Origin of the sequence: Lewinella sp., from assembly GCF_050633125.1 — a bacterium.
Lineage (GTDB): Bacteria > Bacteroidota > Bacteroidia > Chitinophagales > Saprospiraceae > Lewinella.
In genome coordinates this window covers 1-49,738 of the sequence record NZ_JBOEFX010000115.1, presented here as the reverse complement: position 1 = coordinate 49,738, position 49,738 = coordinate 1, and the positions used below count along the sequence as shown (strand labels likewise).

At 43.5% G+C, this 49,738-nt stretch carries 34 protein-coding genes; 21 read left to right on the top strand and 13 right to left on the bottom strand.

The window, feature by feature from the left end:
- Window positions 1–50: 50 nt before the first annotated feature.
- Window positions 51–1,769, bottom strand: a complete 1,719-nt coding sequence (locus ACRBG0_RS22945) for a PDZ domain-containing protein (protein ID WP_431489181.1) — start codon at window positions 1,767–1,769, stop codon at window positions 51–53.
- A gap of 224 nt (window positions 1,770–1,993) precedes the next feature.
- On the opposite strand from ACRBG0_RS22945, the gene ACRBG0_RS22940 reads away from it, so the two are divergent.
- On the top strand, window positions 1,994–3,382 hold the full coding sequence (locus ACRBG0_RS22940; protein WP_431489180.1) for a DUF4403 family protein: 1,389 nt from the start codon (window positions 1,994–1,996) through the stop codon (window positions 3,380–3,382).
- Window positions 3,383–3,432: 50 nt separating this feature from the next.
- On the top strand, window positions 3,433–7,008 hold the full coding sequence (gene smc, locus ACRBG0_RS22935; protein WP_431489179.1) for a chromosome segregation protein SMC: 3,576 nt from the start codon (window positions 3,433–3,435) through the stop codon (window positions 7,006–7,008).
- Between the two features lie 191 nt (window positions 7,009–7,199).
- Here the strand turns inward: smc and ACRBG0_RS22930 are convergent, their stop codons facing one another.
- From ACRBG0_RS22930 to ACRBG0_RS22915, 4 genes are read right to left on the bottom strand one after another with little or no spacing between them, the layout of a single operon-like run.
- On the bottom strand, window positions 7,200–9,683 hold the full coding sequence (locus ACRBG0_RS22930; RefSeq protein ID WP_431489178.1) for an SDR family NAD(P)-dependent oxidoreductase: 2,484 nt from the start codon (window positions 9,681–9,683) through the stop codon (window positions 7,200–7,202).
- A gap of 27 nt (window positions 9,684–9,710) precedes the next feature.
- Window positions 9,711–11,048, bottom strand: a complete 1,338-nt coding sequence (locus ACRBG0_RS22925) for a TlpA family protein disulfide reductase (protein WP_431489177.1) — start codon at window positions 11,046–11,048, stop codon at window positions 9,711–9,713.
- Window positions 11,049–11,089: 41 nt separating this feature from the next.
- The gene (locus ACRBG0_RS22920; protein WP_431489176.1) at window positions 11,090–11,614 is read right to left on the bottom strand and encodes a hypothetical protein; all 525 of its coding nucleotides are present in this window, start codon (window positions 11,612–11,614) and stop codon (window positions 11,090–11,092) included.
- Window positions 11,615–11,642: 28 nt separating this feature from the next.
- A complete protein-coding gene (locus ACRBG0_RS22915) occupies window positions 11,643–13,073 on the bottom strand; it encodes a dicarboxylate/amino acid:cation symporter (protein WP_431489175.1) in 1,431 nt (476 codons plus the stop codon).
- A gap of 127 nt (window positions 13,074–13,200) precedes the next feature.
- Here ACRBG0_RS22915 and hemE point away from each other — a divergent pair, with 127 nt between their 5' ends.
- The 5 genes from hemE to ACRBG0_RS22890 all read left to right on the top strand — a co-directional run bounded on the left by hemE (window position 13,201) and on the right by ACRBG0_RS22890 (window position 19,944).
- Window positions 13,201–14,235 carry a uroporphyrinogen decarboxylase gene (gene hemE, locus ACRBG0_RS22910; protein WP_431489174.1) on the top strand — a complete coding sequence of 345 codons (1,035 nt, stop codon included), beginning with the start codon at window positions 13,201–13,203 and terminating at the stop codon, window positions 14,233–14,235.
- Window positions 14,236–14,457: 222 nt separating this feature from the next.
- The gene (gene accD / locus ACRBG0_RS22905; RefSeq protein WP_026211634.1) at window positions 14,458–15,300 is read left to right on the top strand and encodes an acetyl-CoA carboxylase, carboxyltransferase subunit beta; all 843 of its coding nucleotides are present in this window, start codon (window positions 14,458–14,460) and stop codon (window positions 15,298–15,300) included.
- Window positions 15,301–15,430: 130 nt separating this feature from the next.
- A complete protein-coding gene (locus ACRBG0_RS22900; RefSeq protein WP_431489173.1) occupies window positions 15,431–16,801 on the top strand; it encodes a M28 family metallopeptidase in 1,371 nt (456 codons plus the stop codon).
- Between the two features lie 45 nt (window positions 16,802–16,846).
- A complete protein-coding gene (locus ACRBG0_RS22895; protein ID WP_431489172.1) occupies window positions 16,847–19,489 on the top strand; it encodes a M14 family zinc carboxypeptidase in 2,643 nt (880 codons plus the stop codon).
- A gap of 23 nt (window positions 19,490–19,512) precedes the next feature.
- A complete protein-coding gene (locus tag ACRBG0_RS22890; protein ID WP_431489171.1) occupies window positions 19,513–19,944 on the top strand; it encodes a MarR family winged helix-turn-helix transcriptional regulator in 432 nt (143 codons plus the stop codon).
- Between the two features lie 15 nt (window positions 19,945–19,959).
- On the opposite strand, the gene ACRBG0_RS22885 is transcribed toward ACRBG0_RS22890, so the two are convergent.
- The gene (locus tag ACRBG0_RS22885; protein WP_431489170.1) at window positions 19,960–20,667 is read right to left on the bottom strand and encodes an arylesterase; all 708 of its coding nucleotides are present in this window, start codon (window positions 20,665–20,667) and stop codon (window positions 19,960–19,962) included.
- A 208-nt stretch (window positions 20,668–20,875) separates the two neighbouring features.
- Between ACRBG0_RS22885 and ACRBG0_RS22880 the strand changes: the two genes are divergently transcribed.
- The 3 genes from ACRBG0_RS22880 (at window position 20,876) to dnaG (ending at window position 26,486) form a co-directional block, all read left to right on the top strand.
- Window positions 20,876–21,568, top strand: coding sequence for an ABC transporter ATP-binding protein (locus ACRBG0_RS22880; RefSeq protein WP_431489169.1), 693 nt, complete (start codon window positions 20,876–20,878; stop codon window positions 21,566–21,568).
- Between the two features lie 3 nt (window positions 21,569–21,571).
- Complete coding sequence (locus tag ACRBG0_RS22875; protein WP_431489168.1) at window positions 21,572–24,103, top strand: ABC transporter permease; 2,532 nt, start codon at window positions 21,572–21,574, stop codon at window positions 24,101–24,103.
- A 382-nt stretch (window positions 24,104–24,485) separates the two neighbouring features.
- Entirely contained in the window at window positions 24,486–26,486 is a 2,001-nt protein-coding gene (gene dnaG / locus ACRBG0_RS22870) for a DNA primase (RefSeq protein ID WP_431489167.1), read from the top strand.
- A gap of 116 nt (window positions 26,487–26,602) precedes the next feature.
- Here dnaG and fbaA read toward each other — a convergent pair whose 3' ends face one another.
- Entirely contained in the window at window positions 26,603–27,685 is a 1,083-nt protein-coding gene (gene fbaA / locus ACRBG0_RS22865; protein ID WP_431489166.1) for a class II fructose-bisphosphate aldolase, read from the bottom strand.
- Window positions 27,686–28,022: 337 nt separating this feature from the next.
- Entirely contained in the window at window positions 28,023–28,970 is a 948-nt protein-coding gene (gene trxB, locus ACRBG0_RS22860) for a thioredoxin-disulfide reductase (RefSeq protein ID WP_431489165.1), read from the bottom strand.
- Between the two features lie 334 nt (window positions 28,971–29,304).
- Here trxB and ACRBG0_RS22855 point away from each other — a divergent pair, with 334 nt between their 5' ends.
- Window positions 29,305–30,819 carry a S8 family peptidase gene (locus tag ACRBG0_RS22855; RefSeq protein ID WP_431489164.1) on the top strand — a complete coding sequence of 505 codons (1,515 nt, stop codon included), beginning with the start codon at window positions 29,305–29,307 and terminating at the stop codon, window positions 30,817–30,819.
- 70 nt (window positions 30,820–30,889) lie between these two features.
- On the opposite strand, the gene ACRBG0_RS22850 is transcribed toward ACRBG0_RS22855, so the two are convergent.
- Window positions 30,890–32,332, bottom strand: coding sequence for a hypothetical protein (locus ACRBG0_RS22850; protein WP_431489163.1), 1,443 nt, complete (start codon window positions 32,330–32,332; stop codon window positions 30,890–30,892).
- Window positions 32,333–32,575: 243 nt separating this feature from the next.
- Between ACRBG0_RS22850 and ACRBG0_RS22845 the strand changes: the two genes are divergently transcribed.
- From ACRBG0_RS22845 to ACRBG0_RS22830, 4 genes are all read left to right on the top strand, one after another.
- On the top strand, window positions 32,576–35,071 hold the full coding sequence (locus tag ACRBG0_RS22845; RefSeq protein ID WP_431489162.1) for an Ig-like domain-containing protein: 2,496 nt from the start codon (window positions 32,576–32,578) through the stop codon (window positions 35,069–35,071).
- 346 nt (window positions 35,072–35,417) lie between these two features.
- Entirely contained in the window at window positions 35,418–36,248 is an 831-nt protein-coding gene (locus ACRBG0_RS22840) for a C1 family peptidase (protein ID WP_431489161.1), read from the top strand.
- 4 nt (window positions 36,249–36,252) lie between these two features.
- Window positions 36,253–36,750 carry a metallophosphoesterase family protein gene (locus ACRBG0_RS22835; RefSeq protein WP_431489160.1) on the top strand — a complete coding sequence of 166 codons (498 nt, stop codon included), beginning with the start codon at window positions 36,253–36,255 and terminating at the stop codon, window positions 36,748–36,750.
- Window positions 36,751–36,802: 52 nt separating this feature from the next.
- Window positions 36,803–37,126 carry a TraR/DksA family transcriptional regulator gene (locus ACRBG0_RS22830; RefSeq protein ID WP_431489159.1) on the top strand — a complete coding sequence of 108 codons (324 nt, stop codon included), beginning with the start codon at window positions 36,803–36,805 and terminating at the stop codon, window positions 37,124–37,126.
- Window positions 37,127–37,687: 561 nt separating this feature from the next.
- Here ACRBG0_RS22830 and ACRBG0_RS22825 read toward each other — a convergent pair.
- Window positions 37,688–38,983, bottom strand: coding sequence for an ATP-dependent DNA helicase (locus ACRBG0_RS22825; RefSeq protein WP_431489158.1), 1,296 nt, complete (start codon window positions 38,981–38,983; stop codon window positions 37,688–37,690).
- A 186-nt stretch (window positions 38,984–39,169) separates the two neighbouring features.
- Here ACRBG0_RS22825 and ACRBG0_RS22820 point away from each other — a divergent pair, with 186 nt between their 5' ends.
- Window positions 39,170–40,402: a pyridoxal phosphate-dependent aminotransferase gene (locus tag ACRBG0_RS22820; protein ID WP_431489157.1), complete on the top strand. Its 1,233-nt coding sequence runs from the start codon at window positions 39,170–39,172 to the stop codon at window positions 40,400–40,402.
- Here the strand turns inward: ACRBG0_RS22820 and ACRBG0_RS22815 are convergent.
- A complete protein-coding gene (locus ACRBG0_RS22815; RefSeq protein ID WP_431489156.1) occupies window positions 40,399–40,839 on the bottom strand; it encodes a DUF3293 domain-containing protein in 441 nt (146 codons plus the stop codon). The genes ACRBG0_RS22820 and ACRBG0_RS22815 overlap by 4 nt on opposite strands.
- A gap of 63 nt (window positions 40,840–40,902) precedes the next feature.
- Between ACRBG0_RS22815 and yidC the strand changes: the two genes are divergently transcribed.
- The 5 genes from yidC to ACRBG0_RS22790 are packed head-to-tail and all read left to right on the top strand — an operon-like array spanning window position 40,903 to window position 46,642.
- On the top strand, window positions 40,903–42,792 hold the full coding sequence (yidC, locus tag ACRBG0_RS22810; RefSeq protein WP_431489155.1) for a membrane protein insertase YidC: 1,890 nt from the start codon (window positions 40,903–40,905) through the stop codon (window positions 42,790–42,792).
- A gap of 16 nt (window positions 42,793–42,808) precedes the next feature.
- On the top strand, window positions 42,809–43,723 hold the full coding sequence (locus tag ACRBG0_RS22805; protein ID WP_431489154.1) for a UbiA family prenyltransferase: 915 nt from the start codon (window positions 42,809–42,811) through the stop codon (window positions 43,721–43,723).
- 4 nt (window positions 43,724–43,727) lie between these two features.
- On the top strand, window positions 43,728–44,312 hold the full coding sequence (locus tag ACRBG0_RS22800; RefSeq protein ID WP_431489153.1) for a Maf family nucleotide pyrophosphatase: 585 nt from the start codon (window positions 43,728–43,730) through the stop codon (window positions 44,310–44,312).
- Window positions 44,282–45,151 (top strand): hypothetical protein, encoded by an 870-nt coding sequence (locus ACRBG0_RS22795; RefSeq protein WP_431489152.1) that lies wholly within the window; start codon window positions 44,282–44,284, stop codon window positions 45,149–45,151. Before ACRBG0_RS22800 ends, ACRBG0_RS22795 begins: the two co-directional genes overlap by 31 nt.
- Before the next feature lie 60 nt (window positions 45,152–45,211).
- On the top strand, window positions 45,212–46,642 hold the full coding sequence (locus tag ACRBG0_RS22790; protein WP_431489151.1) for an OmpA family protein: 1,431 nt from the start codon (window positions 45,212–45,214) through the stop codon (window positions 46,640–46,642).
- An 82-nt stretch (window positions 46,643–46,724) separates the two neighbouring features.
- On the opposite strand, the gene ACRBG0_RS22785 is transcribed toward ACRBG0_RS22790, so the two are convergent.
- Together ACRBG0_RS22785 and purL are read right to left on the bottom strand one after the other, a co-directional pair.
- Window positions 46,725–47,840, bottom strand: a complete 1,116-nt coding sequence (locus ACRBG0_RS22785) for a peroxiredoxin family protein (protein ID WP_431489150.1) — start codon at window positions 47,838–47,840, stop codon at window positions 46,725–46,727.
- A gap of 30 nt (window positions 47,841–47,870) precedes the next feature.
- Window positions 47,871–49,738, bottom strand: a 1,868-nt coding sequence (purL, locus tag ACRBG0_RS22780) for a phosphoribosylformylglycinamidine synthase subunit PurL (protein ID WP_431489149.1), incomplete at its 5' end; no start/stop codon positions are given.

Sequence of the window (49,738 nt, the reverse complement as noted above, 5' to 3'; positions counted from 1 at the left end):
ATAAGTCATCCCGAATTTTGATTGTCATCAAAATTCGGGATGACTTATATTTAATATTGAAGAATGATCTTCTTGACCATACTTGTTGCTCCTTGGCGAACTTCTAAAAAGTAAGCCCCTGGGCCATTCTGAGAGATATCGATATCATCACTGAAAGTTCCTTGGTACTCCCCTAAATCGAAAGAATAAATCAGGCGGGCTTCTCCATTGAATACCCGGATACTGGTCTCACCACTTTGAGGAAGCTCGAATTCGAGGCGAAACATCCCACGATTGGGATTAGGGAACAACTGGATATTCTCGATGGAAAGATTATTGATCAGTGGCATATCTACACCACGGCTAGCCATTGCTGCAGCATCCTCTTGATCCATGTCTGCCATGTCTACCTTGATGCGATCCATGTCTACTGCTGGAGACTCATCATCTATTTCCCGATCCGGATTATTGCTGAAGCTTTCGTCGTAGTTGTAGTCATACCAGTTGTTTTTGTTGCGACTCTCACCATTTTCGCCACATTCAGACCCCATGACAGCAATAGCCGTCTGTGACTCTCCGTCACGAATATATCCGACAGCTATTTCCTTACCAACATTGGTACCATTGATAACTGCACTAAGGTCTCCCCAGTCAATAATCGGTTTTCCTGCTAAGCTGGTAATAACATCTCCACTTTGCAAACCTGCTTCTTTTGCAGCCGAATTCCGTACAATATTGACGGGTACTCCTTTGCGATTCGTTTCATTATGGTTGTTGCTCACCCCAAAGAAAGGCGCTTCAGAACATGGTTGTGAAAGATTATCATCGGAAGATTCGCCCAAAACAGCATTGGCGCGCATCGTTTCTCCGTTGCGGATATAGGTAACAACCACTTCATCGCCAGGGCTAAATTTACGCAGTGCACTGGTCAAAGAACGATCATCACTCATTTGATAATCATTGATAGCAACTACGTAATCCAATGGCTCCAGACCAGCAGCCTCAGCAGCGGAACCCCGAATAACACGTTTAACGTAACTTCCATAAGGATTTGTCAAGCCTAGCTTACCAGCCTTCGTACGATCCATGTGGCCTGAATAGATACCGAGATAACCGCGCCCCATCTTGAGGCTGGGGTCATCTTCTCTCCCTATGGTACCATTAGCACGCTGAGGAGTATTGTTTCGAGAATAAGCAATTTCTATCGGATCGCCATCTTCCATATTGTTCAGCATAACGCTGATATCACTCCAGTCAATCATTGGCTGGCCATTAATACTGGTAATTACATCACCATCGTCTAGGCCTAGCTTCATCGCTGTAGAGTTTCGTACGGTAGTGATACGTACGCCAATTTCATCATCGTCATTATCATCATGTTCCCGCACTCCCAAAAAAGCAGAACCACCATAATGTTCTCCATCGGAATCACTGGGCCTCCCTAAGGTGACGGGTAGGCTCATCTTTTTTCCTTGGCGAACAATTTTCAAATCTACCTTGTCGCCAGGACGATGTGCCGCCAACAGTTCTGTCAAACCGGTATTACGGTCAACCATCTCATTATTCATGCCGATGATATAATCAAAGGGTTTTAATCCTGCGGCTGCGGCTGCGGTGCCTTTGTAAACATATTTGACCATGTCTCCATCGTCTGTAGGAAGATTAAGCAAATCTGCTTTATCATCATCAATTTCAGTGGAGCTAACACCCAGAAAAGCGCGATTGCTGTTGTGCTGAGCGTGTAGTGAAAATAGACTAGTAGTAAGAAGAAGTAACAACAGGTGTCTCATTGCGATTTTTTTTGATTCTCTGAAAGGTTTTGCGTTTTGTAGGCAATCGAAAGCAGAAAGACGATCTTTTTAGTCGCTTATACTTTTACTTTTTTAGCCACAAAATTATCAAAGAAGGAAATTTGTATGGTCAAAAGACACAACATTTAAGCTACCGTTGCACCCTAAAGCGCTTTTTTGTCAATCTTCTTGATATTTTTGCCTTAACTAAACAAAACTACTCCATGCGGAGCTTACTTGCTTTATCCGTCACCGTGGTAATCCTCTCTTTGATGGGGTGCAAAACCACTCAACCGACCCGGCCTTTGGAAAACTATACGAATGACGACCGTTTTGAAAATCAATCCTCTACTATTCGAATTCCTGTTCGATTAAATATTCAAGAACTGGAGAATTCACTTAATCAGCAACTCGGCGAGGCACTTTATCAAGACGATAGCTTTAATGATGGAGACAAAATGAAAGTTACGGCACGTAAGGATGGCACTATCAAGATTACGACAGAAGGAAGTGCTGTCAGTTACCAAGTTCCGCTTGACCTCTGGATACAATACGATTTGGGCTTGGGCAAGGTGGAGGCTACCGGTCGCTTGAATTTAGACTTCTCTACAGTATACGCTATTGGTAGTGATTGGAAATTCGCTACGCAAACAAGTTTACAGGGGCATGAATGGAAAGAGCGGCCGCGCTTAAAGGTTGGGGGCGTAAGCATCCCCGTACAATCTATTGCCAACTTGATCCTCAGCCGAAGCACAAGCACCATTAGCAATAGCATCGACACCTTGGTCGCAAATTCATTCAAACTGGAAGAAACTGTAGCAGAAGCCTGGCAGCTAATGTTCGAGCCTTATGAAATATCATCAGAATACCAGACTTGGCTACTCGTCAATCCTACCGACTTGGGGATGACACCGATCAAAACAGAGAATGGCAACATGGAAGCCACTATCATTGTCCAGTCGAAACCAGAACTACGTTTTGGCCCTAAGCCAACAGCCAATCCTACTATTTCCTTGCCTGATTTTGAATACCGAATGCTCAATGAAAGTGCAGAAGAAGGTTTTCAGATTTTCCTTGATGCTACACTACCTTATGAAGAAGCAGAACGGCTCACCAAGCAAAGTTTACAAGGAGAACGCTTTGAACAAGGTAGTCGCCATGTTGTCGTAGAAGATATCGAACTCTTTGGCCAAGGCAACAATATAGTGGTCAATCTTTTGCTATCAGGCAGTTATAATGGCCATATTTATATGACAGGCGAACCTGTCTTTAACCCTCGTCGAAACAGGATAGAAGTCGAAGACTTGGAGTATACCCTAGACAGTAAAAATTTTCTTCTCCGTTCAGCAGCATGGTTAGCTAAAGGAACGCTAAAGAAAAAACTACAGGAAAACATGGACTACTTGCTCGACTACAACCTTTCCGATGCCCAAAAGCAAATGGCGGAACAGTTACAGGATTATGAAATAAGTCCTGGGATAAAACTACAGGGAGCATTAGAAGAATTAAATATTTACAATGCTTACCTGACGACCAATGGTGTTAAAGTTGTGATGTCCTTGAAGGGCGATTTGGGAGTAATTGTGGATGGCTTATCAGATTTTGGAATGTAAACTTCCAAAATTAGCTGTTCTTTAGCGGACGATTATTATTTTTGCCGGCTATGCGGTTGAAACAACTAGAAATAAAGGGCTTTAAAAGTTTCGCCAACGAAACACAAGTCAACTTCTCTGAAGATGTCATCGGGATCGTAGGGCCTAACGGTAGTGGTAAATCAAATATCGTTGATGCCATTCGCTGGGTATTAGGAGAGCAAAAGAGTAAAGAGTTACGCCTCGATCAAATGTCGAGTGTAATCTTTAATGGTACCAAGAAAAAGAAAGCTTCGGGTATGGCCTCGGTCTCCCTTACTTTTGAAAACACCAAAAATCTACTTCCCACAGAGTACAACACGGTAACTATCACCCGGATGCTGTACCGAACCGGAGAAAGCGAGTATCGCTTAAACGGGGTTACCTGCCGGTTAAAAGACATCACCAGTCTTTTTCTAGACACCGGTATTGGCTCCAACTCTTATGCAATTATCGCATTGGGGATGGTAGATGATATCTTGGCCGACAAGGACAACTCTCGCCGTAAAATGTTCGAGCAGGCAGCAGGTATCTCCAAGTACAAAATCCGGAAGAAACAGACTCTCAATAAGCTTAAAAGCACAACGGAGGACCTGGATCGGATTGAGGACCTTTTGTACGAAATCAATGGAAACCTGAGCTCGCTTGAAAAGCAGGCAAAACGTGCTAAAAAGTATTTCGAATTAAAGAATAACTATAAAGATCTTAGCCTACAACTAGCTCGCATAAAGATCGATGATCTAAGAGATAGGCATAAAACGCTCCAAAAGCAACTTACAGAAGAAGAGGACAAGTACCGACAGTACGAAATTGATGTCACTCAACTGGAAGCAGGAATAGAATCAGAACGTAAAGCACATGTAGATAAAGAGAAAGCACTTTCCGATCGGCAACGAGACCTTAACAACCTGATCAGCCAGTTAAGGAACAAAGAAAGTGACCGGCAGATGCTGAAACAGCGTTTGCAATTTATTACTCAAAATCAGGAAAAGCTAACCCAGGATATTGCCCAAGCGAAACAACGGCTTACGCAGCTGGAAGGGCAATTGGATGACTACCGAGGAGAACTCAATGCCGAAAAGAGAGTAGAAGCTCGTTTGGAACTAGAATTAAGCACTGCTGAAGACAAACTTGCACAGATACGTTCTAGTCACGGGTCCGTAAAGGCCAATTTGGATACTATTGTTGGAGAGCAACAAGCCGTAGAACGTGAGGTTTTTGAGCAGGAAAAGCGCAGGGCGATCAACCAAAGCCGAATGGAAAACTTCGAGCAACAGAAGGCTCGAAATACCTCAGACATGGCCACCCGCGAGGAGGACATGAAAGAGCTCAATGACCGCCTAGCTGCTTTGGAAGCCAAAGAAAGCGATGCTCAAAAGCAAGTAGATGCACTTGAGTTAGCAGAAGAACAGCGGCAGCAAAAAGTCACAGAGTCTGAAACCAGACTTGAGGATTTGAATCAAAGGCGAACCAAAGTCAATCGTACGCTGGATGCTAAACGCAATGAGTATAAACTGACAAAAAGTATGATCGAAAGCCTGGAAGGATTTCCAGAATCGATCCGCTTTTTGAGTCAAAATAAAAACTGGAAACAGGATGCTCCGCTATTATCGGATCTTCTTTATGTAAAAGAAGATTACCGCGTAGCAATAGAGAACTACCTGGAGCCTTACCTGAATTATTACGTCGTTGAAAATCTCGAAGAAGCCTATCAGGCGATTCAGTTATTGGGGCGTAGCCAGAAAGGGAAGGCAAATTTCTTTATTCTCGATGCCTTTAAGGAATACCTTCCTCCAGCGGAATTGCTGCCTTCAGGTATGTTATTGGCTGCCGACCTTATAGAGACAGATGATCAATACCGGCGTTTGGTAGCTTATCTTCTCGAAAAGGTCCTTGTTGTTGACAGTGAAGACGTTAAAAGTGCCAATGCTGGTGGTGAATGGATTGTCCTCGGACGTAGCGGTCGTTTTATACGCCGCAGATTTAGCGTCTCGGGAGGGTCGGTTGGTTTATTTGAGGGCAAGAAAATTGGCCGAAAGAAGAACCTCGAGATTCTAGAAAAAGCCATTGCAAAAGCAGAAAGGGAAGAACAAAAACTATCTACGGAGTATTTCCAGGAAAAGAACGACCTAGAGCGCCTAAAGCAGCAACGCAGTAAGCAGGGTATCCAGCAGGCGAGGCAGGCAGTGAATCAGATATCACAACAGAAAGTATCTCTTGTGACTCGCCTTGAGAATTTCCAATCCTTCATGAGTGACATGCAGCAAAAGAATGAGCAGTTGCAAGCGGACACTAAACGCATGGAGGAGGAAAACAAAGAGATAGACGCTCAGCTGGCAGGAGGCCAGCGAAGGGTGGCGGAAATCAAAGAGCAAATTGCTAATACTGATGGCAGTTATAGAGAAATTGCGGAAGAGTTAAGTGCTGCATCGGCGGCTTTTAATGAAAAAAATATTTCTTTTATTCGCCAACAAAACCGGGTAACAGCCCTACAACAAGAACTCTCTTTTCGCGAGAAGCAGCTCACTGAAATCACGACTGTTCGTAAACGTAATGAGGAATCGTTGCTAAGCAGCGACCAAGAAATTCAAAATGCACAGACGAAAGTCTATGACCTTGAAGTTGAATTACAGGGCCTTTACGAAGAAAAAAACAAACGAGAAGCAGGTCTTACCGAAGCAGAGCAGGCTTACTTTGAGGCGCGTGGTGGAATCAATGAGCTAGAAGACAAGCTCCGCAAAGTGGGCCGCCTTCGCCAAGATGCTCAAATACTGATCAACCAACTTAAAGACAAATTCAGTAGTGTAAAATTCGATATCAGTACCGTAGCTCAGCGCTTGCGAATTGAATTCTCCATTGATGTCAATGAGTTCATCAATCAGGAGACAGAAATTGATGCGAAGGTTGAAAAGATGGATCCTACTGAACTAGAGTTGAAGGTAGAACGCATGAAGAGTCGTATTGATAACTACGGCGAAATAAACCCCATGGCGGTTGAAGCGTATGACGAAATGAAGGAACGCTTTGATACAATCACTAACCAACGAGAAGACATCATCGCCGCCAAGGAGTCTTTAATTAAAACCATCAAAGAAATTGAAGAAACAGCAACTATTCAGTTTCTTGATGCCTTCGATAAAGCACGCATTTACTTCATTGATGTATTCCGTAGTCTCTTTACCGAAGATGATAATTGTGACCTGATTCTGCTCGAACCAGAAAACCCGCTGGAATCTAAGATTGAAATTGTAGCAAAACCTAAAGGGAAACGGCCACAATCTATCAGTCAGTTATCAGGTGGAGAGAAAACACTTACAGCTACGGCTTTACTATTCGCCCTCTACCTGCTCAAGCCAGCACCATTCTGTATTTTTGATGAAGTAGATGCTCCTCTTGATGACGCCAACATTACCAAGTTTAACCGCATCATCAAGAAATTCAGCAAGGAAAGTCAGTTCATCATCGTCACTCATAACAAACTTACGATGGAGGCAGTAGACACCATTTATGGTGTGTTTACCAATGAACAGCAGGGGAGTGGCGTACTTCCGGTAGAATTCTCAGAATTGGATGGCAGTGGCTTCTTTAAGGCTGCGCAGAGCAATTGATATGTTGCAAAAATGTAAAACTCTGTTGATGGTTGGTGGTTGAAAGTTGATGGTCAGGTTTCCACTTTTCTAGCGAAAGCTGTTAACGATCAAAGATAGACAGCTTCCAATTGGGCACGTCATGATTTTCATGAGGGCTACTCACAAACAGCACAACGCACCAGCCTGAAAGGTTGAGAACCCTTACACTTTTATTCCTCCTCCTGATATTTATCCCTTCCCGAGCGATCAATTACCGTGCTACTTGCTTGCTGTGTACCTTGTAAAACAACATCGAGGATATTAACGTGAGCAGGCTGCTGAGCAATAAAAAAGACCGTTTCTGCAACATCACGACTGGTGAGTGGTTGGAAACCCTCATAGATATTCGCCTTTTCTTGGTCTCCATCAAAGCGGACCAGGGCGAACTCTGTTTCTTCTACATGCGCGGGAGCCACTTGGCTGACCCGAACATCATGCCGGTGCAAGTCCAGGCGCATACTTTTGGTGAGTGCGTCTACCGCAAATTTCGTAGCGCAATAAACGTTCCCCTTTGGATAAACTTCTTTACCTGCCGTAGAAGCCACATTGATGACATGTCCTTGCCTGCGAGCAACCATACCAGGCGTAACAGCTCTGGTTAGATAAAGGAGTCCTTTGATATTGGTATCTATCATTTCGTCCCAATGCTCCAGGTGACCTTCATGGATGGGGTCAAAGCCTTTGGCCTTACCGGCATTGTTCATCAAAATATCAATGTCTGACCACTCAGGAGGTAGACTATCAATAGCCTTCTGAACTGCTTCGGCTGAACGTACATCAAAAACAAGTAGATAAGATTCCGTGCCATAGCGTTCTGTCCACTCTTGTTGCAGCGCTTCCAGGCGTTCCTTTCGTCTTCCGGTGATGATTAGTCGATAGCCATTAGCTGCAAATTTTGTTGCTGTCGCACGACCAATTCCTGAGGTAGCACCTGTAATTAGGATACATTTTCCTTTTCCGACTTCGCTTTCAAGCAGGGCCGAGGCCTCTCGTTGTTGAATGAGTGCTTCCAAGCGTTGGACATTATCTTTGAGTGCTTGTAGCGTATTTTGTTCTTGCTGAAGATCAGATTTATGAGCCATAAGCTTAAAGACAGTGTCGTTTTCAGGAGTCTTCAACTCCGGGTTGATAGAAATTGCTTGTTGGTAAGCATGAAAAGCCTGCTCGTGTTCCTTTTGGCGATGATACAGGAGAGCCAGGTCATAGTAAACGAAAGCGTGCTCTGGATTGATTTCAATGGTTTTCTTAAAAGCTTTGAAAGCCTTCTTAGGATGATCAAGCGCGCCAGCGTAAAGGAGTCCTAGTTGATAATAGGCATCCTCGGGCGTGCCTTCTCTTTTCGCAGCTTCTTTAAAGTATTTGACAGCCTTTTCTGTGGCATCAGGTTCAGCTTGTAGACTTAATTCTCCTAGACGGAACCAAACATCAGCACCTTGCTCATTTATTCTAACAAGTCTTGCAAAATACTTTCGGGCAAGGGCTGGTTTACCCGCTAAATCAGCTAGTTCACCTGCTAAAAACAAGCCATTTTCGTGTTGTGGGTTTTTGGTCAGCAAAAAATTCACCTGCTCACTAGCTTCCTTGGGGCGGTCATCCTGTGCCAACAGCAAGGCATAGTTGTACAGTAATTCTTCGTTATTAGGAAAAGACTCTAGGCCTGCCTCTAGCAATGTAATACCATCCGAAAGGGTGCTGCCATCCGCAAGGCGCCAAGCTTTTTCTATCAATATTCCAACTTCATCTTCAATATCATCAGTACTTTCTTCTGGTTCCCCTTCTAGTGCTTCGAGACCAGACTCCTCTTCTTCTGGATGTTCCTCTGGCTCTCCTTCCAGTACCTCAATGCCAAAATCTTCCTCTTTGTCTATAACAACATGTTCTTCCTGAGAATCCGTTACTTCTTCTGGTTCCTTTTCATTATCAGCTGGGGTAGGAGGTAGTAGTTCTATTCCCGGTATACCTGTCAAATCAATAGGAGGGGCTTCTTCGATGACTTCTACAGGTGATTCAACTGCTTTTTCTTCTGGTGAGATGATTCTGGGTTCACCAGCAAAGGTTGCCCGAAAAGCATCACCAGCATCGGTTTCATCAAGGAAAATGAACAACTGCTCATAGGCATTGTGCTGAAATTGGTATAATTCTAGATGCAGGTTGCCTCTTAACAAGCGAATGAATTCACCTGCTTCACCAGATATATCTCGAACGGCCTTTAAATGTGTAGTAAAACTTTCGCTATTCAATCGGTTATCTTCTCGCTTCTGGCGGCGCAAATCAAGATAGCGGTCTTGCCAAAAATTAATATACTGGATAATATCCGTAACTCTTTCAAAACTGGTTGCAACCTCTTCTTTTTCGCCATTTTCCTCTAGTCTGTAACCTGGAATAACAATGGGGAGCAAGTCATGACCATGCTCATTGAGCATACTTAAACTTTGTTCCATACATTTGGTTGACCGTAGGAAATTGTCACTAACCAACAAAATGATGGCTCCTTCAAAACCTTTGAGAATAGTGGCCAGGCTTTGTTCCTGATCTCTTTGAATAGCTACCTTCTGAAAAGAAAGAACAGGAGCGAGATCTGTAGCTATTTTGTTCGCGATTTCCTCGTTTTCAATACAATAAGCTAATGATACGGGAATATTTAATGTTTGCATAGTTGGATGTTGCTTAAAGCAAGAAGTTTAGGACTCAGAAAGTAATTGTTGAATACTTTGCTCAAATTCATCTTGGAAAGCCTTGAAGCGAGAAGTAGCCGGGCCGTCAAAGCCAGTGTGAATTTTCCTTACCCGATTTTCTTTGTCGATAAATAAAAGGGTAGGGTAGGAGATGATTTTATTAAGCATCGGTAATGCCCTTGAAGCTTCTTCTTTGTCATAATAACCTCCCCACAGTACAGGGTAAGGAATTTCATTGCGCTCCTGATAGCGACTCAAGGCAGCTAATGCTCTTTCTTCTTCACGATAACGTTCAAAACCAATGCTTATTACCTGAAGGTCAGGATGAGTATTGTTGGCAAAATAATCTAATAAAAACTGAGTCTCGTCCTTGCAGTTTGGACACCAAGTACCCATTATTTGAATCAGTTTAGCCTTACCGGCAAAAGCTTCATCTGATAAGCTAATGGCCTCGCCTTTAGTGTTGGGGAAAGTAAAATCAACAGGATTACCAGCTTCTATTACTTTAGTCAACTCATAAGGGCTCTCTAAGGTCGCCTCAGAATTTCGATGGGCTTGCCAAATGGTGCGATAGTGCTTTCCTGAACGGAAAGAACCTACCATGGCCTCCGCATCAGCATCTATCTGTGCTTCAAATAAAAAGGCATGTGCACCGTCAAAAACAGACAGATAGGCTTTTGTTCCTGATACTTCCCCTTCTAAGTAGCGATAATCGCCAGTTTCCGTTCGAAAAGTACCACTCAACTGGTTGTCTTTTTGGACAAATTCTCCAATACCAGCAAACGCAGCAGACTCGTCCCCTCCCGGTCCAAAAGTGACCTCCCAAATGCCAGAAAGATTCAATGCGGGTGCTTTTGGAATCTTGGTAAAGCGGTGGTTCTCTCCAAAATGAGCAATAAACGGAATGCTGTAGTTTTCGCGGTAGTTGACCACGTACTCGCCTTCAATGAGGCCTTCTTCGTAAAGCCCAACGATATAGGTGTCATAGATTGGGAAATTGATCCGTATAGAATCTTTTGCCCTTGACTTGCTGCGGCCGAAGCTAATATCTTTGACCACAATTCTTTCTTCTCCATTCAGGAAGACAATTTGAAAAGTGGTATCGTCCGTATATTCCACTTCAAAATTAAAGGGAAGTTCTCCGTTTGTTACTTCATCAAAAGTGAGGCCAAGCTTATCTTCTCTGTATTCCCCTTTGGGATTCGGACTAACTGCACTAGGGTCAAGTTGAAGAACAGCTCGCCAAACACCAGGAGGAATCTTGGTGTAGGCATTTTCCATGCGTAGACAAGTCGTAAGGGTCAGCAATACAACGGCTGCTAACAGTATAGGAGCAAATTTCACAAGCGTAGTTTAATAACAATAATGAATAAGATGACAAAGGGCTATGATTTGCTCCCCTTAAAGTGGTCATCTTTATATTTAAAAAGAACATTAAAGGACGTCAAGCTCCCGTATATCCGGGTAATATATTGCTGAAGATTGACCTTTTCTTCGTCAATCAAAGCACTACTGTTGATTCGCTGTTCCATGACTCGCAAGCGATCCCTGACCATCACTATCTTATGGAAGAAAGTGTCAATATCCATTTCTTTTTCTTTCATGTCGGGATCTGCTGGCTGAAGGACGAGCTTACCATCAATCCATTTATCCCCTAAATCTACTACTTCCTCTAAGCCATTGTAAGCCTTAAGTATTTTTACTAAAGCTTTTTCAGCTTCCGTGAAACTTACTTCCTCTTCAGCAGGGATGGCCTCGACAATTTCCCATTTATCATAATCGCGGCCTACTAATTTTAGACCGTAAAGCGTAAAAGCCAACTCATAGGCCGCTGCATGAAGCCGAATGACAACTCCATCACCGTAGGCTGGGTGTTTTACCCGTGATCCTACTCCTAGTACTCCTTCCATAATTTCAACTATCCTTTCGGTTTTATAATCAGGATTTTAATATTTCCATATCCAAGTCACCCTCTGATTTAGCAATTAATGTTGAAACAGTGGCATCACCGGTTACATTAACAACTGTTCTGCACATATCTAGGATACGATCTACCGGGAAGATAATTGCAATCCAAGCAGGATTTAAACCTACGGACTGCAATACAACAATCATCATCACCAAACCAGCAGAAGGCACTGCAGCAGAACCAATAGAGGCCAGGGTAGCAGTAAGCACAATGGTAGCTTGTTGAGCAATCGACAGGTCTACAAAGTGCATCTGAGCCATAAACACTACCGCTACAGCTTGGTAAAGGCTCGTACCATCCATGTTAACGGTTGCCCCAATGGGCAAGACGAAGTTGGATACATTCTTTGATACACCAAGGTTATCGCGTACACACTCCAAGGTCACTGGCAGCGTAGCGGCGCTAGAACTAGTGGAGAAAGCCAAAAATTGAGCAGGGCTGATTTTACGAAAGAATGCAGCATAAGGCAGATCTCTCACAAAAATCTTCATCATCAACGGGTAAAAAACAAAAATCATAAACCCTAATCCTGCGACTAAAACCAAAGAATAAGCAGCTAATCCCTTAAATATCTCAATGACTTCAGCCGTTGTGCTTGCCATCTTGGCAATAACTCCAGCCATCAGCGCAAAAACAAAAAATGGTGCAGCATTCATCACTACTTCTACCATCTTGAGGAAAACCTCGTTGGTGCCATCCATGAAAGCCATGACTGGCTCCGCTTTTTCTCTTGGAATCATCAATAAGACAATACCGAAGAAAATGGCGAAGAAAATGACTTGCAGCATCAATTTCCCATCCGACAACGACATGAAAATATTTTCAGGAACGAAATCAACGAAAAATTTCAAAGGGCCTGCTTCCTTCATTTGAGAAGCATCTGCTAATTTCTTGGAGAGGGAAGGGTCTTCCTCTGCCATACTCAATTCATCCACTAGTGCCGTAGCAGCAGCATCTCGAAAACTAGCGTAGGCAGGGTCAGAAAGATAGTTTTTACCATCCAATATTTCGACACCATCCGTTTGCTGTACCCAAAGCTCGTATTTTATGCGGTTTTTGATACGTTGATCCTGGTCGATTGTTGCACCAGGCTGAGCTATATTTACAATTAAAAGCCCTACTCCAACTGCAGCAACAGTAGTTACCATGTAAGCCAGCATGGTTTTGGCGCCCATTCTTCCCAGTTTCGACAGATCGGGCAAGGTGCTAATCCCTGAAATGATAGATAGCAGAACCAATGGAACAGCAATAAATTTCAGCAAGCGAATAAAGATCGTACCGAAAGGATCAATCCAGTCTATTGTAAACTTGCTCCATCCCCACTTTACGGAAAAGAAAGCGTAGATGATGCCTAGAAATAGACCGATAATAATTTTCCAATGCAATGGCAGATTCTTCATGAGTAAGAGGATAGTTAGAAATAGCCCCCAAATTAACGAAAATTCTGATTCGGTTCTTTTTTGTCAATTGATTATCACAAAATAGCAGAGGTTTCATCAGTTCACATAATTCTCTTAAGTTTGCCGCATGAGATTGGAAAACGACCTATTATTACGCGTTGCTCAAGGAGCCGAAGTAGAACGCCCCCCAGTATGGCTGATGCGCCAAGCCGGAAGAATTTTACCTGAATACCGCGCCCTAAGGGCCAAGTTGAGCGGGTTTAAAGAATTGGTAGAAACCCCTGCATTGGCTGCAGAGGTCACTCTTCAACCTGTAGATATACTAGGTGTTGATGCTGCAATCATCTTCTCCGATATATTGGTCATCCCTGAAGCAATGGGGCTCACCTATGAAATGATCGAAAAGAAAGGGCCCTCTTTCCCGAAAACAATTCAGTCACAAAAAGATATTGAGGACTTAATCGAGGGGGGGGATGCTGCATCTGAATTAACTTATGTGTACGATGCTTTGGCCTTAACGAAAAAAGAACTTGCTGGTAGGGTTCCTTTAATTGGTTTCGCTGGCGCTCCCTGGACCATTTTCGCTTACATGGTAGAAGGTGGAGGAAGCAAAACTTTTTCTAAAGCCAGAAAAATGCTTTTTCGGGAGCCGGAGTTGGCTCATGCCTTGCTAGAAAAAATCACCCGTACTACCATTGCCTACTTGAAGGAGAAAGTAAAACACGGTGCGGATTTGATTCAATTGTTTGACTCTTGGGCAGGAATTTTATCTCCAGCTTTATACAAAGAGTTTGCTATCCCTTACTTGCGCCAGATTACAGAAGCACTACGAGAAGAAGAGACACCCGTGACTGTCTTTGCGAAAGATGCTTGGTTTGCACTCCGTGAATTAGACGCCTTACCCTGTCAGGTAATAGGCTTAGATTGGACCCAGAATCCTGCCGATTTACGTAAATTACTACAAACAGATAAAGCTTTTCAGGGCAACCTCGACCCCTGTCAACTCTATGCTCCGGGAGAAAAGGTTGCAGAAGCAACAAAAAAGATGTTAGCTACTTTTGGCAAAAAACATATCGCTAATCTTGGCCACGGGGTTTATCCTGACACACCACTCGAGGGCGTACGTGCGTTTATTCAGACTGTACAAGCCCATAGGTATTAACCTTTCCTGAAAATGGGATAATAACTCCAGTTAATTTTCACAGCTCTACCCTTTATTACTAGCGAAAAGAAGGGTAGAGAAATTTAATTAAACCATACAAGCTTTTATTATCCCATTAGCTTTATTACTTTTGCCACGCTGCAAGCATAAGCATCAATTAATTTGATGTATACAAGATTTGCGCAACACCTAAACATTCCCGCTTCCATATAAACTGATTTTATGGGTTGGTTCAAGCGACTTAAAGACGGAATTCAGACAGCAACGAGGAACAAGAAAGAAGCTCCAGAGGGCCTGTGGTATAAGTGTAAACGTTGTAAAGAAACGTCTACAATGAAAGAATTGCGTGAGAACTCTTACAAGTGTCCTCACTGTAATTATCATGTACGCATTGGTTCCTACGACTACTTCGACCTTATTTTTGACGGCAACTTCGATTTGATGTTCGAAGAGTTCCGTTCAAAGGACCACCTTAATTTCGTCGATTTAAAATCCTACCCGGAACGTTTGGCTAGCGCCTACAAGAAAACGGGGCTTACGGATGCAATTACGGTTGCGCAAGGCAAAGTTAATCGCCGACCATTGGTCATTGCAGCCATGGATTTTCAGTTTATCGGAGGCTCGATGGGTTCTGTCGTTGGAGAGAGAATCGCCAGAGCCATTGATCACTGCCGTGAAACTAGAACTCCCTTTATGATTATCTCTAAAACGGGGGGAGCTCGTATGATGGAATCCGCTTTCAGTTTGATGCAGATGGCCAAAACTTCGGCCAAGCTGAGCACTTTGGCCAAGGCTGGAGTACCTTACTTTTCCTTTATGACAGACCCTACAACAGGTGGCGTTACCGCCTCTTTTGCCATGTTGGGGGATATTAACTTTGCGGAACCAGAAGCGCTCATTGGTTTTGCTGGCCCCCGGGTTATTAAGGAAACGATAAAGAAAGACTTACCAGAAGGGTTCCAAACTTCAGAATTCGTTTTGGAGAACGGCTTTTTGGATTTCATCGTAGACCGTAAAGACCTTAAAGATCGGATTTCTGATCTGTTGCAGCTTTTTGAAAAATAAGCATGTAAACTACCACCTGTCTGATTGTATTCGGGATCATGAGTATTTTTACTCCTAATCCTGCTGTTTTTTTGGCGAATAACCCTATCATGTTGTTCTCTTAGCCAAGTAATTTGAATACTACAGAAAGATGGATAAAATTTCACTCACACTATTTATCGTTTTTGTTGCTCAGTTCATAAACGCGCAACAAACGACACCTCCTGTTTTGAATCCCTTAATGTACGAGATAGCCAAGGGGGCTTCTGCCGAACGCTTGGAGGCAGATATTCGAACTTTGGTCAACTTTGGCACTCGCCATACGCTAAGTGATACCCTTTCTGAAACCCGAGGCATTGGTGCAGCACGACGATGGATCAAATCTTCTTTTGAAAAAATAAGCAGTGATTGTAATGATTGTCTGGAGGTAGAATATCAACGAACATTGGTGACTGCAGAAGGGAATCGTCGTATTCCAGAAGACACCTGGGTTGTCAATGTAGTGGCCATTCAAAGGGGCACGCGTTATCCTGATCGATATGTCATCATGAGTGGAGATATTGACTCCCGTATTAGCGACCCTCTCAATGGTACCGATGACTCTCCTGGGGCAAACGATAATGCTTCTGGTATGGCTGGTGTAATAGAAGCCGCAAGAGTACTCTCTAAGTATCAATTTCCTGTTTCGATTATCTATGTTGGACTTTCCGGCGAAGAGCAGGGCCTTTTTGGTGGCCAACACCTCGCTCAAAAGGCTCTCGATGAAGAATGGGACATCCTGGGAGTGATCAACAACGACATGATTGGCAATATCGAAGGTATTGATGGCGTAATTGACAATACCACCTTCCGTGTTTTTAGTGAACCAACACCACCGAACGAAACCGAGCAACAACGCATCTGGCGACGCTTTTATGGTGGGGAAGTGGATGGTCCCAGTCGTCAGCTAGCACGCTATATTGATAAAATGACTGAACAGTTTTTTACTAATTTGGATGCAATTTTGATTTACCGCCTTGACCGTTTTGGGAGGGGAGGGCATCATCGACCATTTAATGACCTCGGCTTTCCCGGTGTTCGAATTATGGAGACCCACGAAAACTACAACCGTCAGCATCAAGATTTACGAACAGAAGACGGAATCGCTTACGGAGATGTAATAGAAGGTGTTAATTTTGATTACACTGCCAAGCTTACTGGTGTTAATATGGTAACGCTCGCATCATTGGCTAGTGCACCTCCAGCTCCTCAAGGATTAATGATTGGTGGTGCTGTTCAGCCTTCTACCCAATTAGAATGGGACGCCAGCGAAGATCCTGATATTGCGGGGTACGTCGTCTATTGGAGAGATACCACAGCTCCACAATGGCAGCATGCTCGATATTTTCCAGCAAACACCAATGCCGTTGAACTTACGGGGATAGTCATTGATAATTATCTCTTCGGTGTAGCAAGTATTGGTAAAAATGGAGATCAAAGTCTTGTTGCTTATCCCAGAACACTGATTCCACGACGGCGCTAATAGTGTGTTTTCTTTTTCAAATCCAAAAGCTAAAGCCATAAAGGTATGACACGATTCTTTTTCCTCCTCTTTTCCTTAATTCCCATCCTTAACTACGGGCAGCAAGTTGATCTGACGCCGGAACGTTTTCCTTTTGATGAAGCATTGGAATACAATGACAAGATACAATCTCCCGCGGCTTTTCTTGGATATGAGCTAGGAGAACGATTTACAGAATACCATCGCTCAGTGGCCTATTTTGAGTACTTAGCGAATCTGTCAAATCGCATTACCCTAAATACTTACGGAGAAACTTATGAACAACGTCCTCTTATAAACCTGATTATAAGCAGCCCTGAAAATCATGCACAAATGGAGACGCTGCGCGAGCGCCACCTTCAATTGATGGATACTGATTTTGCTGCCAGTGAGGAAGGAAAAAAGATCATTGCCAATGATCCTGTATTTACCTCTTTTAGTTATAACATTCACGGAAACGAAGCCTCTTCTACCGAAGCAGCAATGCAGGTTGCTTACCGTCTGGCAGCTGCACAGGATGAAGAGACCGCAAAAACACTAGCCGAAAGTGTTGTGATTCTATTTGTTTGTATCAATCCTGATGGTCGCGACCGCTATGTTTATTGGATCAACGGCGCTGGTCGCCAGCAACCTGGAATTAACCCTGGTGACTTTGAGCATTTCGCTCCCTGGCCCAATGGCCGTACCAACCATTATTGGTTTGACCTGAATCGCGACTGGATTTGGGGTGTTCATCCTGAATCGCGTGGGCATACGGCAGAATATCAGCGATGGATGCCACAAGTTCATGTCGATTACCACGAGCAAGGTTACAATTCAAATTATTTTACTGCTCCTGGTGCAACACCACGAAACCTTCTACTACCAGATTCTTATGAAGCTTGGAGTGACACTTTTGGACGGGCCAATATTGCTGCCTTTGATCGCGAGGGTCTCATGTATTTCACCCGAGATCGGTTTGACTTTTTCTACCCTGGTTACGGTTCATCTTACCCCAGTGTGATGGGAGCGATAGGAATGCTGACGGAACAAGGAGGGATTGGAGCTGGCCGTGCCATTACTACTGATGATGGATATATTTTGACCTTGCGCCAGCGAATATTTGACCATTATACGACCTCATTGGCCACCATCCAAAAGGGCGCTATTCAGCGAGAACAACTTCTTGCTTATAGTGTAGCCGCCTGGAATCCAGCAAGTGCAAAGTCTCCCCACCAGAGTTTCGTTATTCGAAACGAAAAAGGAGGCTTTCTTGAAGATTTCCTGAAAGTAATGGGTCGCCAAGGTGTCGTTGTCGAACAAGCCAATGAAGATTTTACATTAGCAAGCAGCCTCGACTATAGAACTGGAAAAAGCAGCACAGTCCAATTCTCTGCTGGTGATTATATCATATCTGCACAACAGCCGCGTCATCTCTTTATTCACAGCATTATGGATCGAAATCTGACCATCGAAGATTCTGTAATGTATGATATGGCAACTTGGTCGGCACCCCTTGCATATAACCTGGAAGCTTACGCCAGTACCATCACCCCCAAAGTGACTACGACGCCAATAGGCGAAAAAGAATGGGTAGGTAGCCTAAACAATACGGCACTAGAAGGACAAACAGCCTACGCCTACCTCATTGATTGGCAGCAAAGATGGGCGCCCAAAGCCCTTGGTGAACTTTGGCAAAAAGGGTATCGCGTAAGGTCTGCTGTTGCCCCATTTTCGAATGGAGAAGAAACCTACTCTGCCGGTACGCTTATTGTTCTTAGAGGGCGAAATCTAGAAAAAGCATCAAGTATGGCTGAGGATATGAAAAGCATCTCCACGAGTACCGGGGTGAATATCGCTGCACTTCCCACAGGTAGAATGAGTGATGGTTTTGATTTAGCCTCTAGCCGGAACCGACCAGTTGAACAACCTCGAGTAGCCATGCTAGTAGAGCCACCATTCTCCACCTACACGAGTGGTCAGGTCTACTTTCTTTTTGACCAGGAAACCGCTTTCCCTATTGATCGTATCCGTACCTCTGCTTTTGCCCAAACAAGTATGCCTAAATTAGGACAGCGTTATGGCTATGTAGATATCAATGATTACGATGTGCTGATTTTACCCGGTGGCCGAGATCTGAATCGTATTTTTTGGCAAGAACAACGGTTGGAAATAAACCAGTGGCTACAGCGAGGAGGAACACTCATAGCACTCGAGGAAGCCGCTCGTTTTTTTACTACTGAAGGGAAATTTGGGAAAGTGGAATTGGTCAAAAGCATCTCTGATACCAGTGAAGCAGCCAAATACCTAACTTACGCTGAGCAAGAAACATACAGAGGGTTAAAACGCATCCCCGGTTCTGCTTTACGAACAAATATCGACACTACCCATCCACTGGCTTTCGGTGTAAAGCCTGAAGTTTTTGGACTGAAACTCAATACGGACGCCCTAGAGCCTGCGACTATCTTAGAATCAGTAGGTACTTATCATCAGGATCCAGGAGAGCTGCTTACCGCAGGTTATGCTTCTATGGATAATTTGAAACGCTTGGCTGGTAAAACTTTTGCTGGAGTCCAAAAGGTTGGTGAAGGTAAGATTGTATACCTATTGGACAACCCTCATTATCGAATGTTTTGGAGAGGAACCAGCAGAATGGTACAAAATGCAGCATTCTTACTACCAGGCTTCTAAACCATATCACTGAATATTTTACAATGGAGATCAAACCGACCAAGAATTTCGGTGCAATCATGGATCGAACCTTGAAGCTAATTCGTCAGAATTACCTTCAGGCCTTTCGTGAGCGAGAGGCAGATATCACAACAGAACAGTGGGTGCTTTTAGACCGTTTAGCAGAAGGAGACGGTATTTCGCAGACCGACCTAGCTAACGATAGTTTCAAAAACGCCCCCACCGTTTCCAGGATCATTACTTTACTGGCAAAAAAGCAGTTAATCCTAAAAAAGCAATCTTCGGCTGACCGGCGTCAATCACTCATTTTTCTATCTGAGAAAGGTAGAGCACTACACGACAAGATTCTGCCATCTGTTTTAGCACTCCGAACACAAGGTTGGGCGCATTTATCCGAAGAAGATTACGACCACTTTGTCCGGATTATGGAGCAAATTGGTGAAAATTTCAACTAGCTAGGAGGTTTAGCACTATTCTTTCTCAAGCAGTGGTGCTAGTACCTGCCATACATTGTTGGCTACAATTACCTGGCCATCCTTGTTAGGGTGAATTCGATCAGGAAGATTCAATTCTTTAATACCTCCTACATCGGCTAATAAAAAGGGAATAAGCGCAGCCTTCTTTTCAACTGCAAGTTCTTGATAAATCTCGCGAAACTCTTGTGCGTAAGCTTCGCCCATATTCGGGGGAGCTTCCATTCCTGCCAGCACCAATTTTACTTCGGGATATTTGTTGCGTACCGCATCAAGGATAGCTGCTAAGTTCTCGCGTGTAGCAGTTAATTCAAATCCACGAAGGACATCATTGCCGCCTAGTTCAAGGACAAAAATCTCCATAGGTTGCTCCATCACCCAATCTATTCGGTTGCGCCCACCAGCAGTGGTCTCCCCACTCAAACCTGCATTGATAACTTCATAATTATACCCAAGCGAGTCTATTTTGTATTGAATCTGTGAGGGAAAAGAATATTGTTCATCAAGACCATATCCGGCAGTAAGGCTATTTCCAAAAAAGACAATACGTGGTCGATTTTTTTTCTCAGGACTACTGGTCACTTCTTTATTAACCGTATCCTCGGTCATTTCCTGTTCCATAGCAGAAGCTTCTTGAGGGTCATTGCCACAGCTATTTAAAACAAAAAGTCCCGTAACCAACAAGGTCAAAAATATGTTACGCATTGTAATCGTCATTGATAGTAATTTTGTAATTAGCGTGTTTTTCGATGGCCTTTAGTCGGCTTAGGCCTGATTTTAGTCCACTAAATTGTCCTTTTTCATCGATTAACAGTGTTCTTGTTCATCCAATTTGAATTGGTACTGTTATTAATGGTCAAGGTTGAATCAATTATTACTGAACGAGCCTGCACCCAATAAAGTTTATTCTTCTATGTCTACAATTCTTGCTGTCGAGCAACTCAGCCAGACCTACCGATCTGGTGATAGATCCTTAACTGTTTTGGATAATGTTTCCTTTGCTATTGCTCCAGGTGAAAGCCTAGCTATTATCGGTCCATCGGGAAGTGGAAAAACAACTTTACTTGGCCTTTGCGCTGGCTTAGACAGAGCAGGAGAAGGCAAAGTTATCCTGTGTGATGCGACGCTCAATGAGTTGGATGAAGATGCTCGCGCTGCTGTACGTAATCAGTATGTTGGGTTTATTTTTCAAAACTTCCAACTTATTCCGACCCTCACCGCGCTGGAAAACGTGATGATTCCGGCAGAGTTGAACGGTAAGAAAAATGCCCAACAAAAGGCCAAAGAACTTTTAGCCAAGGTAGGATTAGGGGACCGTATGGATCACTATCCCACTCAGCTGTCTGGTGGTGAACAACAGCGCGTAGCCCTTGCTCGAGCTTTTTGCAATGAGCCCAAAATCCTCTTCGCTGATGAGCCTACCGGAAACCTTGATGATAATACTGGGCAAATGGTCGAAGACCTCTTGTTCGAGCTTAATAAGGAAATGGGTACAACCCTTGTAATCGTTACCCATGACCCAGAACTAGCTGCAAAAACACAGCGGATCATTCAACTCAAAGGTGGCCATGTGGTTGCTGATACTACCACTGCCCAAAACGCCTAAACAATGAGAGATTGGTCCTTTATTCGTCGGCTAGCATGGCGAGATTCCCGTAAAAATCGTGGCCGCCTAGTCCTTTTTATGTCTTCTATTATTCTGGGAATAGCCGCATTGGTGGCTATCAACTCTTTTAATTATAATCTCCAAAGAGATATCGACGAGCAAGCAGCCTCTCTACTAGGAGCTGACCTCGTTGTAAGCGGCAATCGCCCCGTTAGTGAAGACTTAAAAGCGGTATTAGCGACGCTACCCGGAGAAGAGGCCTCCAAACAGGAGCTTTTTTCAATGGCCTACCTTCCCCGTATCGACCACAGCCAATTTATCCGCTTGCAAGGATTAGCGGGAGACTTCCCTTTCTACGGGCAACTAAAAACAGCACCCGCTGACGCTCGCAGTCAGCTAACAAACGGTAATTACGCCTTAGTCGATCGTGGCTTCATGGAACAGTTTGAGGTGAAAACGGGTGATAGTATTCGCTTAGGCTCAACATCTTTTCTTATTGCTGGTGAGCTGCTAAATGACTTTGCTAGTGCTAATGTAGCCGCTGGTTTTGCTCCTCCTGTATATATTTCTCAACAAAACCTGGAAGCTACCGGCCTTGTTCAGGCGGGCAGCTTGGTCAATTACAACTACTACTACAAACTCCCAGCAGGTTATGCTGTTGAGGAATGGGTGGATACTCAAAAAGAAGATTTCAGAAATGAAAGCCTTCGCTTGCAAACCGTCCAAGGGCAGAAGGAAAACCTTAGCGATGCGTTTTCTGGTCTAAACTCTTTTCTAAACCTGGTTGCTTTAGTATCTCTTTTACTGGGTTGTATCGGCGTAGCGAGTAGTGTGCTGATCTATGTAAAAACAAAAATACCTTCTATTGCCGTGCTTCGGTGCTTGGGTATGAAAGGGAGTGATATCTTCTGGGTATATCTCTTGCAGATCTGCACCATTGGTGGCCTAGGCGTCATCTTAGGGACTATTCTGGGAACAGCTGTACAGCTCGCATTACCACAATTGTTTCAGGATTTCCTCCCACTAGAAGTAACCACTGAAATCTCCTGGAAAGCCATCGCTGAAGGGGCTGTAATTGGCATGGTCATTACCATGTTATTTGCACTGGTGCCGCTTTTGCCAATCCGTAGGATCAGCCCATTGCGGATTTTGCGTGCTTCTTTTGAAGACGATGTTCAAGCCCGCGATTGGCTCCAGTGGGGTGTATTTGGTGCTATCGGTTTGTCTTTATTGGCGTTCCTCTGGTATTTGACCGGAGATTTCATGAGTGGACTTATGTTTACCGCAGGATTGGTATTCTCTTTCCTACTTCTATTTGGCGTTGCGCAAGTAATCATCTGGGGCGTAAAACGTTTCTTTCCCCGACAATGGAGTTTTGTCTTTCGGCAGGGGCTGTCCAACCTGTTTAGGCCCAATAATCAGACAGTCACCCTGCTTGTATCCATTGGTTTAGGAACGGCGATTTTAACGACACTCTTTATCGTGCAGGGGCTTTTACTATCCAATGTACAAGAGATGGATGCAGGCAATCAGCCCAACGTCATTCTCTATGGAATAGAAAAAGAGCAAATGGCGGAATTGGCTAAACTGACTACTGAATTTGATATGCCCATTGTTCAGCAGGTACCCATCGTTACAATGCGGATGACTGGCTGGCAGGGTAAAACCAAGGCCGAATGGCTGGCAGATACTACCCGAGAGGCAAGGCGATGGGCTTATAATCGAGAGATAAGAGTGACCTTTCGTGACTCGTTAGATGGTTTTGAAGAGGTCTTGGAGGGTGTTTTCCCTCGCCCTCGGGCTACCAACGGTGATTCTATCTATGTTTCTCTCGAAGAAGGCTTTGCTGAGTCAATGGCAGTCTCCATCGGTGACGAACTGAATTTCAATGTTCAGGGAATGCCCGTAACGACCTATGTAGGAAGTATCCGAAAGGTGGATTTTACCAAAATGCGCACCCGGTTCTTTATCATTTTTCCTGAAAAAGTATTGGAAAACGCCCCTCAATTCCAAGTACTGGTTAGCAAATCACCTAACCCGGAAACAACTGCTAAATATCGTACGGCGGTGGTACGGAAATTTGCAAACATCTCCGTTGTGGATCTCAGTTCGATACTGGATGCCCTCAGTGATATATTAAAAAAGGTTTCTTACGTGATCCAATTCATGGCTGTTTTCAGCATATTAACGGGCTTCTTGGTATTGATCAGTTCATTACTTCTAAGTAAATTACAACGTATCAAAGAAAGTGTATTGCTACGTACACTCGGCGCTAGTAGTAAGCAACTTTTAAAGATTACGGCAACAGAGTATGCTCTTCTCGGGAGTCTTGCGGCAGCAACAGGTATCATCATTGCTCTCGTAAGTAGCTGGTTATTGGCCACCTATCAATTAGAGCTTACTTATTATGCTCCTTGGTCTGCAATCGGCGTGATATTCATCTTGGTTGTTGCTTTGATCGTGATTATTGGTCTACTCAATAACAGAGAAGTATTGCGAAAAAGCCCCTTGGAAGTACTGAGGAGAGAGTCTTAATACATACGCTTAGCTTTTTTAACTACCAAGGACACCGAGGCTGTTTTTTCTTTGGTGCCCTTGGTGGTTTTAATTTACGGGGATACCAATATAGAGGAGCGACCTAAACGAAAACTGCCCCGGACATCCTTTCGGCGCCGGGGCAGACCACACACTATGAGAACACCCATTATATTTTGATGATCGTTTCTAATTACGATCCTGTGTTTATTTCCTAACTTTCACTATTATAGACGCTTTAAGCTGCCGTTTGTATGCATCCTTAAATGTTATAATCTTTAACATTTTCGATAAACAAATGATTAACAACGCTTTGTGTTTTGCGTATTTGCAATAAATGCCGATTTTTAACATTCATCTGACAGAAAAGAACTCTTAGAGCTTGATAAAACCAAACACGGTCCGGGAAATTATCGAAACAGCACGAGCCGAAGATGTTGTAGGCGACTTCGTTAATTTAAAAAGGCGAGGTACCAACCTCATTGGATTGTGCCCATTCCACAATGAGAAAACACCGTCTTTTAATGTCAACCCAGGCAGGAATATTTACAAATGCTTTGGCTGTGGCAGGGGAGGGGATCCTGTTAATTTTTTGATGGAACATGAACAACTCAGCTTCCCAGAAGCACTACGGTGGATTGCAGGGAAATATGGGATAGAAATAGAGGAAGTAGAACTTTCAGAGGAGCAACGTGCGGAGCAGCAAATGGCTGATAGTTTATTTATCGCCAATCAGTTTGCCTGTGACTATTATCAAGAACAACTTTTCGATAGTGATCGAGGACGAAGTGTAGGCTTGAGCTATTTCAAAAAACGCGGATTCAGGGAAGAAACCCTTCGTAAATTTGGTCTTGGGTACGCCCCCTTAGGCCGGGATGTTTTTCTAAATGCTGCACAGTTGGCTGGCCATAAAAATAGTACACTCGAAAAAGCCGGTTTAATTAAAAATAAGCGTGACTTCTTTCGGGATCGGGTAATGTTTACGATTCGCAACCTTTCGGGAAAGGTAGTAGGGTTTGGTGGTCGCATCTTGCAAAAGGATGTAAAAGCCCCTAAATACATCAATACGCCTGAGACGGAGGTTTACAACAAAAGCCGTATTCTTTATGGAGCATTCCATGCGAAGCAAGCCATCCGAAAGGAAGATGAATGTATCATCACAGAAGGTTATACAGATGTTATTTCTTTGCACCAGGCAGGCATTGAAAATGTCGTTGCCAGCTCCGGTACTTCGCTGACCGTTGATCAAATTGGCGTAATAAAGCGCTACACTCCCAATGCAAAGGTTCTATTTGATGGCGATAAAGCGGGTATTCGTGCAGCCCTTAGAGGCATTGATTTACTCCTTGAGCAAGACCTCAATGTAAAGATTGTACTGCTCCCTGAGGGAGAAGATCCAGATTCCTATTTACAACAAGTAGGGCTTAATGCCTTTAAAACCTACCTAGAGAACAAGGCAGAAGATTTTATCTTTTTCAAAGCTAATTTACTACTCGCAGAGGCCGGCAATGATCCGGTAAAGCGTACCGCACTGATCAAAGATATTGTTGGCTCTATCAGCCTGATCCCAGACCCGCTTAAGCGATCACTTTACATTAAAGAATGTGCGCGACTTTTTGGTGTTGATGAACAACTCCTCGTAGCAGAAACTAATAAGATTATTGCTCAACGACTGCGTAAACACCAGCAAAAAGAACGTGCACGCGGAGGGAGTAGTAACAATAGTGAAAAAGCACCATTCCCTTCTGGCCCACCACCGGGCTGGGAGGAACAAGGTATGCCACCGCCAGGCTGGGAGGAGCAAGGTATGATGCCACCGCCTATTGCCGCAGAGCCTACCGTAACAGGTGATGAATACCAAGAAAGAGACTTGGTACGGATCTTAATCTTATACGGTGATAAACCTCTGGAAGAGCAGGAACAATCCGTTGCGCAATTCATCATGACCAACATTGATGATGTTATTGATAATTTTGACAATGAGCTTTATCAGAGAGTTGCCAAGGAATATCAAGTCTTAGTGGAAAAAGGAGAACTCCCATCAGCGAGTTACTTCATGCAGCACGAAACCGAAGAACTGCGAAAGCTTGCTATTGATATGGTAAGTACGCCTTACGAATTTAGTGAAAACTGGGAAAAGAAATGGGAAGTAGTACTCAATCAAAAAGCCCCTGATGAAAATTTCATTATTGATAGTGCCCATGGTTTGAAACGTTTCCGGTTACGGAAACTTACTCGACTCTGCCAAGAGAATGTAGACAAACTCAAAGAGCTGACTGCCAGTAATGAGGTAGAAGAATTGGTGCTCTACATGAAGCTACAACAGCGATTGCAGACGCTCAGAAATGGTCTGGCAAATGAATTGGGCACGGTAGTGCTCTAGAAAAGAAAAGAGGGTGATTTTTGTACAAAAATCACCCTCTTCATATTTAGGAACAGCACGAAAACAAACCACGAAGTAGCCGCAAAGCGAATCGCACTTTATTTCCTGCGCAATACTTACGCGTTACGGTTGATACAATTAAGATCTTCGAAAGCCTCTTTAAGGCGGATTACGAAAGACTCTTCGGCAGCACGTAGCCATTTGCGGGGATCGTAGTACTTCTTGTTAGGGCTATCTTCGCCATCAGGGCTACCGATTTGTGTCTGCATGTAGTCACGCTTACCTTCGTAGTAATTGCGAATACCATCCCAGAAGGCCCACTGCATATCGGTATCGATATTCATCTTAACAGCACCGTATTCGATAGCTTCACGAATTTCTTCCCGTGAAGAACCAGATCCACCGTGAAATACGAAGTTGACTGGATTCTCACCTGTGCTGAATTTCTCCTGAATATGCACCTGAGAGTTCTTCAAGATCTTTGGTGTTAGCGTTACGTTACCAGGCTTATATACACCATGTACGTTACCGAAAGCCGCAGCAATGGTAAATTGGTCGCTAACTTCCAATAGCTTTTCGTAGGCGTATGCTACTTCTTCTGGCTGCGTATAGAGTAGAGAGTTGTCAATATCGGTGTTGTCAACACCATCCTCTTCTCCGCCAGTAACCCCTAGCTCGATTTCGAGGGTCATGCCGATTTTAGCCATCCGCTTGAAGTACTCAACACAAACTTCGATGTTTTCTTCGATCGGCTCTTCCGACAAGTCAAGCATATGAGAGCTGTACAAAGGATAACCACGACTAGCATAAAAACGCTCACCAGCATCAAGCAGTCCATCTACCCAAGGAAGAATCTTCTTGGCACAGTGGTCGGTATGAAGCACAACGGTTACACCGTAAGCCTCAGCCATGGTATGAACGTGCATAGCGCCCGAGATACCACCTAGAACAGCAGATTTTTGCCCTTCGCCAGGCATACCTTTGCCCGCAAAGAAGCCAGCACCGCCATTAGAGAACTGGATAATAACGGGAGAGTTTAACTCACGTGCAGTTTCCAGAACCGCATTAACGGTATTGGTGCCCACTACGTTGACCGCAGGGATGGCGAAATTGTTTTCGTTGGCATAGTTGAAAAGAGCGGTTACTTCATCACCGTGAAGAACACCGGCCCGAAAACGGGTCTTGGGAGCATTAGCCATAAACTATAGGTTGCTTTAAACTAAAAATTGTCTAAATATATGAATGGTCAGGGTGCCCCAAAGATAATAAGTTTATAATGAAAGCAGCGTAAATCATAATGAAAAGGCCGTAGCGAATAGCAAAGGACAGCGCACGAAGGAGCAGCGCAAGGGATAGAAATAAAATAGGGGAAATACTGATTAAATATTTCCCCTATGCGCAATGGATAGCCCAGCCCGTTGTATTCCGCAAAAAGCAAATTTAGCCTTCTCTGAGGTTTTTCAAATCATCTATTTGAAAAACGAAGACTCAACTTATTTTTGTGCTGTCTTTTAGCAGGGAGGCGCCCAAAAAGAGCTAGATAATCTCCTTTTCGGTCAAATAGCGTTCAGCATCAAGTGCAGCCATACAGCCTGTGCCTGCTGCTGTTACTGCTTGACGATAAATATTGTCTTGAGCATCACCGCTGGCAAAGACGCCTTCGATGTTGGTCTTCGTGCTTTTGGGTTTAGTAATCAGATAACCTGCCTCGTCCATCTCAAGCCAATCCTTGAAAATGCCAGTATTGGGTTTGTGGCCGATAGCTACAAAGAAACCTTTGACTGGAATGGTGCTCTCTTCGTTGGTTTTGTTGTTGTAAACCCGTACAGCTTCTACTTCGTCACCACCTAGCACTTCCTTGGTTTCGGTGTTCCAATAGATTTTAATGTTTTCGGCCTTTTTAACACGATCCTGCATGATTTTAGAAGCACGCATTTCGTCTCTACGTACTAACATGTGCACCTGTGGGCTAAGCTTAGAAAGATAAAGAGCCTCTTCGGCAGCAGTATCACCTGCGCCTACAATAGCAAGTTCCTGCCCACGGAAAAAGAAGCCATCACATACTGCACAAGCAGAAACGCCTTTGTTCATAAAAGTCTGCTCAGAAGGAAGCCCCAACCACCGAGCACTGGCTCCGGTAGAAATGATGATGGTATCTGCATGCAGTTCTTCGCCTGCCTCCGTCCATATCTTATGAACAGGGCCTGAAAAGTCTACTTTGGTAATCATCTCCAAACGCACGCGAGTACCGAAGCGTTCTGCTTGCTTTTTGAAGTCCTCCATCATCTGTGGCCCCATGACGCCATCAGGATAGCCAGGATAGTTTTCTACATCGGTGGTAATCATTAGCTGTCCACCTGGCTCTTGTCCGGTAAAAAGTAATGGCTCTAGATTTGCGCGTGAAGCGTAAACTGCTGCGGTGTATCCGGCAGGCCCCGATCCGATAATAATACACTTTTCGTGTGCTATCCCGTTGTTACTCATCTTAGTTCAATTTATTTTTGTGGCCGCAAAATTATAAAACTAGGAGCAATTCCAAGGGTTTGTCACCCCCTTATTTGTAATATGCTTTACGTTGTGAGTACTAGCCTTTTATTCCTTGCAGCCAAATAGGTTGATATATTCATTTATAAGAACACCTTTACCTAAGAGAGGTTGAGTAGTGGATTGTCCGCTGAGCGACGTGCAGAACTTACTCCCACTTATAAAGCGAACATCATTAATTATGCCCTATTCGTCGAAAAAACTGTTTGAACAAGCAGAATTCATTTACTTTAATGGGTGACATTGTAATGATTTGCTCAAAACTGATTTGCTTATGTATACCTTAGGATTTGTTCTCACCTTACTGGGCTTAATGGGAATCATGCTAGATCGTAAAGGCTTAGAAGCCTTGAGTTATGCTGTTGCACCGGGGCTGGGGTTATGGCTATTTGGCTTAGTGACCCAAGTTTCTACCTTAGGTGATTTCTTTAGTTACAGCTTCACCGATCTATTGTTTTACGGAGGTGCAGCGATGTTGTTCCGAGGTTTGAGTCAGTCTAAACATCTCGCTATTCCTGCTAGTATTGTAGCCCTGCTCATGATGGCCTTTTTTCATCAAAACATTCGGCCTCAAACCCAGGATATGCCTGCTACAGCGCAATACGGTTTAGCGGCAGAAGGAGAGCTATTGGTAGAACTGAGCGATGAAGATAACCTAGAGCGCTGGAAGCGCTGGATTGGCGCACAGGGCTGGACCACTGAGCGAGCCTTTGCTCCGGAAGAAGGCGCACGCACTGATTTGGATGACTACTTCACAGTAAACATTCCGGCGAGTGAGTTGGGCAACCTCGAAGAGATTATTGCTCGTATTGAAGCGACGGGCTGGACCGACTGGGTGGAACCCAATGAAACGATTCAAATAGAACTTAGTCCAGCACGAACTTTGCCCAAACTCAACAAAATACTCGGTGTAAATGATCCTGCCGTAGAAGAACAGTGGGCCTTGCAGGTGCTGGAAATGAACAAATTATATGACTTGCTGAATAGCGACAAGGTGAAAACACGCAAGAAGGCGATTGTAGCAATTCTGGACACCGGTGTAGATGCCGAGCATGAAGACCTAAAGGGCAATTTTTATTCGATTGCAAAAAAGTACAATGATGATCCCCAGGGCCACGGCACCCATTGCGCCGGGATTGCTGGTGCTGTCACAGACAATGGGGTAGGGGTAGCTTCTTTCGCGCGTACAGGTGATTATTTTCAAATAACGAGCGTCAAAGTTTTAAAAGCAGGTGGTAGTGGCACCCAACAAGATATCATTAATGGGATTATCACGGCGGTGGATAAAGGAGCAGACATACTTTCTATGTCTTTAGGTGGTTTTAGCACCCAATCACGACAGCGAGCCTATAGCGAAGCAGTACGCTATGCAACTGATCGCAATGTAATAGTCGTTGCATCTGCTGGTAACAGCAACCGTGATGCAGCCGGATTCAGCCCTGTAAATGCCAACGGTGTCATCGGTGTTTCTGCCATTGACAGCCAATTGCAAAGAGCCAGTTTCTCCAACAAAGTCAACCGAATAGGGATGGCGGTTGCAGCTCCTGGAGTAGCTATTTATAGCACCAAGCCGAATAACAATTATGCCGCCCACAATGGCACCTCTATGGCAGCACCCTTCGTGAGTGGCCTTTTGGGAATCATGAAGAGTATTCGCCCCGAATTAACCAATAAAGAAGCTTTTAAAATCCTTCAGCAAACAGGAAAAAATACGAGAGATACAGCAAATACCGGTCGATTGATTCAGCCAGCAGCAGCGGTGGAAGCTGTGTTAAATAATAGTTTTTAGGTGTAGAATGGGATTTACGTCCCTCATTGTTATTGCCAATCCTACTAATCCCAGTATTGTTGAGAGGGAGTTATTTCTCCAATTCTGCTATTTTTTCGAGGAGCCAGCTGGCATTGACTACCCCTTTAGCGTTATTGACATCGTTTTTTAACTTCTCTAAGCTTTGTTTATCACCAGGCATAATTCGAGTTAGCCGCTTGGTAAATTTGATTAGCCAGCTATAGATTTGTTTCCGATCTACAGTAAAGTCTTTCCTTCTCCTTAAAAAGACTTCGAAAGAATCTAGGTGAGAGTCCAACAAATCAAGCTCTTCTAATTCATAGTAAGTTGCAATAAGAATAGTTTTTGAATTAAGATTGTAGGATATATCATCATATTCTACAGACCTTAATTGCTCTAATACTTTATCATACTTTTTCTGATAGAAATACAGTTGGGCCATATTGTAGGTTATTGCATTTTCTTTGTTGTCTTCTGGCAAATAATTCTTAAACTTATTGATGAAATTTTCGACCCACTCATACTGTCCTAAACGTAGACCTACAACAATTATATTTCTAAAATACCAAGGGCTTAGTTTCCCTTCTGATAAAAGGATATTCTGTTCTATTTGCAGCTTGAAAAGCTCAAAAAGTTCAATAAGAAATTTGCGATCCCCTGCATTAATTTTCTTTACACAATAGTTTTGCGCTGCACCGTATAATTCGTCTACTGCAACATCCCTTGGAAAAAAATGTGCATTTTTAGCAATAAGTTTTTTCAACTTATAATAGTTGTCATCTGCTTCTGTCTCGGATAGGATTTGAATAATTTGGTAGTAAATTTCAATATGAGGCAGGTCTTCCAGGTTGGTAAAATGCTTTTTGGTCAGGTAGGAAATCTCATTGGTGAAAGACAACTGATATTCGTGTGATTTGAGCTTCTTACGACTTTCAGCCTCTGTTATTAACCTAAGTTTTTCTCCCATATAGAACCAATCGAGGTAATTAGATATCTCCTCGATGTTTGATTTCACTCCCCGTTTGGTTGAAAAATTCTCTAGTTCGTAATAGCTTTTTTGTAGTAGGTACTGATATAAATAGTAGGAAGTATCTCGATAGGGATAATCCTCCATCATTTTATCAGAATTGGTAACAGCACTGCTTGCCAATTTATCAGCCCGTTGCTCTTGCTGACTCAATTTCTTGAGTAGAAAAACCTTTTGTTGTACCTCATCATCTTCAAAAGCCTGTTGGGCCAAGAATCGCTCCATTAACTTTGATAGATCTGAGCAATATTTTCGAAAACGGAGATCACTGTAAGGCTTTTTATTGACTACTTTCCCCCACAAGTATTCTTTATCCAGGGGCTTGTTTTTCTCCTGAAGTCGAAGGATTTCTTTGAATAAAAGTAGTAGCTCTTTACTGCTATTAAAATAGGGAGACTCTAGAAAACGCTTCGCGGCCAAACGCCCTGCTTTATCGAAGGTTTTCAGCACTCCAGCCAGCTTAGTGTTATCAATAGTATTGTTCACGAAAATATTTTATAACCAATAGACTATCAGCGATTTTAGTAAGAAAAAAACGCTTTCTCTATTCACAAATATAAGCATCTTTTTATGATAAATGCAGGTTCTGACTCGGCCATTTTTCAATGCTGGGTTTCATTTGAAGACGAGGCTGTCTTTTTCGCGTATTACTGTCTTGCAATTTTATTGTGCAAACATTGAATTTTGTCGTATATTGCACCCAAGCAATGATATTATAATCCACAATCCATGAATGTAGCTTTACAAAAACTTTTCGTCCTGCTGGGACTGCTGTCTTTACCCTTCTGGGGGTGGGGGCAGTCAGTTGACCTGCTGACGTACCAAAACAGTGAGGTCGACTATGACTTTACCTCTCGGCCAAATTCGCCTTCTTTGCCGGGAGCGTTCCAGCCAGATAATGGCACCGTTGAACTTATCAACAACGGTAACTGGGAATACACCGTCGTTTATACTCCCAATGAAGGCTTTACTGGCACGGACAATTTTCGCATTGTTCGTTGGGTCATTGATCCTATTCCGGCTTTCCGCACCGTTGACGTAAACGTCACCGTTGCTCCGGCGCTCATTAAAGCTTATCATGACTATGCGGTCACTTACACGGATCAGCCTGTTGTAGTAGACGTTTTAGCCAATGACATTAGCAGCAATGGTGTCAAGGTTTTACAAGCAGTTCCTGCTATCAATCACGGTGATGCAACTTTCAATGCAACTACTGGCCTTATTTCCTTTACCCCTGCCCCAGGGTTTAGAGGTACTGCCCACTTCAACTATGCCCTCTGCAATGGAGTAGGGGACTGTGATGATGGCACGGTCAGTATTACCGTAATGGAACAAACACCAACAACAGAGGATGAGGTAACAAAGGTTTTTGTTAAGAAAAACGAAACCCAATTTATCCTTGTGCCAGACAACTATACCGTTGTTCAGGCCCCAACAAATGGTGTTTTTGATCAAGGTGCAGACGTACCAGAGTATACTCCTTCCCAAGATTATTCAGGTACCGACGAGATCATCCTAACGGATGGCAACCATAATTTGACCTTCGATATCGAAGTGCTTGATTTAGAAACAAATAGCTTTGCGTTTGATGATCGGGCATTTACTACAACGAATACCGGTGTAGACATCGCAGTGCTTGCTAATGACCTCGCACTGACTGGCTGTAACCTTAATGACGTAACTAGTCCACAACATGGTACGTTACAGCAAAACGGCAACGAATTTACTTATACTCCTGACGATGGGTTTATTGGTGTAGACCAGTTTACGTACAGTTCTAATATCTGTGGTTCCGGTGCAGCCAATGAAATAGCAACGGTAACAATCTTCGTGAGCAATTTTGCTCCTGACCGGACGACTTTTCACATGGCTACGCCAAAGACGGTACCCATGATTATTGGGTACAATGTTCCGGTTTCTACGTTCTCTTTTGAAGTGACTTCTCAAGGCGAACTAGGCGAAACCGTTTTCCTGGAAGGCGAAGTGAATACTGTTATCAATGGCCTACCTATACAGGGTAACAACATCCTTCTTTATATCCCTCATACGGATGTATCCGAGGGATTAGATGAAGTAGAAATCACTTATTGCCTTGAGGACCCTAACCCTAATAGCAATGATTGCCTAGTAAGTAAGCAGGTTAAAATCTGGATGACGATTCTTGATGTAGGTGACAACGGAGAACCCGTATGCGTAGGTGATTGTGTATGGGCTGGAGACACTAATGCAGATGGCATTGTCAACATGAATGACCTACTGCCTATTGGTCGCAGTATGGGTGAAATCGGCGAAGAACGCGCTGGCGCTACCTTTGATCTTTGGTACGGGCAGTACGCAGAAAATTGGGGTAGTTTGTTTGGAGGAAGTGAGGTAATTGACATCAAGCATATCGATGCAGATGGCAACAGTATTGTTACTGCAACTGATACCACGGCTATTCGCTCTTTTTATGGGCGAACCCACAACATGGTACCCTCAGTAATGCCTTATGCACCTTACGAGTTTATCCTTGATGGTCCTCTCTTTATTACTGCTGGTGATTATGTAGAATTTTCTATCTCAGTAGGTACGTCAGAGGCTCCTGCGGAAGACCTTTACGGTTTCGTCTTTCCTTTTACTTACAACCCTGATGCCGTTCGCCCCTCTAGTGTTAGTGTTAACTGGCACGACAACAACTTTATGGCTTACGACTCGCCTGTACTTTTCATGGATCACAATAACTTTAGTGGTCACTTTGAAGCAGGTTACACCCGTACCAGTGGCCTGGTAGCCAGTGGCCATGGGGAATTGGGTACTCTTGGGATTGTTATTGATGATATTGCAGGATTCCGCACCGACGAAGAAGAGATTATTCTTGAGTTTGGTGGTGAAACAGGCAGTAGCCTTGATCAGTTTGGCGAATACAATTCGGTTTATGTTCGTCCGTTCCAGGTACGAGTAAGATTGAATGATGATGAAGATACCCTCGTAGACGAGTTAAGGGAGGATTTATTAAAAACTTACCCTAATCCTACTAGTGAATATTTGAATGTTCATCTAAACGGTCAGCAGGAGTTTGAACAATTAACCCTCCGTACAATGACAGGACAGGTTGTTCATCACCAGGAATCGTCTGGCATCAATCATGCTACGCTCAATGTAAGCCGCTTAACACCCGGTATTTATATCCTTAGCGTAACCAGTGAAAAAGGAGTAATCAACCGTAAGATTGAAATCTTGCGATAAATAAGAATCATTGCTTTTTATTTTATGTCTGACTAGGGATAGTCAGATGAATTCGTGGAATTATTATCATTGCAAAGCCACACCGGGAGGTGTGGCTTTTTTCATTATGCGCCCTCTCAAAATATGGATAAGAGGCATAGGGAAAGCGAAAGCGGATAGCTTTGATCGAATACAGAAAAGTAAGCTCTTTTTACACCTAAGTAATAACATTTGATTTCCCTCACTCGTTAGAAGAATTGACGATGAAGCTATAAAGGCTTATTGCGTCTAGACCATTAATAACTACTCTGCGAAAACTACACACTTCGTAAATCTTGCAGCAAATTGCTGCCTCTAAAAACTAGCTATGTTCACTATTCGTACGTTTGCCTTAGGCGCAAGCCTTTTGCTTAGTAGTTTACTTTTCGCGCAACCGCCAGGTAGCGAACTCTCTACACGAGATGCTAACCAAGTAACTACGCTTGGTGTCACCAACACAACCCTTTTTGACCAGCTAATGGTAACAGTAGAAGGCGTAGGAAGTAATTCCCGGCTCACACAAGAACAGCAGAGTTTGAAACCTTATCTGATGCCTGTGCGAAAGATGGGATTCAGAGGCTCGGATTGGAGTTACATGCTTGCCAGCTGTCTGGAGTATTATGTAAACCTTAGTAGGAACTTTAAGGACAATCTTAGTCCGGACTATATCTCTCTTAGTTTACAATCTCAAGGCCAGCGATCCTCATTGGACCAAGGATTGAAGTTCTTGGTGCAGAACGGTACTGTCAGTGCAGCCATCGTCCCTTACGATGCAGCTCAGGTATCTTCTACCGTATATGCGACTACGAAGTATCAAATCAACAACTATTTGCATCTTTTCCAACCATTTGCCTCTCCCAGAGAAAAGATTTTTGAACTCCGTAAGGCATTGATTAGAGGTAATCCCGTTTTGGTTGAATTTCAGGCTAGTGCAGATTTCCCACAGTTGGGGCCTACACGAAGCTGGGAGCCAGATCACAGTAATACCAAAATAGCCTACACCTTATTAGTGGTAGGCTTTGATGAAAACCAGCAGGCTTTTGAGGTAATGAGTAGCTGGGGTAGCGCTTGGGCCAACAATGGTTATCTTTCGATCAATTACAATGATCTTGCTAATCGGGCAACCAACGGTTATGTTATGGTTCCTAATACTTACTAGATTAATGAGAGTAGGCCTTTTAAGTGATACCCATAGTTTTCTTGATCCCAAGATATTCACCCACTTTGCAGAAGTAGATGAAATATGGCATGGTGGTGATATCGGTGTACCTGAAATAATGGACCAGCTAGAGGCATTTAAACCCGTAAGAGCTGTTTTTGGAAATATAGATGAGCCCGAATTAAGGCATCGCTATCCTGAGGACCTTTTGTTTATCGCTGACGGGGTCAAAGTCTTCATAACGCACATTGGGGGCTATCCAGGGAGGTATAATACGAGGGTACGTAAATTATTGGATGAATTTAAGCCAAAGCTCTACATCTGCGGTCATTCACACATTCTAAAGGTTATGCCAGATAAGAAGAGAGAGCTATTGCATGTCAACCCCGGCGCTTGTGGACAACACGGTTTTCATAAAATGCGTACAATTGTCCGTTTTTCCCTAACTTCTGGTCGGATTCATGATATGGAAGTGATTGAATTAGGGCTGCGTGGCAGATAATAGCTAATAATGTTGCGTCCGCCCGCAGAGGTAACCTTTTCAATAGAAAAAAATGGATAAGACAGCGATACGTAATCTACTTGACCAGGAGATTGTCAAGACAAAAAAGAAAATAGAAGAATACGAAGAAATGTCCTCTCCTGTAAGCCCGGATGATGCTATTGGACGAGTGTCTAGAATGGATGCCATTAATAACAAAAGCGTGACGGAGGCTGCTTTACGTCAATCAAAAGATAAACTTAGCAAACTACGTCACGCTTTACACCGGGTCGATGAAGACGATTTTGGCCTTTGCAAGCGATGCGGTAAAGCTATACCCGTAATGAGGGTGGCACTTATGCCACAAAGTCCTTTTTGTGTCAATTGTGCCCGCTAGGACATCGTCAAGTACTTGTTTGGTACGGGTTCGTATTGAAAATCAAGGGTTTAATGGTTCTGGCGACAATCAAAATGTGAGTTTGGCGAGCCAAACGAGCACTTTGATGCGAAGTCAGGTTCATAAAGCGTTGGTTTTCAGGCGTAGTGAGTACCAAACATGCTCTTAAAACCCAGTGTAGATGAAATACATGAGAATAAGTAAAAGCACTGTTACCCCAGCCAAGATTAAAAAGAACTTATAATTTGCCTTTTCATCTTTGGCTTCAATACGCTGTTGTTTTCTGGATTTCCGTTTTCTTGTTGACATAATATATTTTTAGCTTGTAATGGGCATATTTTTTTGTGATCATAGTAAACCAAAAACTAAAACTCTTCTCCTTGTCCCTGAAGGGCACTAAGACACAGTTGTTTATGATTTTCACTCTAACCAATTCAAAAAAAATTGCCCGTGAAGATAACTTGTTTGCCCAAATTTATATGGCCGATTGAGAATATCCCAAATTTTCCTTTGGAATTTTACAAAAAGACCTCGATTAATTGATTCTGTGTTTTTTGATCTTTATTGCTGCCCTTCATAAAAAGTGACAATACGTTCGTCGGTTATCACATCCTGAGGACGAAGTGCTTGACGGAGAATGACCCCATCCAAGGTGCGACATCGACTTAACGCAACATAGGTCTGTCCATGCTCAAAAGCCCCCCGTCCTAAGTCAATAATCACCTTGTCGAAAGTCTTTCCTTGGGCCTTGTGAATCGTAACAGACCAAGCCAAGCGTAAAGGGAACTGTTTAAATGACCCAAGGCTTTCTGTTCCTATTTCATTGGGCTTTTGTTCATCCAACTTGTATCGTAAAATTTCCCATTCGTGTCGTTCCACCTTTACCTCTTCACTTTTATTATCCTCTTCCACTAAAATGGTAATGGTATCCTCTTCCATCTTAATGACTTTCCCTATTGTCCCGTTGACGTACTTTTTATCAGGATCATTGCGTAAAAACATAACCTGCGCATTCAATTTCAGGTGTAAGAGGGCATCTGTTGGAAAAAGTCGGTCCGGGAAATTTCCATTCACCTTTGCCAAGAAGGTTTTTGCAGGAAAAGGAATAGCTTCTAATCCTTCTTTATTGATGGCATCAACCCGGGCATTCCGAGCTGACAAGGTAATCGCAAATTCAGGATTAGGTTCTTCAGGCAAATGGCGAGCATTCAAATCCTCAAGATCATCGTAATCCAGTCGATTCAGTCTTATTCCTTCTAAAAGTCGTAAAAAATGGCGATTTTCTTGCCGATAAACGGTATTAAGCTCAATCATTTCCATGCTCACCGGAGGCTGAATGACCTTTGCAGAGAAAAAGTAGGGAGATTCGTAGGTTGTACGAAACAGTTGTTTTTCCACCTCCGAAGCGACCACTGGTGGAAGTTGAAAGAGGTCGCCAAAAAAGACCATCTGCACGCCACCAAAAGGCCGAGGATCATCCCGGTGTAGCCGCAGAAAGTAATCAATATTGTCCAGCATATCTGCTCTGACCATACTGATTTCATCAATAACAATGGTGTCTAGTTTTTGATATAGCTGCCGGTAGCGGCGTTTCTTAATATCCCGGCGAGGGTCAATGAGTCGGGGAGGAAAACCAAAAAAGGAATGTATCGTTTGCCCCTTTACATTCAGTGCGGCCACACCAGTAGGAGCGAGAACCACTATTTTTTTGTTGGTAGTTTGGCGGAACAATTGAAGCAAGGTTGACTTGCCTGTGCCTGCACGTCCGGTAACGAAAAGTAAATCGTTACTTTTCTCCATACGCTCCAATGCATAAACAAAATCACGATTAAGAATTAGTGCCTTTTTATCTTCCATTTATAAGCATACTTATAGTTGCCAAAGGTGCACTTTTATACTGAGTTCACCCAATGATAAGCCTGTGGATATTGCTGCTGTTGCTCGCTGAAAGAGAATAAAGCTACAATCTAGTGCAATTTATAAATGGAATGCATAACTATTAAAGGCTTAGCTGTATCTTTGCTGCTTGCAAAAAATATGCGTATGCCAAGTATATCTCATCGTAGTACAACTGTCCCACTTTCTCCTTTCCGGAAATTGATTCCAATAGCTGATGAAGCTAAGAAGAAGGGGCGTCACGTATATCATCTAAATATTGGCCAGCCAGATATACTCACTCCACCTAAAGCGATTGAGCGCTTCCAAGCTGAGCCATTAAAAATTCTTGCTTATAGTCCTGCTGAAGGGCACCAAAATTACCGAGAAGCCTTGGTTGACTACTATGCCCGATATGATATTGGTCTGGGGTATGAAGACATCATCGTTACAACGGGGGGCTCTGAGGCTATTCTGTTTTTTTTATTGGCTTGCCTTGATCCAGGAGATGAAATCATCGTTCCCGAGCCATTTTACGCAAATTACAATGGCTTCGGTCACATCGCTGATATCCGAGTAATACCTATTACTTGTAATATTAAAGATGGTTTTGCGCTGCCACCTATTGAGGAGTTTGCCGCTAAAATAACGCCCCGGACTAAAGCTATTTTTATCACCAACCCCAATAACCCCACTGGTTGCTGTTACGCCCCCGCTACGTTACAACAACTAGGTAAATTGGTGAAAGAGAAAGATATCTTTCTCTGTGTTGATGAAGTTTACCGCGAGTTTTGTTACGGAGAGAATACCTTTCTATCTGCGCTGAGTTTGCCAGAAATTGACGACCATACAGTAGTCATTGATTCCGTCTCTAAACGATACAGTGCATGTGGCGCCAGGGTAGGAGCACTTGTTACCCGTAACCAAGACGTTACAGCTGCTATTTCCCGTTACGCCAAGCTTCGCCTGAGTCCTCCAGGATTAGGGCAGATGCTCTCTTTGTATATGCTACAGGATGATCAAGCCTATCTTAATGGTGTCAAAGAAGAATACGAACGCCGCCGAAATACGGTCTTTCAGCGGTTACGGGCCATGCCTGGTGTTGATTCTTATCTGCCAGGAGGGGCATTCTATTGTTTTGCACGAATGCCGGTAGATGATGCTGAAGATTTTTGTCGTTGGCTCTTGGAGGACTTTGAGCATAAAGGTGCAACAGTAATGCTTTCTCCAGGCCAAGGTTTTTATGCCACCCCCGGGCTTGGGAAAGATGAGGTACGAATAGCCTACGTTCTCAATGAAGATGATTTACATGCGGCAATGGATTGTCTGGAAGTAGCTTTGTCTGTTTACCCTGGTCGCAAAGAAGCATCTACAACTGATCTACAGCGTGCTTCTTATTAACTCAATACGTTACACCATAATAGGGTAGGAGGCTTACTTTTCTCGATAAAGACTACTGCATTCTGATGCCAACTCTGTCCAAGAGCTATGGCCTCTTTGGCGTCGATGCCTAGGATAAGGAAACTTTGCTCTGGCGGCCAAACTCCTTGAGGATCCTCACCTTGCCCCTCAAAAAACGTGTAATTATTTTCTTTGATCCAGGCAAGTAAAGTCTCATTAGCTTCCTTGTTTTTTTGAATGCTGCATAGCTTAGAATAAGGGTTCGATGCCGTTAGGAAAATAGCCTTTTTTGCGCCATTAGCTTGCAGGAGTTTGTCAATATCGGGTTCTACTCTTCCTATTTTCCAGTTAATTGAAGGCATGAAAATTCTGTAAATAGCTTGTTGGTAGGCAGTTTTGAGCTGCTCGTCGAAACCTTGTGATTTATTCCTTGGCACTTTTTTTAATTAGCAGTTCGAAAGTGATACCTTTGCGCGACTAATTTACACAAGTTTCCATTCATGGATAAGAATCAGGTAGTAGGGATTGTACTTATTTTTGCATTGCTAATGGCTTGGCAACAATTTTTTGCGCCCTCACCAGAAGCACTAGAGGCTGATCAACGCCGTCAGGATTCGATCGCTAATATAGAGCAGCAATTAGCAGATACTGCTGATGCTGTTGAACTTAACTCCCCAAATACCGCTGAGGCACCAGTAGCAGTACCGGATTCGGTTTTGTTATTGCAACGCAGTGGTGCTTACGGTGCATTTGCTGTAGCAACAATGGGGGAAGAAGAAATGATTACCCTTGAGAATGACCTTATGACTGTATCGGTTTCTACCAAAGGTGGAAATATTGATAAAGTTGTATTAAAAAAGCATTTCAAGGTACTTCTTGATTCTGCTGGTGTAGAAACCAAAATACCACTAGAACTACTAGAAGACGATAAAAACCGTTTTGAATACTTGCTTCCGGTAAGTAATATTCCTAATGGAATCGTCCGTACCAGCGATTTGTTCTTCAAGCCTGAACTTAAGGGGAATACCTTAAGTATGAAAGCTGAAATCGCTGCAGGGCAATTTGTAGAGCAAATTTATACCCTTGCCGACGGTAATTATGTTGTGGATTACCAAGTTAAGTTTAGTGGCCTTCAACAAATCCTGAGCAATGATGCCCAGCAGATTCAGTTGTCCTGGGTTAACTATCTAGACAAACTGGAAATCAACGAGGCCTACGAACGTAATTACACCTCCATCTACTACAAGCCTACTGATGACGATGCTGATCGTTGCTCTTGTACCTCTTCCGACGAAGTAACTTCGGAAAACCAAAAGGTAAAGTGGGTTGCTGCTACTAATCAGTTTTTCAATACCAGTATTATAGCAGGCGAGCAGTTTAAAGGTGTTACACTACAAACAGAAGTCCTTCCTGAAGAATCGGATGACTTGAAAAAAGTAAGTGCCGATATCCTCCTCCCTTATGCCCATAGCCCTGATGAAACAATCAGCATGCAGCTGTACATTGGGCCTAATAATTTTGATCGTTTGGAGGCACTAGGAAATGATTTGACAGATATCATTCCTTACGGTCGCAGTATTTTTGGAGCCATTAACCGATGGGTCATTCGTCCGCTGTTTAATTTCTTTGATGGAATTACCGGGAATAAAGGGATCGCAATCCTACTTCTCACCCTGTTGGTTAAGCTTATTGTTTTTCCATTGACTTATAAGATGCTGTATTCGCAGTCTAAGATGGCCGCAATGAAGCCCTACCTGGAGAAGGCAAAGGCTAAGCACAAGGATGACGCCCAAGCGCAGCAAATGGAAACGATGAAGATGTATCGAGAGTACGGTGTAAACCCTCTTGGAGGATGCCTGCCCATGGTGCTGCAGCTGCCCATATGGTTTGCTCTCTATCGATTCTTCCCGGCCGCAATAACCTTCCGACAAGAGGGTTTCTTATGGGCGACAGACCTTTCAAGTTACGATGTCCTGATGCGCCTACCTTTTGAAATCCCTCTCGGGTTTGGTGCACACATCAGTCTTTTTGCAGTACTTTGGGCAATAACCACCCTGATTTATACCTATTACAACACCAAACACATGGACTTTGGGGCAAACCCAATGATGAAGTACTTCCAGTACATTATGCCTGTCATGTTCCTTGGTTTCTTTAATAGTTTTGCTTCGGGACTTACATGTTACTTGTTGTTTAGTAATATCATCAATATTACCCAAACGGTAGTGACTAAAAATTTCATCATCGACAATGATAAAATTATTGAAGAGTTAGAAGCCAACAAACGTAAACCAAAGAAGAAATCGGGCTTCCAGGAGCGCCTCCAGACAGCAATGGAAGAACAAAAACGTAAGCAAGCAGCAATGGAGGCCAAGAAAAAGAAGAAGTAAGTAATGTTATAAGATCATGATCGTTCTTCGCCTGTTGCGGTTTCCTAACTTGGTGGTAGTAGCCCTAACACAATGGCTAGTCGCCCAGCAAATTCTAGGTAAAGCTTATGAGCAGGAAGGTCTAGTTGCAGTATTGAACATTGAAGAGTTGTTGCTAATCATTTTTGCAACAGTTTGCCTTACAGCAGCAGGTTATGTAATCAATGATCTTTTGGATTACCCTATTGATATGATCAACCGCCCTGAACGGGTATTAGTTGGACAGAAAATCGAGGAGGGTACCGTTAGGTGGTTGATTGCCAGTCTTATTTTTATAGGTTTCTTTTCCAGTATTCTGCTGGCTTTTCTCAAACAAGAACTTGCTTGGTTATGGTTGTTTCCATGCTTTGCAGTGTTATTGGGCATTTACCCTCGCGCCTTAAAAACCAAGCCTTTTGCGGGCAATGTTTTTATTGCTTTTTGTTGTGCAGGAACTGCAGGCCTTATCTGGTTGGCCGAACGCAGCACTTGGCGCTTACTCAGTGAGCCCAAAATGGATCAGGTCAGTTTTATTATCCTTCTATTCATGGGCTATGCTTTCCTGGCTACCTGGATTCGGGAAATCATTAAAGATTTTGAAGACCTGTATGGTGATATTCGATTAGGTAGAAATACCCTGCCAGCATACTTAGGAGTAACTCAGGCAAAAAGATTTGTATTTGCGTTGAGCCTTGTTCTTATCGTCACCCTTTGTATCGGACTAATTCCTTGGAGCTATTCTCTTTTTCAACCGCAAACTGCTACAGTAAGTGGTTGCTTAATAATAGGGGTTGTTATTCTCTTGAAAAAAATGCGTCAAGCTAGTCAGTCAGAACATTACTTTAACCTTAGTCAACAATGGAAATTCTTTCTTTTAGGAGGTCTTCTCTTGTTGTTCCTTTACAAAATATAAATCTTTGCTGCTTAAAGAAAATCACCGAATTATACTGGCTTCAAAGTCACCTCGTCGCAGTCAATTATTGGAAGAGGCAGGCTTGCCGTTTGAAGTTAGAACACTTGAGGTAGAGGAATCCTACCCTGATGATATGCCCGTAGAAGAGGTGCCCGTTTATTTAGCAAAGAAAAAAGCACGAGCGTCCAAGGTCTTTCTAGAATCTGATAACGACATCATCCTTGCTGCCGACAGTGTAGTAATTCTGAATGGCATCATTTTTGGAAAGCCACAAAATGAAGAGGAGGCTCATACAATGTTGGCTGAGTTATCTGGCCAAGAGCATCAGGTGATCACCGGTGTTTGTTTACTCACTAATAAGGAAGAGATTGCCTTTGGTGACTTGACCAAAGTCAAATTTGCTCCATTAAGCAAGGAAGATATTCGCTATTATGTAAGTAACTATAGGCCCTTTGACAAAGCGGGGTCTTATGCGATCCAAGAGTGGATTGGACTCTGTAAAGTAGAAAAAATTGAAGGTACTTATGCTAATGTAATGGGCTTACCCGTTGAACGTGTATGGAACGCACTACAAGATCTATTAAATTAAGTCAGCGCCTCTTACAAATCAGTGTTTTTACCCTGCTTTTAAGTCGGGCCTGGCAGTATTTGTATTGGGATAGTCCTTTACGCACGCTGCTTTGGGACGAGGACCTGGCATCTCCATTTGTCATGCGCCTAGGCTGGACTTGGAGCGAATGGGTGAGCTCGCCCCAAGCAAGTCTTTACATCGATCAGATGACTTTGATGCTTGGGATAGGCTTTCTTATTGCTGCATTGGGAACATTGCTTTTCAACAAGTTCCCTTCCATCAGTTTTTCCCTGCTAATTTTAGGCGGCTCACTTTGTTTGTTTCACGCCTTATTGGATACCAAAGATCACTTTGGTAGAATAGGCCATTTCGCGGAGTTAAGTTTGCAGTGGATGAGCCCGTTTTTATTGGCATTCTTATTGTCAAAACTTTACACAGATAACAGGTTCCATTATTGGGTTAGACTAGCCATTGCACTCACTTTTATTGGACACGGACTTTACGCCTGGGGTTATTATCCCGTACCTGGTCATTTTCAACAAATGATGATCAGTGGCTTTGGAGTGACCAATGTACAAGCACTTTTTTTACTAAAAATGGCTGGTTTTTTAGATTTCCTGGCAGCGTTCCTGCTTTTTGTTCCTTTCAAAAAATGGGCATATATTGGTTTGTATTACATTATTGTCTGGGGCTTCCTTACAGCATTAGCCAGGGTTTGGAGCCACATGGAGTTAAGCTCTGTTGGCAATTTATTTACTTTTTGGTTACCCGAAGCAACCCTCCGTATAGTACACTTCCTTGTTCCACTGTCTTTACTATCCTGGTGGAAAGAAAAAAAGTGGTACTTTAATAAGTGACACTGCTTCCCTTTTATGAGTCTAAAGAAAGATATTTGTTACTTAGTCAAACTACTAGTCATGAAAAAAGTCCTTTTGCTATTTTCTTTCCTATTATTCTTAATGAATAGCGGGCTAAATGCCCAAAATCTTGATAATAGGAACAGCTTTGCCATTCGCTACATTGGCAGTAATTATCAGTGGCCATTGGAAGATATTTCCGCCTTGAATTTGGATGACTTTAATTCCGGTTTTGAAGTGGAATATTTCCATGCACTTGGCAACCTTTTGGATCTAAGTTTTCCCCTAAGAGTTGCGAGTGCTCAGCTTCCGCAAAACGCAACCGGTGATCCTACCCGCCAGGCGCTTAACATTGGATTGGATGCCTTACTCAATCTTAATATTTACAAAGGGAAAGTTTTCCGCCCGAGAGTATTTGCCGGAGTAGGGGGCTTAGTCGAAAATTCCGATAAACTGACGCTTGACATTCCTTTAGGCGTAGGCTTAGATATTCTTTTATCTAAGTCGACTTACCTTAGTACAACTGCTGGTTATCACCTCAATAACAATGATTTCAGGGATCATCTTCAAGCTGGCCTTGGTTTACGCATGATGATTGGCGAAGACCCTAACCAAGCTCCTGAAGTAGCCGACCGCGATAACGATGGTATTCCTGATGCACAAGATCTTTGCCCTGATCAAGCTGGCACCCTTGCCCTTAATGGTTGCCCCGACCGCGACGGTGATGGTGTTGCTGACGGTAGTGATAGCTGCCCAGATTTAGCCGGAGTACTCAAGTTAAAAGGCTGTCCAGATACTGATAGCGACGGCATTGCAGATAAAGACGATGCGTGTCCTAATCAGGCTGGCCCTATTAGCAACAAAGGCTGTCCGGTGACCGATCGCGACAGTGATGGTGTTGCTGATGTAGATGACCTTTGTCCGGATATAGCGGGAAGCGCAGCTACAATGGGCTGCCCGGATCGGGATGGAGACGGCATTGCTGACAAGGATGATGACTGCCCTAACCAGCCTGGGACCGCAGCTAATAATGGTTGTCCCGATTCCGACAACGACGGTATTGTAGATCGCCTGGATTCATGTCCTAATCTTGCTGGACCAGCCAGTAATAAAGGTTGCCCTGAAATTGCTCAAACGGACCGTGAGGTACTTGCTGAAGCAGTGCAATCCATCGCCTTTGAAACAGGTAGCGCAACCTTGCGAAGTGAGTCTTATGCTATTTTGGACAAGGTTGTAGACATATTACAGCGATACGCTGGCTATAAGGTTCGCATAGGAGGACACACGGATTCTATCGGATCTGCTGGCGACAACCTGAATCTTTCAAAACGTCGAGCTAAAGCTTGTTACGATTACCTCTTGAACAAAGGAATTAATGCTACAAGAATGTCGCACGAAGGATATGGTGAAACTCAGCCTATTGGCGACAATCGTTATGCTCCAGGGCGTGAACAAAACCGCAGGGTTGAATTTGACCTGTACATAGAATAGATTTTCCCACCCACATAAAAAATCCCGCTGCCTAATTTCTTGAGCAGCGGGATTTTTTTATTCAGCCTGGTTGAAAACCAAATTACAAAGCTTGTTGTAAAGCAGCTTCAATCGCAGCAGCGCCGCGTAAGTTTACAGCCGCAATTTTTCCTTCACGGTCAATAAGGAAAGTGCGAGGGATACTAGATACGCCGTAAGAACGGCCGGCGGCACTTTCCCATTTTTTAAGGTCACTTACATGATACTCCCAAGAAAGTCCGTCTTGCTCAATGGCATTCACCCAGCGTTGCTTCTGGCCTTCCATTACCCGATCCATATCTTCTGGCTTGTAGCGGGCCTTACTACGTGTATCTAGGCCATCAAGAGAGACACTGTAAACAGTAAACCCTTGAGCTTTATAACGGTTATATACCTCTACAACGTTTGGGTTCTCTCGGCGGCAAGGGCCACACCAACTTGCCCAAAAATCAAGAAGGACTACTTTGCCACGCAGATCAGAAAGCGCATATTCTTTACCATCCGGGCTCGACATGCGAATATCTGGTGCTTGCATACCTACTTGAATAGGGCCTGCACTGCGTTGCTGCTGTGACAAAGCCTGCTGCTCAATGTTAGTGATATGAGTAGCATAGGCAGCTGTACCTTCAGCATCAGGGTAGGCCATTGTCAGCCGTTCCAATGCTTTCTTTTGAGTAGGGATAAACTGACCGTTATTTCCCAGTGAAGTGAAAGCAATATACGCAGCAAGGTGAGGGTTGCTTACACTATCTACAAAAGCTGCAATGTCTTCCGGCTTATATTCCCGGCGAAACAATCCTTGCATTGTTCTGGTTAGCGTTTTTGAATCATTTGAACCACTGATCTCAAAATTATACGTTTGCAAATTTTCCAAATTGCCATCTAGCACCACATGAGACTCAGTACCATCAAGAACGAAATTTACTTTCTTGGCACCGATTCTAAGGTTGTATATGCCGGCTGGTAAGCCATCAGGAAAAGCAAGGCTAAAACTACCATTGGCTCCCAAGTCTGTACTTTGGAGTGGTGTACTTGCTTTGCCCAGACGTACCTCATCTACAAACACCTGCAAATTTGCAGCATTTTCAATGTTCCCTTCTATAGTCAGGCCCTGTTCTTGACAAGCCTGGGTTATTAACATAATCAGCAGGAATCCGCTGAAACGTAGTATCGATTTCATAATCTATTTGGTTGATCAGAATTAATAATATTATTGCTCAATAAGCTCACCGAGGGTATGGTCGTAAGTAGACTTCCATTCTCTAACAGCGCCAAAGTCTTGTCCATCAATAGTAACATTGCCTGCTACCGTTTGACCAAGCTTCGTATTAATAATGTTTTGTGCTTTCAAATGGTTCAGTAATGCCTCTTCTTGCTCAGGTTTAACTGCAACCATCACCCGGCTTTGGCTCTCTCCGAAGAGGAAAGCATCTTTACGGATACTTGGATCTGTATTTACTGCAAAACCAATACCTTTTGGCATTGCTGCCTCCATCAGTGTAACAAATAGGCCACCTTCTGAAACATCATGACAAGCGTCAATTAATCCAGCTTTGATGATTTTGGAAACTTCCTGCTGCAATGCATACTCTTCTTCCAGGTCAAAATATGGAACCGGAGATTGCTCAACACCGTGAATAAGCCGTAGGTATTCTGAACTCCCCAGGTCTTCCCGGCTTTGGCCCAGTAGGTAAATAGACTGCCCTGCTTCTTTAAAGTAAAGCGTCATTGCCTGCTCATAGTGATCTAGAAGTCCCAGCATTCCAATGGTGGGAGTAGGGTAGACCGGTTCCGTTCCATTTTTATGAACAGACTGATTGTAGAAGCTCACATTACCTCCTGTAACAGGAGTATCAAACTTACGGCAAGCTTCCCCCATACCTTTGATGGCGTTTACAAACTGAAAATAAACTTCAGGATTGTAAGGGTTTCCGAAATTGAGGCAATTGGTAATTGCTACAGGAAGGCCACCAGAGCAAACAATATTTCTTGCTGCTTCCGCCACTGCAATCATCGTTCCCTTGTAAGGATCGGCATAAACGTAGGCAGAATTACAATCTGTCGTTACAGCTAGTGCCTTGGTTGACCCCTTAACTCTTACCAAGGCGGCATCGCTAGGGGCGTTTGTTCCCATTGAGTTGGTACGAACCATGCTATCGTATTGCTCGTAAATCCAGCGCTTAGAAACAATATTTGGAGAAGCAAAAAGCTGCTTTGCTGTAGCTAATGTATCATCAGGGGCAGTAATAGCTTCCTGGTCAAAAGCGGCAATCTTATCGAAGTAGGTAGGCCGGGTGTATTCCCTCTCATAAACAGGAGCGCCACCGCCAAGCACCAATGGCTCAGCAGGAACATCGGCAACCTTTTCACCTTCATAGAAAAACTCTAAGCGACCGGTGTCAGTAACTACACCAATTTCTTCACATTCTAAATCCCACTTGTCAAAAACATCAAGCAGCTTCTGTTCTTCGCCTTTTTTGGCAACGATCAGCATTCTTTCCTGACTTTCGCTAAGAAGAATTTCAAAAGGTACCATATTGCTTTGGCGAGTAGGAACTTTACTCAAATCAATCTGCATACCAGTGCCACTTTTAGCACTCATTTCACTGGTAGAACAGGTAATTCCCGCTGCTCCCATATCTTGCATTCCTACTACGGCTCCGGTAGTAATAACTTCCAGACTTGCTTCTAATAATAGCTTTTCCTGGAATGGATCACCTACTTGAACAGCTGGTAGATCGTCCGCCGAGTCTTCGGTAAGATCAGCAGAAGCGAAGGTAGCACCGTGGATACCATCTTTACCGGTAGCGGAACCAACGATAAAGACAGGATTGCCAGGCCCATCAGCACTCGCTGAAACAGTTTCACCTGCTTTAACGATCCCTACAGACATGGCATTGACCAATATATTTTGGTTGTAACAGCTATTGAAATATACTTCACCACCTACCGTTGGCACACCAAAACAGTTACCATAATCACCAATACCACTCACGACTCCTTTGACAAGGCGACGCGTATGAGGTTCCTTGATATCACCGAAACGCAGAGAGTTTAAAGCAGCAATAGGCCTAGCCC

Excerpts from the sequence above, each read along its gene's own strand:
- ACRBG0_RS22840 (WP_431489161.1), top strand. The coding sequence starts at position 35,418 with ATGTTCACTATTCGTACGTTTGCCTTAGGCGCAAGCCTTTTGCTTAGT.
- ACRBG0_RS22785 (WP_431489150.1), bottom strand. The coding sequence starts at position 47,840 with ATGAAATCGATACTACGTTTCAGCGGATTCCTGCTGATTATGTTAATA.
- ACRBG0_RS22895 (WP_431489172.1), top strand. The coding sequence starts at position 16,847 with ATGACACGATTCTTTTTCCTCCTCTTTTCCTTAATTCCCATCCTTAAC.
- ACRBG0_RS22825 (WP_431489158.1), bottom strand. The coding sequence starts at position 38,983 with ATGGAAGATAAAAAGGCACTAATTCTTAATCGTGATTTTGTTTATGCA.
- ACRBG0_RS22835 (WP_431489160.1), top strand. The coding sequence starts at position 36,253 with ATGAGAGTAGGCCTTTTAAGTGATACCCATAGTTTTCTTGATCCCAAG.
- ACRBG0_RS22900 (WP_431489173.1), top strand. The coding sequence starts at position 15,431 with ATGGATAAAATTTCACTCACACTATTTATCGTTTTTGTTGCTCAGTTC.
- yidC (WP_431489155.1), top strand. The coding sequence starts at position 40,903 with ATGGATAAGAATCAGGTAGTAGGGATTGTACTTATTTTTGCATTGCTA.
- hemE (WP_431489174.1), top strand. The coding sequence starts at position 13,201 with ATGAGATTGGAAAACGACCTATTATTACGCGTTGCTCAAGGAGCCGAA.
- ACRBG0_RS22885 (WP_431489170.1), bottom strand. The coding sequence starts at position 20,667 with ATGCGTAACATATTTTTGACCTTGTTGGTTACGGGACTTTTTGTTTTA.
- ACRBG0_RS22920 (WP_431489176.1), bottom strand. The coding sequence starts at position 11,614 with ATGGAAGGAGTACTAGGAGTAGGATCACGGGTAAAACACCCAGCCTAC.
- ACRBG0_RS22915 (WP_431489175.1), bottom strand. The coding sequence starts at position 13,073 with ATGAAGAATCTGCCATTGCATTGGAAAATTATTATCGGTCTATTTCTA.
- ACRBG0_RS22890 (WP_431489171.1), top strand. The coding sequence starts at position 19,513 with ATGGAGATCAAACCGACCAAGAATTTCGGTGCAATCATGGATCGAACC.
- ACRBG0_RS22820 (WP_431489157.1), top strand. The coding sequence starts at position 39,170 with ATGCCAAGTATATCTCATCGTAGTACAACTGTCCCACTTTCTCCTTTC.
- ACRBG0_RS22790 (WP_431489151.1), top strand. The coding sequence starts at position 45,212 with ATGAAAAAAGTCCTTTTGCTATTTTCTTTCCTATTATTCTTAATGAAT.
- ACRBG0_RS22880 (WP_431489169.1), top strand. The coding sequence starts at position 20,876 with ATGTCTACAATTCTTGCTGTCGAGCAACTCAGCCAGACCTACCGATCT.
- ACRBG0_RS22795 (WP_431489152.1), top strand. The coding sequence starts at position 44,282 with ATGGAACGCACTACAAGATCTATTAAATTAAGTCAGCGCCTCTTACAA.
- ACRBG0_RS22805 (WP_431489154.1), top strand. The coding sequence starts at position 42,809 with ATGATCGTTCTTCGCCTGTTGCGGTTTCCTAACTTGGTGGTAGTAGCC.
- ACRBG0_RS22945 (WP_431489181.1), bottom strand. The coding sequence starts at position 1,769 with ATGAGACACCTGTTGTTACTTCTTCTTACTACTAGTCTATTTTCACTA.
- fbaA (WP_431489166.1), bottom strand. The coding sequence starts at position 27,685 with ATGGCTAATGCTCCCAAGACCCGTTTTCGGGCCGGTGTTCTTCACGGT.
- ACRBG0_RS22875 (WP_431489168.1), top strand. The coding sequence starts at position 21,572 with ATGAGAGATTGGTCCTTTATTCGTCGGCTAGCATGGCGAGATTCCCGT.
- ACRBG0_RS22940 (WP_431489180.1), top strand. The coding sequence starts at position 1,994 with ATGCGGAGCTTACTTGCTTTATCCGTCACCGTGGTAATCCTCTCTTTG.
- ACRBG0_RS22855 (WP_431489164.1), top strand. The coding sequence starts at position 29,305 with ATGTATACCTTAGGATTTGTTCTCACCTTACTGGGCTTAATGGGAATC.
- trxB (WP_431489165.1), bottom strand. The coding sequence starts at position 28,970 with ATGAGTAACAACGGGATAGCACACGAAAAGTGTATTATTATCGGATCG.
- smc (WP_431489179.1), top strand. The coding sequence starts at position 3,433 with ATGCGGTTGAAACAACTAGAAATAAAGGGCTTTAAAAGTTTCGCCAAC.
- ACRBG0_RS22845 (WP_431489162.1), top strand. The coding sequence starts at position 32,576 with ATGAATGTAGCTTTACAAAAACTTTTCGTCCTGCTGGGACTGCTGTCT.
- ACRBG0_RS22830 (WP_431489159.1), top strand. The coding sequence starts at position 36,803 with ATGGATAAGACAGCGATACGTAATCTACTTGACCAGGAGATTGTCAAG.
- accD (WP_026211634.1), top strand. The coding sequence starts at position 14,458 with ATGGGTTGGTTCAAGCGACTTAAAGACGGAATTCAGACAGCAACGAGG.
- ACRBG0_RS22930 (WP_431489178.1), bottom strand. The coding sequence starts at position 9,683 with ATGCAAACATTAAATATTCCCGTATCATTAGCTTATTGTATTGAAAAC.